Annotated in this window: 70 protein-coding genes, 1 pseudogene and 1 riboswitch (2 of these 72 running past the window's edge); of the genes and pseudogenes, 20 read left to right on the top strand and 51 right to left on the bottom strand. The window is 40.5% G+C overall.

The annotated features are described in order from the left end of the window. On the top strand, positions 1–951 hold the 3' portion of the coding sequence (locus tag PQ578_RS09765; RefSeq protein WP_273833962.1) for a GerAB/ArcD/ProY family transporter. 156 nt of this gene lie to the left of the window's left edge; only the last 951 of its 1,107 coding nucleotides appear in the window; the start codon falls outside the window, past its left edge; it ends in the stop codon at positions 949–951. Between the two features lie 15 nt (positions 952–966). On the opposite strand, the gene PQ578_RS22415 is transcribed toward PQ578_RS09765, so the two are convergent. Next, the gene (locus PQ578_RS22415; RefSeq protein ID WP_337958013.1) at positions 967–1,251 is read right to left on the bottom strand and encodes a M23 family metallopeptidase; all 285 of its coding nucleotides are present in this window, start codon (positions 1,249–1,251) and stop codon (positions 967–969) included. Positions 1,252–1,560: 309 nt separating this feature from the next. Continuing rightward, a riboswitch (cyclic di-GMP riboswitch) is annotated at positions 1,561–1,643 on the top strand. 11 nt (positions 1,644–1,654) lie between these two features. Here PQ578_RS22415 and PQ578_RS09755 point away from each other — a divergent pair. From PQ578_RS09755 to PQ578_RS09740, 4 genes are all read left to right on the top strand, one after another. Continuing rightward, positions 1,655–2,293, top strand: coding sequence for an HD-GYP domain-containing protein (locus tag PQ578_RS09755; protein ID WP_273833960.1), 639 nt, complete (start codon positions 1,655–1,657; stop codon positions 2,291–2,293). 57 nt (positions 2,294–2,350) lie between these two features. Next, positions 2,351–2,518 (top strand): sporulation histidine kinase inhibitor Sda, encoded by a 168-nt coding sequence (sda, locus tag PQ578_RS09750; protein WP_160920510.1) that lies wholly within the window; start codon positions 2,351–2,353, stop codon positions 2,516–2,518. A 171-nt stretch (positions 2,519–2,689) separates the two neighbouring features. Continuing rightward, positions 2,690–3,532 carry an aldo/keto reductase gene (locus PQ578_RS09745; RefSeq protein ID WP_273833955.1) on the top strand — a complete coding sequence of 281 codons (843 nt, stop codon included), beginning with the start codon at positions 2,690–2,692 and terminating at the stop codon, positions 3,530–3,532. A gap of 128 nt (positions 3,533–3,660) precedes the next feature. Beyond that, complete coding sequence (locus PQ578_RS09740; protein WP_273833953.1) at positions 3,661–4,191, top strand: GNAT family N-acetyltransferase; 531 nt, start codon at positions 3,661–3,663, stop codon at positions 4,189–4,191. A gap of 78 nt (positions 4,192–4,269) precedes the next feature. On the opposite strand, the gene PQ578_RS09735 is transcribed toward PQ578_RS09740, so the two are convergent. The 4 genes from PQ578_RS09735 to PQ578_RS09720 all read right to left on the bottom strand — a co-directional run bounded on the left by PQ578_RS09735 (position 4,270) and on the right by PQ578_RS09720 (position 6,182). After that, entirely contained in the window at positions 4,270–4,821 is a 552-nt protein-coding gene (locus PQ578_RS09735; protein ID WP_273833951.1) for a 2'-5' RNA ligase family protein, read from the bottom strand. Positions 4,822–4,890: 69 nt separating this feature from the next. Then, positions 4,891–5,373 carry a GNAT family N-acetyltransferase gene (locus PQ578_RS09730; RefSeq protein ID WP_273833949.1) on the bottom strand — a complete coding sequence of 161 codons (483 nt, stop codon included), beginning with the start codon at positions 5,371–5,373 and terminating at the stop codon, positions 4,891–4,893. 67 nt (positions 5,374–5,440) lie between these two features. Then, the gene (locus tag PQ578_RS09725; protein ID WP_273833946.1) at positions 5,441–5,728 is read right to left on the bottom strand and encodes a DUF3784 domain-containing protein; all 288 of its coding nucleotides are present in this window, start codon (positions 5,726–5,728) and stop codon (positions 5,441–5,443) included. Positions 5,729–5,765: 37 nt separating this feature from the next. Beyond that, positions 5,766–6,182: a DUF4181 domain-containing protein gene (locus PQ578_RS09720; protein ID WP_273833944.1), complete on the bottom strand. Its 417-nt coding sequence runs from the start codon at positions 6,180–6,182 to the stop codon at positions 5,766–5,768. Positions 6,183–6,428: 246 nt separating this feature from the next. On the opposite strand from PQ578_RS09720, the gene PQ578_RS09715 reads away from it, so the two are divergent. Further along, positions 6,429–7,127, top strand: coding sequence for a YetF domain-containing protein (locus PQ578_RS09715; protein ID WP_273833943.1), 699 nt, complete (start codon positions 6,429–6,431; stop codon positions 7,125–7,127). A gap of 157 nt (positions 7,128–7,284) precedes the next feature. On the opposite strand, the gene nadD is transcribed toward PQ578_RS09715, so the two are convergent. The 16 genes from nadD to PQ578_RS09635 form a co-directional block, all read right to left on the bottom strand. Further along, a complete protein-coding gene (nadD, locus tag PQ578_RS09710) occupies positions 7,285–7,908 on the bottom strand; it encodes a nicotinate (nicotinamide) nucleotide adenylyltransferase (RefSeq protein ID WP_273833941.1) in 624 nt (207 codons plus the stop codon). A 208-nt stretch (positions 7,909–8,116) separates the two neighbouring features. Next, complete coding sequence (locus PQ578_RS09705) at positions 8,117–9,571, bottom strand: nicotinate phosphoribosyltransferase (protein ID WP_273833939.1); 1,455 nt, start codon at positions 9,569–9,571, stop codon at positions 8,117–8,119. A gap of 117 nt (positions 9,572–9,688) precedes the next feature. Beyond that, positions 9,689–10,240 (bottom strand): cysteine hydrolase family protein, encoded by a 552-nt coding sequence (locus tag PQ578_RS09700; protein ID WP_273833937.1) that lies wholly within the window; start codon positions 10,238–10,240, stop codon positions 9,689–9,691. Positions 10,241–10,301: 61 nt separating this feature from the next. Next, positions 10,302–11,084 carry an NUDIX hydrolase gene (locus tag PQ578_RS09695; protein ID WP_273833934.1) on the bottom strand — a complete coding sequence of 261 codons (783 nt, stop codon included), beginning with the start codon at positions 11,082–11,084 and terminating at the stop codon, positions 10,302–10,304. A 146-nt stretch (positions 11,085–11,230) separates the two neighbouring features. Beyond that, positions 11,231–11,899 carry an HAD family hydrolase gene (locus PQ578_RS09690; RefSeq protein WP_337958023.1) on the bottom strand — a complete coding sequence of 223 codons (669 nt, stop codon included), beginning with the start codon at positions 11,897–11,899 and terminating at the stop codon, positions 11,231–11,233. A 24-nt stretch (positions 11,900–11,923) separates the two neighbouring features. Then, a complete protein-coding gene (locus PQ578_RS09685) occupies positions 11,924–12,271 on the bottom strand; it encodes a DUF4260 domain-containing protein (RefSeq protein WP_273833930.1) in 348 nt (115 codons plus the stop codon). 43 nt (positions 12,272–12,314) lie between these two features. Next, on the bottom strand, positions 12,315–12,911 hold the full coding sequence (locus tag PQ578_RS09680; RefSeq protein ID WP_273833928.1) for a hypothetical protein: 597 nt from the start codon (positions 12,909–12,911) through the stop codon (positions 12,315–12,317). 90 nt (positions 12,912–13,001) lie between these two features. Beyond that, positions 13,002–14,303, bottom strand: coding sequence for a S41 family peptidase (locus PQ578_RS09675; RefSeq protein ID WP_273833926.1), 1,302 nt, complete (start codon positions 14,301–14,303; stop codon positions 13,002–13,004). Between the two features lie 26 nt (positions 14,304–14,329). Then, the gene (locus tag PQ578_RS09670) at positions 14,330–14,641 is read right to left on the bottom strand and encodes a hypothetical protein (protein ID WP_273833925.1); all 312 of its coding nucleotides are present in this window, start codon (positions 14,639–14,641) and stop codon (positions 14,330–14,332) included. 582 nt (positions 14,642–15,223) lie between these two features. Beyond that, positions 15,224–15,856: a lysozyme inhibitor LprI family protein gene (locus PQ578_RS09665; protein ID WP_273833923.1), complete on the bottom strand. Its 633-nt coding sequence runs from the start codon at positions 15,854–15,856 to the stop codon at positions 15,224–15,226. 152 nt (positions 15,857–16,008) lie between these two features. After that, positions 16,009–16,584, bottom strand: coding sequence for a DUF2087 domain-containing protein (locus PQ578_RS09660; protein ID WP_166000581.1), 576 nt, complete (start codon positions 16,582–16,584; stop codon positions 16,009–16,011). Between the two features lie 100 nt (positions 16,585–16,684). Then, positions 16,685–17,272: a GNAT family N-acetyltransferase gene (locus PQ578_RS09655; protein ID WP_337958012.1), complete on the bottom strand. Its 588-nt coding sequence runs from the start codon at positions 17,270–17,272 to the stop codon at positions 16,685–16,687. A 45-nt stretch (positions 17,273–17,317) separates the two neighbouring features. Then, positions 17,318–17,485, bottom strand: coding sequence for a hypothetical protein (locus PQ578_RS09650; protein ID WP_273833918.1), 168 nt, complete (start codon positions 17,483–17,485; stop codon positions 17,318–17,320). 185 nt (positions 17,486–17,670) lie between these two features. Next, a complete protein-coding gene (locus PQ578_RS09645; protein ID WP_273833916.1) occupies positions 17,671–18,405 on the bottom strand; it encodes a YqcI/YcgG family protein in 735 nt (244 codons plus the stop codon). 57 nt (positions 18,406–18,462) lie between these two features. Further along, positions 18,463–19,314 carry a dimethylarginine dimethylaminohydrolase family protein gene (locus tag PQ578_RS09640; RefSeq protein WP_273833914.1) on the bottom strand — a complete coding sequence of 284 codons (852 nt, stop codon included), beginning with the start codon at positions 19,312–19,314 and terminating at the stop codon, positions 18,463–18,465. 156 nt (positions 19,315–19,470) lie between these two features. After that, positions 19,471–22,653 (bottom strand): DEAD/DEAH box helicase, encoded by a 3,183-nt coding sequence (locus tag PQ578_RS09635; protein WP_273833912.1) that lies wholly within the window; start codon positions 22,651–22,653, stop codon positions 19,471–19,473. 118 nt (positions 22,654–22,771) lie between these two features. Between PQ578_RS09635 and PQ578_RS09630 the strand changes: the two genes are divergently transcribed. Both PQ578_RS09630 and PQ578_RS09625 read left to right on the top strand, forming a co-directional pair. Then, complete coding sequence (locus tag PQ578_RS09630) at positions 22,772–22,981, top strand: hypothetical protein (RefSeq protein ID WP_273833910.1); 210 nt, start codon at positions 22,772–22,774, stop codon at positions 22,979–22,981. Between the two features lie 19 nt (positions 22,982–23,000). Continuing rightward, entirely contained in the window at positions 23,001–23,378 is a 378-nt protein-coding gene (locus PQ578_RS09625; protein ID WP_273833908.1) for a carbonic anhydrase, read from the top strand. A gap of 35 nt (positions 23,379–23,413) precedes the next feature. Here the strand turns inward: PQ578_RS09625 and PQ578_RS09620 are convergent, their stop codons facing one another. Further along, positions 23,414–24,712 (bottom strand): DUF5050 domain-containing protein, encoded by a 1,299-nt coding sequence (locus tag PQ578_RS09620; RefSeq protein WP_273833906.1) that lies wholly within the window; start codon positions 24,710–24,712, stop codon positions 23,414–23,416. A gap of 12 nt (positions 24,713–24,724) precedes the next feature. Continuing rightward, positions 24,725–25,075, bottom strand: coding sequence for a hypothetical protein (locus tag PQ578_RS09615; RefSeq protein ID WP_273833904.1), 351 nt, complete (start codon positions 25,073–25,075; stop codon positions 24,725–24,727). A gap of 158 nt (positions 25,076–25,233) precedes the next feature. Here PQ578_RS09615 and PQ578_RS09610 point away from each other — a divergent pair, with 158 nt between their 5' ends. Then, positions 25,234–26,472 (top strand): hypothetical protein, encoded by a 1,239-nt coding sequence (locus tag PQ578_RS09610; protein ID WP_273833902.1) that lies wholly within the window; start codon positions 25,234–25,236, stop codon positions 26,470–26,472. A 202-nt stretch (positions 26,473–26,674) separates the two neighbouring features. Here PQ578_RS09610 and PQ578_RS09605 read toward each other — a convergent pair whose 3' ends face one another. From PQ578_RS09605 to PQ578_RS09535, 15 genes are all read right to left on the bottom strand, one after another. Then, the gene (locus PQ578_RS09605; RefSeq protein ID WP_273833900.1) at positions 26,675–28,384 is read right to left on the bottom strand and encodes an ABC transporter ATP-binding protein; all 1,710 of its coding nucleotides are present in this window, start codon (positions 28,382–28,384) and stop codon (positions 26,675–26,677) included. Between the two features lie 227 nt (positions 28,385–28,611). Then, positions 28,612–29,823 (bottom strand): Bcr/CflA family efflux MFS transporter, encoded by a 1,212-nt coding sequence (locus PQ578_RS09600; protein WP_273834958.1) that lies wholly within the window; start codon positions 29,821–29,823, stop codon positions 28,612–28,614. A gap of 353 nt (positions 29,824–30,176) precedes the next feature. Further along, positions 30,177–31,031, bottom strand: coding sequence for an SDR family oxidoreductase (locus PQ578_RS09595; RefSeq protein WP_273833898.1), 855 nt, complete (start codon positions 31,029–31,031; stop codon positions 30,177–30,179). Positions 31,032–31,180: 149 nt separating this feature from the next. Then, on the bottom strand, positions 31,181–31,465 hold the full coding sequence (locus PQ578_RS09590; protein ID WP_273833895.1) for a hypothetical protein: 285 nt from the start codon (positions 31,463–31,465) through the stop codon (positions 31,181–31,183). A 27-nt stretch (positions 31,466–31,492) separates the two neighbouring features. Then, positions 31,493–31,666 (bottom strand): hypothetical protein, encoded by a 174-nt coding sequence (locus PQ578_RS09585; protein ID WP_273833893.1) that lies wholly within the window; start codon positions 31,664–31,666, stop codon positions 31,493–31,495. A 25-nt stretch (positions 31,667–31,691) separates the two neighbouring features. After that, a complete protein-coding gene (locus tag PQ578_RS09580) occupies positions 31,692–31,919 on the bottom strand; it encodes a hypothetical protein (RefSeq protein WP_273833892.1) in 228 nt (75 codons plus the stop codon). A gap of 140 nt (positions 31,920–32,059) precedes the next feature. Beyond that, a complete protein-coding gene (locus tag PQ578_RS09575) occupies positions 32,060–32,476 on the bottom strand; it encodes a hypothetical protein (RefSeq protein WP_273833890.1) in 417 nt (138 codons plus the stop codon). After that, entirely contained in the window at positions 32,445–32,612 is a 168-nt protein-coding gene (locus PQ578_RS09570; RefSeq protein ID WP_273833888.1) for a DUF4083 domain-containing protein, read from the bottom strand. The genes PQ578_RS09575 and PQ578_RS09570 overlap by 32 nt, the downstream gene beginning before the upstream one ends. Positions 32,613–32,816: 204 nt before the next feature. Further along, positions 32,817–33,332, bottom strand: coding sequence for a DinB family protein (locus PQ578_RS09565; RefSeq protein ID WP_273833886.1), 516 nt, complete (start codon positions 33,330–33,332; stop codon positions 32,817–32,819). Positions 33,333–33,492: 160 nt separating this feature from the next. Further along, entirely contained in the window at positions 33,493–33,909 is a 417-nt protein-coding gene (gene fosB, locus PQ578_RS09560) for a metallothiol transferase FosB (protein WP_273833884.1), read from the bottom strand. Positions 33,910–33,942: 33 nt separating this feature from the next. Next, complete coding sequence (locus PQ578_RS09555) at positions 33,943–34,512, bottom strand: cysteine hydrolase family protein (RefSeq protein WP_273833882.1); 570 nt, start codon at positions 34,510–34,512, stop codon at positions 33,943–33,945. Positions 34,513–34,609: 97 nt separating this feature from the next. Next, a complete protein-coding gene (locus PQ578_RS09550) occupies positions 34,610–34,813 on the bottom strand; it encodes a hypothetical protein (protein ID WP_273833881.1) in 204 nt (67 codons plus the stop codon). A gap of 31 nt (positions 34,814–34,844) precedes the next feature. Further along, complete coding sequence (locus PQ578_RS09545; protein ID WP_273833878.1) at positions 34,845–35,012, bottom strand: hypothetical protein; 168 nt, start codon at positions 35,010–35,012, stop codon at positions 34,845–34,847. A 121-nt stretch (positions 35,013–35,133) separates the two neighbouring features. Continuing rightward, complete coding sequence (locus PQ578_RS09540) at positions 35,134–36,480, bottom strand: sensor histidine kinase (RefSeq protein WP_273833876.1); 1,347 nt, start codon at positions 36,478–36,480, stop codon at positions 35,134–35,136. 24 nt (positions 36,481–36,504) lie between these two features. After that, complete coding sequence (locus tag PQ578_RS09535; protein ID WP_273833873.1) at positions 36,505–37,194, bottom strand: response regulator transcription factor; 690 nt, start codon at positions 37,192–37,194, stop codon at positions 36,505–36,507. A 169-nt stretch (positions 37,195–37,363) separates the two neighbouring features. Here PQ578_RS09535 and PQ578_RS09530 point away from each other — a divergent pair, with 169 nt between their 5' ends. Further along, positions 37,364–37,738 carry a PepSY domain-containing protein gene (locus PQ578_RS09530; RefSeq protein ID WP_273833871.1) on the top strand — a complete coding sequence of 125 codons (375 nt, stop codon included), beginning with the start codon at positions 37,364–37,366 and terminating at the stop codon, positions 37,736–37,738. Positions 37,739–37,781: 43 nt separating this feature from the next. On the opposite strand, the gene PQ578_RS09525 is transcribed toward PQ578_RS09530, so the two are convergent. Together PQ578_RS09525 and PQ578_RS09520 are read right to left on the bottom strand one after the other, a co-directional pair. Then, positions 37,782–37,985: a hypothetical protein gene (locus PQ578_RS09525; protein WP_273833869.1), complete on the bottom strand. Its 204-nt coding sequence runs from the start codon at positions 37,983–37,985 to the stop codon at positions 37,782–37,784. Positions 37,986–38,049: 64 nt separating this feature from the next. After that, positions 38,050–38,991, bottom strand: a complete 942-nt coding sequence (locus PQ578_RS09520; protein ID WP_420541556.1) for an alpha/beta hydrolase — start codon at positions 38,989–38,991, stop codon at positions 38,050–38,052. A gap of 163 nt (positions 38,992–39,154) precedes the next feature. Here PQ578_RS09520 and PQ578_RS09515 point away from each other — a divergent pair, with 163 nt between their 5' ends. Next, positions 39,155–40,051 carry an ArsR/SmtB family transcription factor gene (locus tag PQ578_RS09515; protein WP_273833865.1) on the top strand — a complete coding sequence of 299 codons (897 nt, stop codon included), beginning with the start codon at positions 39,155–39,157 and terminating at the stop codon, positions 40,049–40,051. A 413-nt stretch (positions 40,052–40,464) separates the two neighbouring features. Here PQ578_RS09515 and PQ578_RS09510 read toward each other — a convergent pair whose 3' ends face one another. The 7 genes from PQ578_RS09510 to PQ578_RS09480 all read right to left on the bottom strand — a co-directional run bounded on the left by PQ578_RS09510 (position 40,465) and on the right by PQ578_RS09480 (position 44,931). Continuing rightward, a complete protein-coding gene (locus PQ578_RS09510; protein WP_273833864.1) occupies positions 40,465–40,596 on the bottom strand; it encodes a hypothetical protein in 132 nt (43 codons plus the stop codon). A gap of 204 nt (positions 40,597–40,800) precedes the next feature. Continuing rightward, entirely contained in the window at positions 40,801–40,962 is a 162-nt protein-coding gene (locus PQ578_RS09505; protein WP_273833862.1) for a YvrJ family protein, read from the bottom strand. Positions 40,963–41,035: 73 nt separating this feature from the next. Further along, entirely contained in the window at positions 41,036–41,254 is a 219-nt protein-coding gene (locus PQ578_RS09500) for a DUF2922 domain-containing protein (protein ID WP_273833860.1), read from the bottom strand. Between the two features lie 37 nt (positions 41,255–41,291). Continuing rightward, positions 41,292–41,510 carry a DUF1659 domain-containing protein gene (locus PQ578_RS09495; RefSeq protein WP_273833857.1) on the bottom strand — a complete coding sequence of 73 codons (219 nt, stop codon included), beginning with the start codon at positions 41,508–41,510 and terminating at the stop codon, positions 41,292–41,294. 214 nt (positions 41,511–41,724) lie between these two features. After that, the gene (locus PQ578_RS09490; protein WP_273833855.1) at positions 41,725–42,564 is read right to left on the bottom strand and encodes an aldo/keto reductase; all 840 of its coding nucleotides are present in this window, start codon (positions 42,562–42,564) and stop codon (positions 41,725–41,727) included. Positions 42,565–42,644: 80 nt separating this feature from the next. Beyond that, positions 42,645–43,196, bottom strand: a complete 552-nt coding sequence (locus PQ578_RS09485) for an NAD(P)H-dependent oxidoreductase (RefSeq protein ID WP_273833853.1) — start codon at positions 43,194–43,196, stop codon at positions 42,645–42,647. A 367-nt stretch (positions 43,197–43,563) separates the two neighbouring features. Then, complete coding sequence (locus PQ578_RS09480) at positions 43,564–44,931, bottom strand: sulfatase-like hydrolase/transferase (RefSeq protein WP_273833849.1); 1,368 nt, start codon at positions 44,929–44,931, stop codon at positions 43,564–43,566. Positions 44,932–45,144: 213 nt separating this feature from the next. Between PQ578_RS09480 and PQ578_RS09475 the strand changes: the two genes are divergently transcribed. The 3 genes from PQ578_RS09475 (at position 45,145) to PQ578_RS09465 (ending at position 48,872) form a co-directional block, all read left to right on the top strand. Then, on the top strand, positions 45,145–46,623 hold the full coding sequence (locus tag PQ578_RS09475; protein ID WP_273833847.1) for a flavin monoamine oxidase family protein: 1,479 nt from the start codon (positions 45,145–45,147) through the stop codon (positions 46,621–46,623). 215 nt (positions 46,624–46,838) lie between these two features. Continuing rightward, positions 46,839–48,281 carry an alanine/glycine:cation symporter family protein gene (locus PQ578_RS09470; RefSeq protein WP_273833844.1) on the top strand — a complete coding sequence of 481 codons (1,443 nt, stop codon included), beginning with the start codon at positions 46,839–46,841 and terminating at the stop codon, positions 48,279–48,281. A 240-nt stretch (positions 48,282–48,521) separates the two neighbouring features. After that, complete coding sequence (locus PQ578_RS09465; RefSeq protein ID WP_273833843.1) at positions 48,522–48,872, top strand: glyoxalase superfamily protein; 351 nt, start codon at positions 48,522–48,524, stop codon at positions 48,870–48,872. Positions 48,873–48,916: 44 nt separating this feature from the next. Here the strand turns inward: PQ578_RS09465 and PQ578_RS09460 are convergent, their stop codons facing one another. Both PQ578_RS09460 and PQ578_RS09455 read right to left on the bottom strand, forming a co-directional pair. Beyond that, on the bottom strand, positions 48,917–49,396 hold the full coding sequence (locus tag PQ578_RS09460) for a site-2 protease family protein (protein ID WP_273833841.1): 480 nt from the start codon (positions 49,394–49,396) through the stop codon (positions 48,917–48,919). Positions 49,397–49,732: 336 nt separating this feature from the next. Next, entirely contained in the window at positions 49,733–50,470 is a 738-nt protein-coding gene (locus PQ578_RS09455) for an SDR family oxidoreductase (RefSeq protein ID WP_273833840.1), read from the bottom strand. Positions 50,471–50,580: 110 nt separating this feature from the next. Between PQ578_RS09455 and PQ578_RS09450 the strand changes: the two genes are divergently transcribed. After that, on the top strand, positions 50,581–50,973 hold the full coding sequence (locus tag PQ578_RS09450) for a MerR family transcriptional regulator (protein WP_273833838.1): 393 nt from the start codon (positions 50,581–50,583) through the stop codon (positions 50,971–50,973). Positions 50,974–51,008: 35 nt separating this feature from the next. Here the strand turns inward: PQ578_RS09450 and PQ578_RS09445 are convergent, their stop codons facing one another. Then, on the bottom strand, positions 51,009–51,746 hold the full coding sequence (locus PQ578_RS09445; RefSeq protein ID WP_273833836.1) for an SDR family NAD(P)-dependent oxidoreductase: 738 nt from the start codon (positions 51,744–51,746) through the stop codon (positions 51,009–51,011). Between the two features lie 150 nt (positions 51,747–51,896). On the opposite strand from PQ578_RS09445, the pseudogene PQ578_RS09440 reads away from it, so the two are divergent. From PQ578_RS09440 to PQ578_RS09420, 5 genes and pseudogenes are all read left to right on the top strand, one after another. Continuing rightward, a pseudogene (locus PQ578_RS09440) lies at positions 51,897–52,106 on the top strand (NIPSNAP family protein); the annotation flags it as partial. Positions 52,107–52,220: 114 nt separating this feature from the next. Further along, positions 52,221–52,616: an NUDIX hydrolase gene (locus PQ578_RS09435; protein WP_273834957.1), complete on the top strand. Its 396-nt coding sequence runs from the start codon at positions 52,221–52,223 to the stop codon at positions 52,614–52,616. A 366-nt stretch (positions 52,617–52,982) separates the two neighbouring features. Beyond that, the gene (locus PQ578_RS09430) at positions 52,983–53,504 is read left to right on the top strand and encodes a hypothetical protein (RefSeq protein WP_273833834.1); all 522 of its coding nucleotides are present in this window, start codon (positions 52,983–52,985) and stop codon (positions 53,502–53,504) included. A gap of 208 nt (positions 53,505–53,712) precedes the next feature. Next, entirely contained in the window at positions 53,713–55,242 is a 1,530-nt protein-coding gene (locus tag PQ578_RS09425; protein ID WP_098442639.1) for a BCCT family transporter, read from the top strand. Between the two features lie 145 nt (positions 55,243–55,387). Then, a complete protein-coding gene (locus PQ578_RS09420; RefSeq protein WP_098442638.1) occupies positions 55,388–56,164 on the top strand; it encodes a 3-hydroxybutyrate dehydrogenase in 777 nt (258 codons plus the stop codon). Positions 56,165–56,231: 67 nt separating this feature from the next. On the opposite strand, the gene PQ578_RS09415 is transcribed toward PQ578_RS09420, so the two are convergent. Beyond that, positions 56,232–56,776, bottom strand: the 3' end of a protein-coding gene (locus tag PQ578_RS09415; RefSeq protein ID WP_273833829.1) for a GntP family permease. Its footprint extends 745 nt past the window's final position; only the last 545 of its 1,290 coding nucleotides appear in the window; its start codon lies beyond the right edge, outside the window; it ends in the stop codon at positions 56,232–56,234.

Below are 56,776 nucleotides of genomic sequence, written 5' to 3'. Positions count from 1 at the left end.
ATAGGGTTTCAAGCCGTTATTTTCATTCTGTACTTTTTAAGTAAACGATTTCCTACCTTATCGCTCTATGAGTATGCACCAAAAATCATGGGACGATTGATCGGCACAATGATTTCGATCGGTTACATTTTATTTGCGGGATTAACGGCAATCCTCGTGCTCCAACTATTTCAAATAAGTATTAACACTTGGATTCTGCCTCGAACTCCTTCAATCGTAATCCTTTCTCTCCTATCAATCTCAGGTGCCTATCTTGTCCTAGGAAGAGTAAAAGTGCTCGGTCGATTCAATCAATTCGTTACGATCTTAGTTATCCCTCTCATTATTATGATTCTAGTCGCCTTAAGGCAATCCGATATACGATACATCCTACCCATTGGGGAGCACGGATTACGTCCGATTCTAAAAGCCACACCTGAAGGATTCTTTTCCATGATTGGTTTTGAGATGGCTTTATTTGTTTTTCCTTATTTACAAAACAAAGGAAAAGAAGCGCTCGTTAGTTTAACGCTCTCCAACGTAGCGGTGACGTGCTTTTACTGCCTAATTACGATTGCCACATACGTGTATTTTAGCCCAAGGCAGTTTGAAACGATTCAAGATCCAACCGTTTATATGTTAAAAGGAATCTCTTTTCTTATCATTGATCGGATTGATCTGCTATTTCTATCGATTTGGACCGTATCCGTCTTAACCTCGTTTGGATCGTATTTGTACATTTCTTCTGAGGGGATCAAGACGCTTACGAAACGTAAGAGAGCAACGTGGCCAATTATCATAACAACCTTTCTCATACTGACAATTTCACTTGTTCCTCATGACATGTTCACCATTGAAACCCTATCAAACTTTCATGCCACTGCAAGTTATTTTTTTGTATTTGGACTTCCACTACTTTTGTTAATCATTAGCACAATAAGAAAAACAGAGCTTAAGGATAAACCTCAGTAAGCTCTGTTTCACGATCTAATTACAGTTATAAGCTTTTAATCTTTGCCCAACGTAGATTTGATTCGGGTTTGAAATATTGTTCAGTGAAGCAAGGTAGTTCGTTGTTAAACCATATTTAGAGGCAATCTCTGATAGAGTGTCACCATACTTCACCGTATAATAAACCGGTCCAAAACATCCAGCTGGTGCATTGACTACAGGCCCTTTAGCTTCAACTGTAGGGGTACCTACCTGTGCTGCTCCAGCTAACAATCCAACTGAGACAAATGAAATGGTTGCGAATTTTGCAAGTTTCTTCATGTTACTCCTCCTCGATATGTATTTTTCTCATCTGATTTTCACCAAATGAGTGCACTAACATCATATCTTTAAAATGGATAATTTTGTATTGGGAAATAAAGTATATTTAATTAAAGAAATGCTTCTGTTTTATTTCTTTGTTGCCCAATAGGATTAAAGGTCGCTATAAAGAAGACCTGATTTTCTAGGTAACCAGCTGCTTTAACCTTTTGTATAAAATCGTGCATAAAACTATTAACAAACCCGCCTTTTTATGGTATTGATTAGATAAGAAATTAGAGTTCCGTAAATTTCAGAGGAACACAACACTAACAAAGAGAATGCGATGAACTATCATTTTAGCCTGGGCACTTGAATGATAGGGAGCAAGTAGTGCAACCGGCTCCTCAAAAGGAGAATGAACATGAAAAAGTGTACATTGCACGGGCACGCTCATTTATTTTCTTATCAATCACTGCAATTGATGGAACTTCTCCGTCGTCACGACCCTCCTTCCTTCCATCACTCCGTTCAATCCACAAGTTATTATATTGATTTTTGTTTGCACTACAATCTTCACTCCCTATTGAAACCGATCATCCTTCAGTCCGTTCTTTTACATGACATAGGAATGCTACTTGTTTCAAAAGAGATTCTTCAACAGAATGGACCACTCACTCTTTCTGAGAAAAGCGAGCTGGAACAACACCCAGAACTTGGCATAGAGATTTTAAGTGACTATCCAGAAATTGATTTCGAGCCTTCCTTGATCTTACATCATCACGAAAATAGTGACGGAACAGGATATCCTGATCATATGTTGAAGGAACAGCTGCCGTTTGCCGTAAATCTCCTTCGTGTGATTGATAGCTATTCCGCTATGACAATGGACCGACCTTATCGTCCAAAGCGATCAGATCAGGCCGCCATCTATGAACTTAAGAAAGATCGAAATCTGTATGATGCTCGATGCACTTTCTTGTTTGTTGCCTATATGGAAAAGCGATTAAAAGGGAAAAAGATTCTGCTTCATTATTTTGATTATGTACCCCATCAAAAATGAAAAGCAGCATATCCTTTATCGTTTCAGCTACAACAACAAATTAGGGAGGTCATCAGAATGATGTTTCTCACAAATCAGGAGTTGTTCATTGCCTATTGTGATGCGTATAAGCTTCAACTTGATCAAGCGTTTATCGAAATGTTAACTTCTGAAATTTATCGCAGGGGGCTAACTCCTCCTGATCCCCATATAGATTGTTATGAAAAAGCGAGAATGATTCGATAGGTCGCCGTAACTTAAAAGAGCTTACTCTCTTTTCGTAAGCTCTTTTATGGTGTGATAAAACCATTCCCAATTATTTTATTTGAAAATGAATTGATCACGCTTACATAAGTTTACATTTTCTAGAACGAGGTACTAGTTTAAAGAACGTACTCCAGAAAGGAATGAGTTTGGATGAAGAAATCAATTCCAGAAATCACGTTGAATGATGGCCTTACTTTACCTGCGATTGGATTTGGAACTTACAAATTAAACGGAAATCATGGTGCAACAGGCATCACAAGTGCGATTGATGTTGGCTACCGCCTCATTGATACCGCGTATAATTATGAGAATGAAGGAACGGTTGGCGAAGCCATTCGTCGCAGTACAGTTCCAAGAAACGAATTACGCATCACATCGAAACTACCAGGTCGATATCAGGAATATGAAAAAGCGGTAACGGCTATTCAAGAATCACTGTATCGTGCGAATTTAGATTACTACGATTTGTACCTCATCCACTGGCCAAATCCGAAACAAGGTCATTTTGTGGAAGCATGGCAAGCTTTAATAGATGCAAAAAAATGGGGCTTGATCCGCTCCATTGGCGTATGTAATTTCCTCCCTGAACACTTAGAACAATTGGAAAAGGAAACAGGCGTTAAGCCAAGCATCAATCAAATCGAATTGCATCCGTTCTTTAACCAAGAAGAACAAAGAAGATGGCACGAACAAAACAACATTAAAACGGAATCCTGGAGCCCACTTGCTCGGGTGAATGACATTTTAGAAAATGAAACGATCACAAAAATCGCAGAACAGCACCACAAGTCCGTGTCCCAAATCATTTTACGCTGGCACTACCAATTAGGTTCCATTCCAATCCCTAAATCTTCGTCTCCAGAACGCCAGCGTGAAAACCTCTCCATTTTCGATTTCGAATTAGATGAAACTGAAATGGCCATGATGGCTGAATTAACGCGTCCAAATGGTCGCATCAATGATCAAGATCCGGCTACTTACGAAGAATTTTAAAGAAATAGGAAGAGGATAGCCACTCGGCTATCCTCTTTGTTAGATAACAAACCTTGTTTCATCCTTCACAAAAAGACATGCGAATTCATTTCAATATGCTATATTTAGTGCAAAAGGAGTGAAGATTAATGGACACGATAAGGGTTTTACAATCGATTGATTTTGAAGATTCAATCCTTGATTCTTTTGAACGTAAACAAGAAACAACACAGGTACTAGTTGTTGAATCGAACAGGTTAAACGAAAAGGAGGATCGATTTGAGGACGATTGGACAATTGAGAGAAAACGAGAAATTGTGAATCACTTCAAGTCAACCATCACTTGTGGCGGGGCTGTCATTGTAGCTGAACAAGGGAACAAAGTCCTTGCCTTCGCTGTTATTGAAGCTGAGACATTTGGAGAGCGCTCAACTTATCGTGAACTTTCTTACGTCCATACTTCATTACCCTATAGAGGAATGGGAATCGGCCACAGACTATTTGTCAAAGCGAAAGACATTGCAAAGCAATTGGGCGTAGAAAAGTTGTATATTGGTGCTCACCCCTCTGTTGAAACGCAGCGCTTTTACAAAAGGATGGGATGCATTATTGCTAAAGAAATGAATCGTGAAATCTATGAACGAGAAATGCGTGATATTCAATTAGAAATCACTTTATAGCACGTTTGAACTACGGCCCTATTAGATCTTTTATTAAGCAAGTAACGCTTCTAATCTCTGAGTTATAAAGTTTATCTTCTACCTTAATCGCTTGGAGTAGATGATCGGAGCCTCCATTCCTTCTTCACTTTCATCGATTCGTTCAATCAACGCTACCTCTTCAATCCTGCCATAAATCGTATCACTATGATCAAAGCAATATTGATAAACTTTTGCTAGTTCTTCTGAAGATAAATCATTTGCTAATGTACAATGAGGAATCCATTTACCCGGTAAATATAACGGATTGGCACTCCCATTAAAGCGTTCGAAATGATGATGATGCGCGGAATGAAGGGAGAGTAAATTCTCCGTTACGGTAGGTGTTAGAAAGATCGTTCCATAGTTTAAGAACGAACTAATCGTATTAAACGTAAGCTCCACCTTCTCTACCTCTTCATAAAAGGCATCGATTTTTCTTATGTATTCTTCCTTATCTAACTCCTCATAACTTGCGAGCGTGATGTGTGGTCTACCGTCCTTCACTTCATCGATATAGTAGGAAAGAGATTGCTCCTTAAGCTCCTGCCATATTGCTTTCACCTGCGCCTCAGTCTGTTCATCAAAAAGGGCTATGAACCAATACATCATTAGCCGCCTTTCTCCTTCTTATTTTTTTCTTATTATCCTCTCTTCCCTTTAACATAATTATTGAACCTTTCATGGACGACAAAGTTGAAACACCGACTGCTCTTCCCCAAATCGTTCAAGCTGTCCTACACAAGTCATTCCTACTTTTTGTAACAGACGACAAGATGACGTATTCTGCGTTTGTGTCTCTGCCACGATTTCATCTAAATTTAATTCGTTAAATCCATACTCGATAACGTCTGTCACAACTTCCCCCGCATACCCATGGCCCCAAAACTCCGGAAGAAATTGATACCCTACTTCTGTTTTCACCCCATCACGATACGTATCAAGAAAAACGATACCGATAAATTCCTTTGAATTCCTTAGGAAAACAGTCCAATAGGAAGACGTTTTTTGCGAGTTAATCATGCTGTTAAACCCTTGTTCAAATGTTTCATCATCAACGGTTCCACCTAAATACTTTCGAACTTGTTCACTCTTATACAATCTTTTAACATGTTGCTTATCCGTTTCCAAAAATAACCGTAGCTCACATCTTACTGTGTTCATGCATTCTCCTCCTAATTTATTCCCCTAAATAAATACCCACTTAGTCATCAAGTGGGTATGCGACAACCTATGAATCAAGTAACCTTCGATTAATCAAAACCGCAACAACTCCAAACAAAATCACCATTGTTACGACGATGATCGTACCTTCATTAGCAAAATCGACTACGCTAAGGATGATCGTAAGTAAACCTAACGGAACAAAAAACAGCAAGCCGACAAGCGTGCCTAATAGGGATTTGTTTTTCACCATCTTTTCATTAAAACCTGCCAGTAACCACGTTTGTTTCTTCACCCCCACCAAATAAGAAACGATTAAGAGAGCGATCCCGATGATGAATAAACCGACATCCATATTGAATCCTCCTTTTTCCACATGTTTTTCGACTATTTCACAAGAGCCAAAAGAAGTTGGTTCGAAACAATGAAAGTAAAAAAGCAACGATTATTCCAAGTTGAAAAAGCGTAAAAAGATAATCATTTTTATTCTCTGCGTACAGTTTCTCCATAATCGCTCTTGCGGTTTCCAGTACAATGATAAACACAAACATGATGATGTGAGTCTGAAGATACCAGAGCGGTTCTAATGGAATACGCTCTATATTAATAAATAAACTACTAATCAATAGCAGCATGAAACTAATCCGAATCGCCCAGTCAATTTTTCGATGTGTGCCATTCACATGGTTATAAGAAAACATGCTTTTCTTTTCAACCTTAAGCCACTTCCGTAAAGCTTTGTTCAAATAGTAGAGGCCCAGACAGAAAGCAGACAGGACCAATATAACGGTGATCCAAAAAGTCTCCAATAGTGAGCTCCTTTCAAACAATGGTTCATCTGAAGCCTATTAGCCCAAATAATTTAAAGTACCGTACGGGATTTAGAACAGCATCCTAACACCGTTCCCTTCGCGATTTTACATAAAATGTTTTTTCTTGGTATTCTCTATACGAAAACGATTCGTAATAAGTTTCATTTGGAAAACCTGAATACAGTTTTGAAACTAACACACTCTAAAAGACAGCTACTAAATACTATTGAAAGGACCAAAATCATGGAACTGATTACATTACTCATCAGACTATCTCTTTCATTTATCACATTACTGTTATTAACAAGAATCATGGGAAGAAAAGAAATTTCGCAAATGACCTTTTTCAATTTCGTCTCTGCCATCGCACTCGGAACGTTAGGCGCTTCTCTTGCCATTGACTCTTCGATAAGTGTGAGAAATGGGATGATTGCTCTTGTGGCCTGGACCCTATTTACTATTCTGATGGGGTATGCGGATTTAAAATCAAAAACAATCAGGTTAGGGGTTGAAGGGAGTCCAAAAATCATTGTCCGTAACGGAAAAATAATGGAAAACGAGCTTCGTAAACTTCGACTCGACATTGATGCCCTTAACCTCTTGCTCCGAAAAAAGAACGTCTTTTCTTTAAAAGACGTCGACTATGCCATTTTTGAAACCGACGGAACGTTATCTGTCTTAAAGAAAGATAACAAGCAACCGGTAACGAAAGGAGATCAAGGTATTACTTCAAAAACGCAAAAGATCTATCCCTTCTCTGCCCCCTTAATTGAGGACGGCCAACTAAATCGGAATACCTTACACGAAATGAATGTGGATGAAGGATGGCTACTTCAACAAATTCAGGCAAAGGGGATTCAATCCCTCTCAGACGTGTTTTATGCAGAATTACAAAAGGATGGTTCATTGTTTATCGATAAACGGGAGGATCGCTTGCATTAAAGAAGGTAGGAAATATCCCTTTGAATAAAAGGATTTTTACGTAGTTATTGTTACTTACACATAACCCGCTTAGAGGAAGAATATCTGCTCTTCCATTCCCTAAAAAAACCTGTCTGTTTTTGTATGTAAGTCTTCATCGTTGGTTTTTGTATCGTCATCATTTTTCCTCCAAGATATACAATGAATTGGCAAGAATGTAATCATAACAATCATCTGGAAGTAAATACCTCGGTGCACCACCCATAGATAGTTCGTCACGGATATAGCTAGAACTAATCTCCATAGCAATTCCTTTGTCTAGTAAGTGAAACGTACCATCGTCATTATTGCGAAGAAGTGGAGAACTGCTAATTGCTTTTAACATATCTATACCATCACGAGCCATTACGATAAATTTATTCTCCTTAATCAACTTTTCTGATTTACCCCATCTGCCTTCTGCAATATCAACAAGTAAGTCGGCACCCATAATAAAGTAAATTTCATCATCTGGATAAACCTTTTTGAAGTGGCTTAATGTTTCATAAGTTGTTAGGTGCCAGCCTTCTTGATTTATTTCATAATCACTTAAAACAAATGTTTCGTTGTTTTTCGTCGCTAAAGATAAAAGGTTCCAACGGTCTTCATTGCTTGTTTTGATCATTTTATCTCGACGTTTATTTGAACAGGGCAAGAAAACAACCTTATCAAGTTTGCATCTATTTGCAATCGTGTTCGCAGTCCATAAATGGACATTTGTAATTGGATCGAAAGAAGATCCATAGATACCGATTTTCGCCATATAAAATACCCCTCCAAATTTTTTTCGCACCATTAATGCGTATCATCTTAACAGGACCCACCACGCCTCTTGTAAATGCGGACCAAGGTGGGTCGTTTTTTTATGCAAGAACATATAAAAAAGAAACTTCTGAAAGATACTAATACCCTTATAGAACAGGTTTTTCGCCAAAATATTTAGCGGCATAACATGTAGAGAGGCGCCACAGCTAGAGTGAAACCGTTTCTTTAATTTGTTGGATCTTGTTCATTTTGTTATCCCAACAAGATTGGCTTAAATCAACTGGGTACTCTTCGGGCATTTTCAACCGTTTGTATTCATCCCACAAGAGGTTTAAATTGTCCTTAACAAATGCTTGCACATCTTGAAGCGGAGGGCACTTATACACAAGTTCACCATCTTGAAAGATCGTATGGTGAAGATCTCTCGCTTCAAAGTTAGTGACAAATTTACTTATATACGTGTGGACGGGGTGGAACATTTTTAATCGTTCTTCTTCTTGAGGTTTTTCGTGTGCTAACGCAATGTAATCTCCTTCTGATTTTCCGTTGGATTTATTAATGATACGATAGACTTTTTTCAAGCCTGGAGTAGAAACTTTTTCTGGATTAGCACTAATTTTAATCGTATCTGCCATCTGGCCATTTTCATCTTCTATTGAAACGAGTTTGTATACTGCACCAAGAGCTGGTTGATCGAAACCTGTAATCACCTTCGTACCAACTCCCCAAATATCAATTTTAGCTCCTTGGGACTTCAAATCCGTAATCGTATATTCATCCAAATCATTTGAGGCTGCGATCTTCGTATTTTTGTATCCTGCTTGATCCAGTTTCTTTCTTGCCTCTTTTGATAGGAAGGAGAGGTCACCGCTATCAAGGCGAATGGCTTTGAAGTGAATGTTGTCCCCCTCTTCGTCCGCAACTCTAATCGCATTTGGAACACCTGACTTTAATGTGTCATACGTATCAACTAAGAAAGTGCACTCTCGATGAGTAGTTGCATACTTCTTAAATGCGGTGTATTCATCGCGATAGGCTTGAACAAGTGAGTGAGCGTGAGTTCCAGCGATCGGTATCCCGAATTTCTTACCTGCTCTTACGTTGGAAGTAGCGGAGAACCCTGCGATATAAGCGGCTCTTGTTCCATATATCCCAGCATCAAATTCCTGGCTTCTTCTAGATCCGAATTCCATTGCTGTACCATCACCAATCGCTTGAACGATTCGGGAAGCTTTCGTTGCAATCAATGTGTGATAATTTACGATTGAAAGTAGAGGTGTCTCAATTAGCTGCGCTTCCAATAATGGCGCTTCAATGCGAATGATAGGTTCGTTGCCAAAAACAACTTCACCTTCTTTCATTGATTGAATGGTTCCTGTAAAACGGACTGTACTCAAGTATTTAAGAAAGTCTTCTTTGTAGCCCTGATCCCGAAGATACGCCAAATCACTTTCGGAGAAACGAAACTCTTTTAAGTATTCAATAATTCGTTCAAGACCAGCGAAGAGGGCATAGCCACTTCCAAATGGGAGTTTCCTGAAAAACACTTCAAAAACAGCTTTTCTGTTATGAAAGTTATCTCTCCAGTAGGATTCTGCCATATTGATTTGATAAAGATCAGTGTGTAGAGCAAAGCTATCGTCAACATACGTATTCGTCATAGTGGATTCCTCCTAGAAATTTATAAGTGTAAAAAGAGTATGGAAAACAATTAGTTGATTCTCCTTTTATCCGTTTGATAGGAAGGCTATATTCAATAAGACGTACAGAGCGGGAACTTAAATAACATAAGCTCCTAAACAAGCTTTAAAGTGACCAAGAGCCCACTCGTGCCCAATTTGATTGAAGCTAGCCACTGCATCTTTGTGAACAACGATCTTAAACCCCTTGTTGTAAGCATCAACAGCAGTATGGAGAACACATATGTCTGTACATACCCCTACTAGGTGTAATTCTGATATTCCCCGTTCTCGTAACTTTAATTCAAGATCTGTGCCCCCAAAAGCAGAGTAGCGTGTTTTGTCCATCCAATAAACGTCCTGGAGAAAATAGTTATCTTCGTATAGTCGATTCAACTCGCCATATAAGTTTCTGCCATTGCTACCAGATAAGTTGTGAGCAGGGAAGAGATTGGTTTCTGGATGATAGCGATCATTTTTATGATGGATATCGACTGCAAAAACTACATAATCACCGTCATCAATGAACTGTTTGGTTACGGATAAAATGTTCTCTTCAATTTGTTGAGCGGGTTTACCACACGTCAAAGCACCCTTTTCAGAAACAAAATCATTCGTATAATCAATATTAATCAATGCTTTTTTACTCACAACAAAAACCTCCTAATTTAATTAACATTTAACATATTGTTTATTATTAAATCTAAAAAAATTAATATCTTGCTGTGTAGATCGGTTTGATGATATCAGCATCCGTATGAACAAATCGGTACAACTGAGTCGGAATTTTTGATGTTCTCTGTGTCTTTTTACCCTCAACAACCTCAATGAAGGGAAGGGACTTAATTTTTCTAGCAAAACCTGCATCGCTTGAAATAGCCGAATCGTCCGCAACAGTCAAAAGGACAGATTGTAATTCAGAATAAGTAAATTGTTCTGGCAAAAAGTTTTTAGCAACTGTCGTCAGAAGAAGATCCTGCTTAATGACTGCAAAAGCCTCTTTGATAATTTGCCTGTGATCAAAAGCAAGGTTAAGGTTGTAAACTTCATCCATCGAAAACAACGCTACTTCCGCTGCATCGTCATCAGCTCTTCTTTTAGCGAGTTGTTGAGAGGAGACAATGGCATAATGGGCATTTGAGATAATCCAACCGCGAGGATCTCTACCTGGCTTATCATAAATACCGAAATGTTTTAGATGTATTTTGGATACACCCGTTTCTTCAAATAGTTCTCGACCTGCAGCTTCAAATGCTGTTTCATCATCTTGAACGAAACCACCAGGTAGAGCCCACTTGTCAGCTTCGATATTGACCTGTTTTTCGTTATTCTGTTTCGCTCGTTTGATCAACATAAGTTTTAGCGTCATCTTGGATGGTTTATAATCGGCGTTCTTTTCTGAAACGATTGTGAAAACTGCGATATCAGAAGTATAACCATCTGGAGTGCGATACTTTTTAACATCGTATTGATCAAGCGCTTCTTGATTTGACATGGTTTTCCCCCTTTACATACATAATATGCTTTTATTTATTTTTTATTTAACAAAATGTTAATTATTATCTTTATTATATCTCAAGTTAAATAAAATACAATCGTTTACATTCTTTTTTAAAAAATACCGTTCATAAAATGATTCTTCTAAACCTCTGCTAAATTTAATTCGGTCAATACCATTGTTAGTTCGTTTAAATCATGAATCACTCGGTCTGCCTGAGCGAGTTCCTCTTCTTTTGCAAAATCAAAATGACAGCCGATGGAAACGAATCCATTTTCTTTGGCTGCGTTTATATCGGATAAGCGATCCCCTACAACGGCCGCTTCCGTTAGCTCATATTTCTCTGCAATCTTTTGAACTAAATCCGATTTATTCAAAGAGTTCACGTGTTGGATGCTAAACGTTTCCGTCACCCAACGATCTAACTCGTAGTGATGAACAATGGCATTTAAATAATCCGTTAGACCATTACTCGCTATGTATATGGAGCACTGACTTTCTTTAAGCGAAGTAAAAACTTCCTTCACATTCGGATACAGTTCGCCTTTCCCTTCCTTGATGTTCTCCATCAACCGTTTCAAAAAATACTCATCTGTTTGTTCTCTTACTTCTATCGAATGATCGGGCAACAAAGCTTCCCATACTTTTGGTAATGGGACGCCCATGATCTCACGGTATTGATCAATGGGGGTTTTCCCATCCCATTGGTTGATTGACCTTAAATATTGGAACGTATCCTCTAAAGATACGGCAAGAATTTTATTTGTTTGAAAAAGCGTTCCATCCATATCAAAAATGACGGCTTGCATGATGAGTCTCTCCTCCTTAGTTAATCATTAGACTTTTTGTAGATGCGTCTCTTTAAATTGAGATGGGTACTTTAAGCCATAGCCTACAGTTCGATCCATTCCGATATGCGCGATCCAGATGAGGCTGAGTGCGAGAGGTAAATCTAGCTTCAAACTCACACTTAGGATGAGAAGAAGAAGCGGAATGAGGTAGGTGTGGCCAATATTGTAAACGAGAGCACCAATACTATTGTTCACCAGGTATCCTAACATAAAGAGGTCAGGGAGGAATAAACAAAGAATGAACAACCACCAACTTGCATCGATTGACGCGTAGAAATATAAAGAGCCAATGAAAACAATTAACCCTTCCGAATGCAATAATCCTTTACTCATAAAGTGTCCTCATCTCCTATCTTTTTGCCGATTCGCGCAGTGACTATTGCTCGTTATCCTTCGTTACTTCCAACTTAAAAACAACGGCATATTCCGCCTCTTCCACTGATTTCGGTAAGGTTGATTTATTTTCATTGCTCTCGATCGATAGTTCATTTTGACTTGTTCCGATTAGGTAAGACAAGTAAACAGGTTCCCCTTTCTTCATAGTCACTTTGTCTTCTATATTCACAAAGCTGAAGCTGCCAAGATCATCTGGAAGAAATTCGGTTCCTCGGGCATATCCATTCGGTTCTCCAAGTGTAAGAAAGGCTTTCTCTTCTTCCATTAAGAGCTGAAACGAGTGAAGTGCCTCATTAAATTCTCCAGGTTTTGATACCGAGGAAAGAATGTTTCGTTTGTTTCCATTTTCATATACATCAATGGAAGCCTTCAACATCTCTCCTTTATTTACTTCACCTGTTATCGTATAAAACGTTTGATAATCAACACCTGTTTGATTCACAATCATTTGCTCTCGCTCGGATAACTCAGCAGGTTCAATCTCTAAAGAAGTTTCGCTTATCGCTCCACTGCTTTCTTGGTTCGAACAAGCCACCATAACCAACGCAACTCCCAATAGAACAATAAGGCGTTTCATTTTCCATCCTCCTTTATGCGCTGTATTTCTATAGAGGGCTGTTTATTGTATTCTCTTACATCGTAAACATTCGCCATCTGGTGAGCTTCATTACTTTTCCTTATATAGCTCCCGTACAGCCATGATCAAGTCAACATCTTCTTTTAAATGGGAAGGGGTCCACCTCACATATTTGTCGGGTTGTATTCCTTTTTCACTCATCCCTTTTCCTTGATCTACACGAGATGACTTTGACGTCGGATACATCAGTTGAAAACGATTATTCCACTCTTTGAAAGCGACATTTGCGTAGTCATTCATTCCTAACGTCGGTCTACCTAACACCGTTACCTTGGAAGAATGCTTACACGTTTCGACGAAAGAATCCCCAGAGCTTCCACAGAATACATCGGATAGAATAATAACCTTTTCAGGGCCTGCTTTGGTTTCAAAGACAAGATCCTCTTCTAATTCTGATAAGTTCAGTTCAACAAATCCTTCTCCTCGATGATGATCTAATTCTCTTATTATCATCTTAATTTGATGCCGGGTTTCTTCATCCTGGATTGAAGCCAATGCCTCTTCAAGCATTTGAATTCGTAACTTAACATTTCTTTCGGTACAATTAGTTAAAGCTGTTTCATTTAAAAAATCACGAAGATCTACTTTTCCTCCATTAAATAAATAAGGCAACAATTCAAAATAAGCAAGATCACTTCCCCCTCTATTTAATCGCACGTCAATAATTAAGAATGGATAGGTTGATAGTTTATCTTCGTTATGACGAATCAATTGCCCAATCGCATCATGATTCATAAAATCAGTTATTTTCATATAAAGAAGATCTTTCTGTAATTCTTGAATGCTATATTCCGCTTTATAAGGAATCGGCTCGTATGACCTTAATGCTAAAGAAGCCTGATCACCTTGTTTCGTTTCAATTTCTGCTTTTGCAAAGCGTAGTAATATTGGTTCCCATTTTTGTCTTTCTTGAATAGTTGTTCGAAGCTCCTTTGCATATTTCTTTGCTATTTGTGCAATGCCAATTCCATCTAATGCCACGATCTGATCACCAGTATTGATTCGCTTCTCGTTTGATGAGGATGTGACATAGAGCCTGTTTTCAAACCGTCTTACCGTAAACCCGATATCCTTTTTCGTATTAAGAAGATCCGTAAACCCTGTATGTAAATCGTTAAAATCCAACAAATAGCTTTGCACGAGGTCAACAAATTTTCGATCGTCCATCTCATGGATCTGATCTAAGTAAAATTCCGGTTGATCCCACTCAGCTTTATCCTCATAACCTGCATAATCATGATGCATGATCTCAATAATGTCACGAAACACATCCAGGTATATTTCATCGCTTTCCTGTCTGACCGGCATGCTACTATTTATCTGTTTACGCAACGATCTCTCACTCCTTAAATATCCGCTTAATAGAAAGCAACAATTGTCAAAATTAAACTTATCAGTGTATACAGTAAGGAACCATAAAACACAGCTCCAACATTCACTTTCATTTCGCTATCTCTTTGAATTTTCCACCCTGCTTGACTCGCTTCGAAATTTGTTGCATCTGATAGAATCCCTCCACTACTATTGAAAAAATAAAGGATCACTGATAAGCCAATTCCAATGAGAAAACTCCATTCAAAATACGAGAAAGAAAAGAATGCGCTTGCTGCCCATACGATTAGACCGATTATAAGAGATGCTACGATTGCCTTAGCGATTACCTTTTTCAAAAATATCCCGCCTTCACTAGTTCATTCTACGTCTTTCTATCGCTAAAGGTTTCGTTATTACGGAATATTCAAACGAAACAGACAACGGCATGCTCAATAATTAATTAGTGTTTATATATAGAAGCGTATGGATAGCTCTAATTCTATTTAGAGGATTTAGAGATTTTAATTTACTCCAAAAAAGCTGAATCCAAGCATTTCTCCTATTCTATGATTTCTCCATTTAAAAACCTTGTCTGACAATATGGGCAACGATAAATGTCATTTAGATCTTTATCGTTGTCAAATCGTAACGGCAATCTCTTTCTGCACACCGGACATCTCCAAAAAAGAAAAGTCGTGATAAAAAAGAGGCTTAAAAGCGAGAGACCAAACAAAGTCACCCACCATCCCCCGACAAAACTTCCAAGGATGTTTAAAGGCATGGAGATAAATAAAAAGACAAGTGAAATCCTTCTATAAATCATGATGTCTCTCACTTTTGGTGCCACAAAATCACTCACCTTTTCCTTCATTTGCGTCTTAGCAGATGCACTAGTGTATTTATGTAGCATCACACAGACAAAAACGATAACCTAACCATCAGTTCATATACTTAGCAACTAACGCATAGCATCTTTCTCGTGTAAGACTCGCTTGCGTTGCGACATATTCTAATGATTCGGTGGAACCCCCTTCGTATTTAAGTGAGGCTTTTTTGGCAGCTTCATCCCTATGGTCTACCCAGTTTCGTTGTTCTTCTCTTAATTGATCCATCTCATCCGAAGGAAGCTGTGCCTGAAGCACTCCATATATTTCGTTCAACATCTTATCCCAATTTTGATACCTTTCCGCCTCTTGTTCTTCCATTTCTACAATCGTTTCTTTCACTTCTACATTTCGATCCGATTCATACATGCTATTTAGTTTCTTGAAGTATTTTTCTTTTTGATTTTCCTGGTTTTCAACATTAAGTTGATCGGAATTTTCCTTCTCTCCATTCGTTGAATCTTCCGTTGTACGAGCTGATGCATCCTCTTGCTTATTTACGTCTAGATCGTCAGCACTCGTATCTTCTCCGACTTCTTCAGCTGAATCATCCTCTTCTGTCAGTTGAGGAGATGTGTTACTTGAGAGCTGGTTGTTCGATTGAGCACTAGACTCATTAGTTGAATTTCCACAAGCGGACAGAGCAAAGGTTAGCAAAATCATGGATAACTTCGTTTGCAATTTCATCTGATAAATCCTCCATTTTAATGAAAAAATCGTATGTATGAGCTACCACCTTAGGCATTACCAATTATTTCAAAACAAGAAGAATATTTCAATTATTTATTTCCTTTTTATTTCCTAACCCAAAGAAAAAAGCACAATCTGCGATTGCGCTTTTAGTCGATCGTTGCCCACATTTCTTCTGGATTTAGTTCGTAGATGTTATTCTCTCGGTACATAAAATGGTTGATAATAAACTCGCGACGAATTGTCGCAAAGTCAGGATGGAACCGTTTGATATACTCATTTATTTCTTTCTCCGGATACTTTTTCCCTCGTTCTAATCCATTTATCAAGTGCTTCAGAATGATGATCTTTTTCTTTCGTTGAGAAGGGAGGTGCTTTAACGTTCCATCTGCTTCGATAAAATTATTAACGACAGCTTGCGCTTTCAATGCATCGTCCTCCTTGTCTTGTTCAGGCTGGTAGAGCATCTTCGGTAATGCTTCAGAATAAGAGCGGAATTTTTTCTCGTCAATATAATAGTAGATTGTATTCTTATCTCTACGCTGATACACAATGCCAGTATCTCTTAATTTCGTCATGTGATGCGTGATCGTAGGTGCTTTTAATCCCAACTTGCCAGCGATGGCTTGTCCATGGAGAGGACCTGTCGCTAGTAAGGAAAGAATTCTTATACGAGTTGGATCACCTAGTGTTTTATGAAAATTGACTAATCTGTTTAACTGCACTCTGTTCCACCTCCCATCTAATTAGATAAATAACTAATTAGATAGTAATCTAATTTTAATGATTCGTCAACAAAATAAAACGACCTAGAAAAAGGTCGTTTCATTCCCAAATTTGGTTTTGGATAGGACAAGATTTCAAGTAATCTTCCGAAACAATCGCGAACATTTTTAAATCATGAAACTTCCCCTTGGCAAACATCGCGTTTCTCATGGTTCCTTCAAATGACATGCCGACCTTTTCCATCACTTGCGCAGAACCTTCGTTTTCATTGAAACACCTGGCTTGAATGCGTTCTAACTGAAGTTCTTCAAATCCATAGGTAATGATTCTCCTGGCCACTTCCGTCATATACCCTTTTCCCCAGCATTCCTCTGAAAGCACATAGCCGATTTCCGCGTTTCGATGACGTTCTTGAATCGCAACAAAATCAATTGTTCCAACAAGCTTTCCGGTTGATTTTAACTCCATTCCCCACAGCGCTTTCGTTCCTTGTTCATATCCTTCTACAATCATATCCACAAACACCCTTGTGTCCGCTACCGTCTGATGTGTTTCCCAGCTTACCTGTTTCGAAACGTTCGGATTCGAACCATAATCAAAAATAGCTGGGATATCATCCATATTTATTTTCCGTAGATGAAAATGTTCCGTTTCTAGATTTGGTAACCCTTTCATTATGCTGTTCAATAAAAACGCCTCCTCTGCGGCATTCTCCTTATCCATTTATGAAGATCAAATAAACATATACAACCACTTCATTAAGATCAAAGTGAAAAGGATCAGCACGATGCTTTTTAATTCAGAAGTTGGAGAAGGCTGTTCCCCTTTTTCTCGTACTTTTCGTCTATACTCATTCTGAATTTTAAAGAAACCCTTTTTCTCTTTCTTTTGACCCTTCATCTGAGTACCTCCCAGGAAAAACCCAAACTTGGTTCACCTTACAGGTAGGAGAATCTTTGCATTGATATTACGTTACATTTTAACATATTATTCCACAATCTGTTCACGCACCTTTACGCAAATAACCTGAGCAGGAACTCTCCCTACTCAGGCTGATCGGCGTTTACTGTATAATTGTTTATTCTTTAAGAACCTTTATGAAAGAAAGGACACTTCCCTTCAATTGGCGTCACGTCGTCACCGATAAACGACTGTTTCCATTCATTGTGATCGGGGTCGCCGAAATGACTAATATCCGGGTGCTTCGGAAGCTGGTCCCATGCCTCCACACGAGCGCGAACTTTTTCACGTGACATAATGCCGCCTTTTTCAGTACCTTCCAACCCCTGGAAAATGGCTCGAGGTTGAAATCCGAGAATCAAGCTATTGCCAAGGTTTCTTGTTTTACGCTGCTTGTAAGCTGGCGCATTGCCAAAGGTAAAGATCGGCTCTCCAGCAAAGTGAAAGTCCCATAAGTAGTGCTCTGGATCTTTCGGTGCATCGCTCGGCCAAGGAAATCGATCGTGATTATGTAAATATTGAAGGATATCCCAGAACTGCGATCGATACTCATCAATGGACTTTTCTTTGCTTTCGGGCTCTACGAAAATGAATAAGCCGTGTCTGATTTTTGTTGGCTTTTGGAATAAGCTTAGAAAGCTTTCAACGGCCTCCGGTAAATTCGACCAATCCTTATGTTCAATATAAGCATAGCGAAGTTCACCTTTAAGCTGAGCAGTTCGACCAAAAAAACATGGGAAGGTCGGGTCTGTTACTAATTGGCTGAAGGTCTCATACTCCGCCTTCAACCACTTTGGAAGATCTTCACGAGTTTCAATATCTTCTTTCGTTAACAAGTAGCGACTTTCTGTTTTTAACATTCTCACGTCTCCTTTTTTATGAGTTGGCTAGCGACAAAATCGACTCCCGCTAGAAGATTAGCTTCGTTCAAGCGGAAGAGTACAGCAGCGAAAGGACCCACCAGATTTAATAATCTCAGAGAAATCAATCGGGAGAACGTGGAACCCATGCGCCGTTAAGATGCGGTTCAAGCGTTTGTTTTGCGAAAGACTGACAATCTTCCCCTCTCCAATTGAAAGCACATTCGGTCCCATATAGAACTGTTCTTCCTCTGTAACGTGAATTAACTGAAATCGCGCTTCCAATTTTCTTAAATCATCTTTTGTAAAAGCAGGTGGATAAACAAGTGCGATCTCTTCACTAACAATGTTAAATACGCAATCCAGGTGAAGGATATCCTCTCTTAACGACAATGATTCAACGGTATAAGCTGGCAAACGCTTTTGTAGTTCTTGAATTGCGACTTGTGACGTTCGACCGCTATTCCCAACCCAAATCGTGGAACCGTCCACCACGACATCGCCACCTTCAATAGATTCTGGTAAACCTTCCTGGTAAGAGATTTCATTCTCGTCAAGGAACGCTTTTACCGTATTCACTTCCGGCTGGCGTACTTGTTCATTCATCGTCGCAACGAATAGTTCATCGTGAATCGTAAAGCCAATATCACGAGTAAAAACTTGCTCAGGAAGACTCGATGCAGCTTGCAGTTCACTTACGTTAGCACCATTTGCTTCTAACACTTTCACAAATGCCTCGTGTTGCTCGAGAGCTAGCGGAATGTTAATGTTGCTCTTTTCATAATGCTTTTGGGTTTCATTTATTATTTCTGTAATTCTCATAAATGATGGTTTTACAACCAACACGTTTTTGAGAGTTTCGTATTCGGACTTGCACTGAATTTTGTGACCAACGGCGACTCCGTTCATTTTTCTAACCTCCACCAAATCTCACATTTTAAAACCTCAATTCCCTCTCATTCAAAACGCAAAACCTTCTGGAAGAAATTGTTTTTTGTAAAGAAAGGGTGTTAGAAAAAGGAAAGCAAAAGAGCCTGAAGCGGCTTTGCTTCAGGCTCTTTTTATCTATGCATCCATTAGAATCTCACGAATATCTTCTTCGGTTAAGGAAGTCTTTGTTTTCTCTTCTGAATCAATTAATTCTGAAATGAGCTCACGCTTTTTCTCCTGAAGATCATTCATCTTTTCTTCAATCGTCCCCCTTGCGACAAGTTTAACGACGTTGACCACCTTATCTTGGCCAATCCGATGCGTTCGGTCTGCCGCTTGTTCTTCAACAGCGGGATTCCACCAGAGATCATAAAGAACGACCGTATCCGCTCCGGTTAAATTCAAACCTGTTCCCCCAGCTTTTAAAGAAATCAGAAATACATCGCGTTCGCCATCGTTAAATCGATCGCACGTCTCCACTCTTTCTTCAGCAGGCGTCTCGCCATCCAGGTAGAAAAAGCTTTGTCCTCTTGCTGCAAGCTCTCTTCCGATCAACTGAAGCATTTTTGTAAATTGAGAGAAAATCAGCATCCTTCTCCCGGATCGTCTCGAATCCTCGATAATCTGAAGTAGCTGCTCGAATTTAGCCGAACTCCCTTTGTAGCCATCCACAAATAGGGATGGATGACAGCAAATCTGGCGCAGACGCGTTAACCCAGCTAGAATTTTAATTCGATTTTTACGAATCGTGTCTCGATCGAGATGTTTCAACGTATCGGTTCTTAGCTTTGCAAGGTATGCTGCGTACAGCTTCTTCTGTTCAGGCAATAGCTCGGTTAATTCAAGTGATTCAAGCTTTTCTGGTAATTCTGCCAGGACATCTTCTTTCATTCTTCTTAATAAAAAGGGTTGTACTCTCCTTGCGATCGTTTTCTTTGTTAAATTGCTGTAGGCTTTGATCCCTTTAAAAAGCTCTGGAAAGACAACGTGATAAATCGACCAAAGCTCTTCAATCGCATTTTCTACCGGAGTGCCAGTTAAACCAAACCGGTGATCCGCTTTGATTTTCTTAACCGTTCTGGCCGTTTGCGTTGAAGGGTTTTTAAACGCCTGAGCTTCATCAAAAAAGACCGTATGGAAGGTTTGCTTTTCATACCAGTGGATGTCGCGACGAAGTAACGGATAAGACGTAATCACCACATCCACCTCCTTGCTCGTCTGCTGAAGCTTGTCTCGCGTTGATTGATTGCCATCAATAATCTGCGCTTGAAGCTCCGGAGCAAACTTCTTTATTTCATTGAACCAATTATACGTAAGCGAGGAAGGACACACGATCAGAACCGGTTTATGCTCTTCACGAATAGCGTTAAGCTCAGACACGATATACGTGATGCTTTGCAGCGTTTTTCCAAGTCCCATATCATCCGCTAACACTCCGCCAAACCCGTAGCTCGCTAAGGTTTTCATCCATTGATAGCCCTGTATTTGATAATCTCTCAAAATGTGATCCAACGATTCGGGCACTTTAAACTCATCTTGATTCGGAAGACGCATCGTGTCTAGAAAGTTACGAAACGATGTGTCTGCTAGAAAGATGCTATTCGTTTCAATTGTCCCCACTAAACTCGCGCTTTTTTTAACGGGAAGCGAAAAATATGGCTCAAACTTTTCCTGCGGGGGGACCGTAGTTAGAAACTCATGCATATCCTCCATTTCTTTCGTTTCAAGGGACAAAAGCGATCCATTTGGCAGGCGATAATACTTACGCTTTTCTTCTAATGCCGCTAATATTTCCCTAATTTGATTGTCAGATATGCCGTCCATTTCAAAGGTGAATTCTAACCAATTTGTCCGCTCTCGTTTCTTCAGCTTTACATTTATTTTGGGATAGTGCTTCTTTCGAACGAGTCGATTTCGAACAGCTGTTGTCGCGTAAAGCTTCAACATTGATTGTAGTTTTGGAACGGTATGATGAAGAAAATTATACTCAAGTTCTTCATTTTGCATCATATAGCCGCCATCTGTTTTTGAAAACCCGCTTTCTTCCATCATGTTCAGAATTTCTTCTTCACGCTCGATATCTCGAATGATCATGGAACCCGGGACATCCCGCCGTTCTAATGGCTGAATAACCACTTCTTCATACTGAAATTCAAGCCCTGCCAGTAGTCGGTTTTTCAATCGATCGAGATAGAGTCGTGCCTTTAACGGTGTCTTCATATACGTTTCACGAAAAGCTTTTGAAAGCTCCACATGCCCCATTCGCTTCAAATCAGGAACAACCTTTTCAAGAAATTGATCCATTTGTTCGTACGCAATTGGAATCTGATTGTTTTCTGACGGAAGCATCTTCTTTAACTCAGCCATGCGGGTAAAGTCTTGTCTATCTAATTGAAAGATGATTCCTTTATATAAAAGCGATTGATAGCTATGTAAAAGCGTCATCTGCTCAAAACCTTTAATCGTAATGCGACAGTGTTTTTCATCCCATACGTCAATCAAAAAACGAATCGGGGGCGAGCCTTTTTCTACTCTTACGTGTTCAAACAAAGATCCTCTATGTGCCATTTTGACCTTGTCAGCGCTGGTGATGAATGAGATCAAACTGCTCCATGAAGAAGGCGAAATCAGTAACGTATCGGACCGCTGATCGTCACGCCACAAAGGGAGCGATTGAAGCAACGTTTTTTCATCACGAGCCACGCGGATTAAATGATGGAGAATGGCATCTGCTTCATTTGAAAAGCAGTGACTTTCCGGATGATAGATTACGTCAGGAGAGACTTCATTGACGTTCCCCTCGTGTACATCGTGAAGAAAGTCGCGAATCGAAGAAACTTTCACGTGTTCGACAGCAACTTCAACTCCCAGTAAATCCTGATCGCGAAGTGAAACAGGCTTCAATGTAAACCCCACATCAAGCACCTTTCGCTTTTCAAAAAAGCGTTGGTGACCGCTTTCTGGAGTTAATTTATTGGTAAATAGCGTCATGAAATCTTCTGCCAAGCTGTCCTCATCCTGCACGGCCGTTTCTTTTTGTTGAGCGTGACGGATGCCGATTAACACGGCCGCAATGTGCTGACAATCTTTTTGAAAGGTTGCAAGCGATGGGCAGCTACATTCTGCCTTAATGTGTCCGTTTTCCTCTGTCGTTACCGTGACATAAAAGTCTTCCATTCCGTGAACTGTCGCTTCATATCTCATCGAGTGATCGTGATGAAGCGTCACTTTATTGGAATAAAAATAAGACTCCCCCTTTTTAAAAGAGCGTTCCCCACACATTTCTTTTATAAGCTTATTGCTGATTTTACGATCCATGTCATCCCGACCCTTTATCATATGGTTGTTTCATTTTATCATAGTAGCGAAATTCTATGCCTATACGCCACTCCATCTGTTTACATACACTAACGTACAACTGTTGAAGGGGGAACCGATGTTGCAAAGACCACTTTATTACGCTGCCTACGGAAGCGACTATCCCGGATTCGGTTACCATCATGGATATGGAAGCGATCATCCTGGATTCAAGTACCATCACGGACACGGAAGTTATTATCCTGGCTATGGTGTTCACCACGGGCCAGCCACTTATTATCCAGGTTCTCGATTACATCATAGCTATCGTACATGCCATGGACGTTAGCGGGAAATGAAGGTGTCAAATGAGAAAGCGATTCGGAACCGCGTTAAATTGTATTGATGGCCGAACACAAATTCCAGTAACAGAGTGGCTTAAAGCACATTACCAGCTTGATTACATTGACCTGATTACAGAGCCAGGCATGGACCGGGTGCTCTCTCATGGCCCGGCCTGCGAAGTTGCCGGATTAAGAGAAAACACCATCGTGTCCTTAACTGCACACGCTTCTCAAGTCATTGCGGTTGTGGGTCATTTTGACTGTGCCGCGAACCCAGTGAGTAAGTGCCAACATTTTAAAGACATTGCTACTTCCACTCAGGTTGTAAGGTCATGGGGGTTCGCTCACGTTATTGGGCTCTGGGTCGATGAATATGGACGCATCGAGGTTGTCTGCACCTAAGTAAAAGAGCCGCTCCATAATAGGAGACGGCTCTTTTACTTAGTTTTCTTCGCGAATTTATCTATCAAAAACCCTACAATCAATGCAATTAAACTACCTGGCACCATGCCAATCGCTACAATGCTAATGGCAATACCAACCCACGGATTGGTCATTATCCCAAGAATAAAGCTACTAATAAAAACAGCGACTGCTAATAGTAAGCTAATTAGACCCGTTCGGTATGGCTTCCCATACTTTTTATAGGAATAGAGTGTGACCAAACATAGCAAGACGGTATACAAAATCGCGATTGCCGTAGAGCTCGTGAAAATGTTCAGCGCTTCTCTAAGCCAATGGCTGTTTGTGGATTCCGGTAGATCCATCGTAATGTTGTCCATTTCATTCGTATTGAAATCCACCGTCTTCAATTGATACTTTTCTGGATGACCGGACCAATTCGTGTACTCGAGAAAAGCGATTTTGTCAGACTGGTGAAAGAAATCCGGTGACACAACAGAAGATTCTAATGTCGTGAGCTGTTTTGTCTTATCCCCATTTAAATCTCGATAGTAGAGTTCATATTTGAATAACGAGCTGTCCGATTCCTCTGACACATCTGTATACGTGAACGCTTGTTTCTCTTCATCATAATCCCAGTCGTATAAGGAACCCACTTCAGTCGGTACCCAGTCCGCCCTTCTTTCTCTCTTATCTTCTACATGATAAGCATAGATTTTATCACTATTCCCATTAAATAACGTGTAATAGAGCTCTGAACCATCAGTCGAGATGGCAAGATGGTTCATTGTAAAATGATCTTGATCAGTTAATTTCTGCTCATTCTTCCCTTCTCGATCGACCGAATGAAGATCAAACCCTTCTTTCGTTTCCCCTTCTGCTTTTCCCACGGCCTCTGCCGACATTCCGACAAAATAGATTTTGTTCTTAGAAAAGACCGCTTCTTCGACATGAATCGTATCATCCGTTAGTTTCTTAGGATTCTCGCCATTCAAATCGGCTATGTACAATGACTGGATGCGATCACGATTTTGAGATAAATAGAGCAACTTCTCTCCGTTTGGAGATAAGTCTGGCTTTCGGTGCCGTTCCTCATCCGGATGGATTATTTGTTCGACTGCACTGCCATCGATATTTGCGCGATAGATCGATTCCTTCCCATCTTGATAATAAGAAAAGTAGACTTTACGGTCATCCTCTGAAAGCTTAACCGAATCCCCTAATCCCGTATAACCAAGATATGGATCTTCCTCATTGAGGAAATTGTAGGCAATGGACGCAGCAAGCAAGACCAAACAAATCAGACTAGCATATAAAACTGTTTTTTGTTTCATTCATTTCCCCCCTTACACTGGCAGTCCCCAAAAATAAATAAACACACTTAAAAAAAGTACAGTCGTCATCCCTTTCACTTTGCTTCTTTTCCATACGATCACGCTCGTAAAAACCGTGCCAGGAATAAGAAAAAGAAGGCCAACCACTTTCAAGCTATTGATGGTGAGGGCATCTCCTATGGAGACAATAAATAAACCTAAGCCAATGAATCCTCCTGTAAAAAGAGATTTTAATGTAAGAAAGGTTTCTCTCACTTCCTTACGCTCTGTCTCAGACATCTTCGCGTAGCCGATGATGGAAGCAGCGAGTGGGAAACCGAACGCGATAATTGTCGGCACAAGTGCATCAATGATTTCAAACACGAAAATGCTCCTTTCCATATAACCGATACAATTATTTCAAATATTGGAAATAAACTCAAGATTGGATTCAATTCATTTTCTTACAAAAAATCCGTTTTACCCCAATAAAATAGGGAATCTATTTTTTATCATAAAAATTGGTGTGGGAGGAAAAGAACGTGAGTCAAGGAACATTATCGGTTGGTTTGGTCACACCACCCGGATACCCCAAAAAGCTTAGTGAACAATTAAGCGGCGAATTACCTGAGCTACTAAGCTATTACGTGAGAGATGAATGCGAATGGAACGTAGATTCAAGGGTGGATCCGCTCACTGGCGTTACGGAAAACCCTGAAGAAGTATTAGAAGCGGGTTGTAAAAGAAAAGAAAACGAAGATTGGGATTATATCGTTTGTTTGACGGACCTGCCCTTCTTTGATGGAAAGAAACCCATCTTAGCTGAAGCTTCTACTGATCGCAAAGTGGCTATCATCAGTCTTCCTGGCCTCGGCTCTACTCCGATGGTGAAACGCATTCGGCAATCGATCCTGCAGTTAGTGAATGAAATGTATTATGGAAGTCCTGACAGCGATCGTGAAAAGGCCCAACAGCGAATCCAGGCGAAAAGCGACCAGAAAAACGAGAAGTTAAAAAACAAAGGCTCCAAGCAACTTTTTAAAAGGGGAAGCGTTGAACGATTTTCTCCAATTAAACGCGTGACAAAAGGAGAAAATTCCCCCATTGATGTACAATATATTGTGAAATCCCGTATCAGTGGTGCATTACGCATATTAACCGGCATGGTTCGCGCCAACCGACCATGGGCCATCTTCCCGGCCTTTAAAAAAGTGATTATTTTTGCCTTTGCGACAGGCTCTTACGCACTTGTTTTCCCCACTCTCTGGCAATTAAGTAACAGCTACGGACTATGGAGAATGTTCATGCTAATGGTCGTGTCTTCCTTTTTAATGGTCGGGTGGATTGTCATGGCCCATAATTTATGGGAAAAACCAAGACAGGATCGCGCAAAATACCTTCGAAAGCTGTATAACACCGCCACTATTTTGACGCTACTCGTCACGATAGGGATTTATTACATTATTTTATTCTTTATGTTTGGCTTAGCCGTTCTAGCCTTCATTCCAATGGGGCTGTTAGAATCGCAATTATCCGGACCAGTTGGGTATGATAACTACTTCTACATCACGTGGACAGCTACGAGTATTTCAATCATTATTGGCGCGCTTGGGTCTGCACTTGAAAATGAGGAAGTCGTTCTTTCGTCAACGTATGGCTATCGACAGCAGCAGCGCTACAAAACGGCTAATGCTTCCAAGGATGAGGAGGATGATCCAAAACAAGAACAGACCCCTTTCCCGACCGAAATAAAAGCAAACAAGGCAAATGCAGAAAGGTGATGAGCCATCTGATTTGCCTTTTTTTTGCAAGATCTCATCGTTTATCGTTGATTTTGAAACAGTGAATAGGAGGCAAAAAAAGCCTGAGCCTACTAAAGCTCTGGGTACTTCATTCGATGCTATTTTAGAAGATCCATGCTACCGTCTGTGGTTATTAAAATAAAAAAACGATCCCTACGTATGATAGGGATCATTTCATCCATCACCCAAACTGGGCTTTATGCAGACGGCTGTAAATACCGCTTGATTCGATAAGCTCCGCATGGTTTCCTTGCTCGGCAATCCCGTCCTTCGTCACAACCATAATTCGATCAGCATTTTTAATCGTGGCAAGACGGTGGGCAATCACAAGCGTCGTTCGCCCTTCCGTAAGCTCTTCCAGTGACTTTTGAATTGCTACTTCCGTTTCAGTGTCGAGTGCGGAAGTTGCTTCATCTAAAATAAGAATTGGTGGATTTTTCAAGAACATGCGCGCGATTGCAAGCCTCTGTTTTTGTCCTCCAGAAAGCTTTACACCTCTTTCACCAATCACCGTATCCAATCCGTCTTGCTGACGATAAATAAACTCATCTAGCTTTGCTTTCCGTGCGGCCTCAAGTATTTCTTCATCTTCAGCTAAAAGGTTTCCATAAGCGATATTCTCGCGGAACGTTCCTGAGAAAAGAAAAACGTCCTGCTGCACGATCCCAATCTGACTTCTGAGAGAGGATAGCTTCAATTCTCTCACATCAATGCCGTTAATCGTTATCGCACCACCCTGTATTTCATAAAAGCGAGGCAATAAACTACATAATGTTGTTTTGCCCGCACCAGATGGCCCTACAAATGCCACCGTTTCACCAGGCTGTATGGATAAATTGATCTTATTTAATACTGGCGCGTAGCCCTCATAGCCAAACGAAACATCTTGATAGCGAATCTCTCCACCAAGCGCCATTTCAATCGCATCTTCTGAATCTTTAATGTCCGGATCGGTATCAATAATCTCCGTATACCGCTTAAATCCGGCAATGCCTTTCGGATAGCTTTCAATGACAGCATTAATCTTCTGGATCGGTCCGATGAGAATGTTTGATAATAAGATGAACGCAACGAACTCTCCGTACGTGAGCTCTCCTGAAATCACGAAGTAGGTACCGAACAGCAGCGTAAATAGCGTAACGACTCTCATTAATAGATAGTTCGACATCACGTTCTGTGCCATGATTTTATACGATTGAAGCTTTGTAGAGCGATAGCTCTCATTGTTAGTACGGAACTTTTCTTGTTCATGATGTTCGTTCGCAAACGCCTGAACGACGCGAATCCCCCCGATGCTATCTTCTACTCGTGAATTAATTTCAGCGACATCCTGAAACATCCGCCTAAACGTTTTTGTCATCTTTTTATTAAAGTAGATCGCAAGAATAATTAGCAGCGGGATGACAATGAAAGAAAGTACAGCAAGCTTCCAGTTAATCATTAGCATTAATCCAAATGAACCAAGAAGCGTCATCACTGCCACAAACACATCCTCTGGGCCGTGATGCGCTACCTCGCCAATTTCCTCCAGATCTTTTGTCAGCCTTGAGATACTGTGACCAGTTTTACTATTATCATAGTAACCAAATGATAGCTTTTGCATATGGGTAAACAGCTTCTGACGCATATCTGTTTCAATGTTAATTCCGAGCTTATGCCCCCAGTAAGTAACGATAAAATGCAGGCCGGTGTTGATTAAGTAAATAAGGAGCAATCCTGCACAAGCGAGAAGAATGATGCCCCAATTTCCTTCTGGTAGCAACCGATCGATGACCTGGTTCACCGCAAGTGGAAAAGCAAGCTCCAACACACCAACAATGATGGCGGATACGAAATCAAGGATGAATAGCCATTTGTATGGTTTGTAATAAGAAAAGAAGCGTTTAAGCAAATAAATACCCCCTCTAACAAGATCGATTCAATGATATCCCCACAATTGAGATCCATTATCAATTATAGAGTTTTAACTGACTGAATACAATCTTTCTTCTCCTTTGTTCTGCATCTCATGACCTCATTTACGTAAGTTGATTTTACCCTATCTCGTTCTCAGCGAGAAAAAGGAAATGGCAATTAAAAGCAAGGTCCGCTTAGATTGAAGTAAAAAAGCGACTCCCATTAGGAAGTCGCTTCACTACGATGTTTTTTCGTAAGTGTAAAGAAAGTAATCGCCCCAATCGAAGACGTTGTAAAGAGAATCGCTCCCATTGGAATGGCGGTTGATTCATCAATTCCAACAAGAGGTGAAACCATTGAACCGAATAGCAGCGGTAGCATACCAAGTACGGCACTCGCACTTCCTGCCCTGTGTCCCTGCTTATCCATCGCAAGCGTGAACGTACTTGTAAGCACCATCCCCATCGCTGTCATGTAAATGAAAATCGGGATCACAAGCGTCGCAAGCGGTCCTTCAATAATCGTCATAATTAAAAGGAAGGACGTAGCAGTTACCGCCGTAATCACTGCGGTTCGAAGCAAACTTCTTTCATGAAAGTAGGCACTTAACTTACCAATCATAAAGCTCCCTGAAATAATTGCGAGCCCGTTAATCCCAAATAATAGACTAAACAACTGCGGAGAAACGTTGTAAATCCCCTGGTAAACGAAAGGTGTTCCGGAAACGTAGGCAAAGCTACCACCGTGGACAAAGCCAATCGTTAATGCATAGCCAATAAAGGAACGATCTTTCAGCAAACTTCCCATCGTACGAACCGATTGCTTCACCGTGCTTGGCAGCCTTTTTTCAGGTGGTAGCGTCTCTGGTAGTCGTAGGCCAATGACCGTTACGATAATCAATCCAAGAAGACCTAGGAAATAAAAAATGGTATTCCACGTCGCAAATGGCAAAAGTAAAATCGCTCCACCTGCAATGGGCGCAATCATTGGGGCCGTTGCATTAATCACCATCAAAAGCGCGAAGAACTTCGTGAGCTCTCGTCCACTAAACACATCACGAACAACCGCACGTGAGAGCACAACACCAGCTGATGCTGTAAAGCCCTGAAGGAAACGGGCAATCACGAGTGTCAGAATGTTCGGTGCAACTGCACAAAGAATCGAGGCAACCGCAAATAAGAAAATAAAAATTAATAATGGCTTACGTCTTCCCTGTGCATCACTATAAGGACCTATTACGATTTGCCCAATCGCAAGTCCAATGAGACAGGTTGTTAAACTAAGTTGAACGAGCGAGGCGCTCGCATTTAAATCACTCGCAATCCCTGGAAAACTAGGGAGATACATATCAATATTTAATGGGCCCATAATTCCGAGCATCCCTAGTAGTAAAGCGAGTCCGATCCGTTCTTTTCCTGTTGGGTTATGAAGCATAAAAGTGACACCTTTCTCTTCTCTAGTTACACGTTCATCTGATTCTAGCAAACCATCATTTCCAATACAATCGATATGATTTCATTTAGAAAATTAAAAAACGATTCCCTTTCGAAAAAGGAACCGTTATATTCATCATCCAAACTGTGCTTTATGCGAACGATTGTAAATGCCGCTCACTCTTGAAAACTGATCCATGAGTGAGCGATTTTTTTGGTAAAGGCGCGGTTTGGCCAATAAATTGTGATTTTAGCCAATATATCTCGAATTTGGCCAATAAAATCTCAGTTTGGCCAATAAATTTCGTTTTTGGCCAATAAACGGCCATTCCGACGATCAACCCGACCACGTGATCAGGAAGACATAAAGTCTCCGCCATTCACATGAATGCACTGGCCAGTCATGTAAGAACCGTCATCAGACGCTAGCAAGACATATGGCCCAAACAGTTCAGACGGTTGACCCGGGCGTCCCATCGGATTGTCTGTACCAAATTCTGCAACGGAATCTTCATCAAACGTAGATGGAATGAGCGGTGTCCAGATTGGTCCTGGAGCCACCATGTTGACGCGAATGCCTTTATCAACAAGGTTCGCAGCCATACTGCGCGTAAATGCCACAATCGCACCTTTCGTTGACGTATAGTCAATTAACACTTTGTTTCCTGTGTATGGATTAATCGATGTTGTATTAATAATCGAGCTTCCTTTTTGTAGATGCGGCACCGCGTACTTCGTCATATTAAAGACGGAATACACATTTGTTTTAAACGTTTGATCCCACTGCTCGTAAGAAATGTCTTCAATGCTTTCTGTTGGAAATTGAATCGCTGCGTTATTCACGAGGATGTCGAGCTTTCCAAAGTGATCAAGCGTTTTGTCGATAAGATCCTTACATTCTTTCTCTTCCGATACATCTCCTGGAATCAAGAAACATTTGACGCCTTCTTCCTCAACAAATTTCTTTGTTTCGTCCGCGTCACTTTGTTCTTTTTCAAGATAGTTGATCGCGACGTGTGCGCCTTCTTTCGCATAGGCGATGGCCACCGCGCGACCAATGCCGCTGTCTCCACCAGTTATGAGCGCCACTTTGTTCTCAAGCTTGTGACTGCCTATGTATTCATGCGGTTGATCCGGTCTTGGCGTCATTTGCGATTCAATACCAGGTTGCTCTGCCTGCGTTTGTTTTGGTTGTCCGTTTTTGCTCACGATGTATCTCTCCTTTTTTCTTCCATAATGGTTAGTTTAATAATGCTGTTTTATTGAGATACCACGGAAGAAATAAGTGTAAACATTTGTAAGCGAATGCAAACTGAAAAGGGTAAGAATGGATTAGTCTCCATCTTCTGCACCAGGGCTTAGAGGCCGATGAAATAAGTTATCCATACTGCCGCAACAGCTAGACCAGACATAATCGCCATGCCGACATCTAACATCGCAAGATTTCTGTGACCATCGTTCAGGTTTCTAACCGCACTATGTACCATTCGAATCAACCAAAACATGAGTAAAAATCCCCAACCTATGTAATCATTAAAAGGATCCGGATCAAACAAAAATTGAACAGCTCCGATAAAGAGCGCGGCATAAATCAGCCCTCTTACAATCTTTCTACTCTTCTTTGACCAACTATTCTCCTTCATAATCATCTCTTTTCTATACGATTCAATCTATTTCATCCCTTTGATGATAAGCTTGCCAACCACTCTAGCGAGTAATCCCACAACCAAAGCAATCACAATGCTTATTACGATATTGTCAGTCACTGAGATTCCAACATTAAACCCAATCGCAAGCGCAATGCCTATTACGACACCAAGCAGTATTCCCTGCATTTGACTCATTTGAACACCTCCATCTTCTCTGAACCTATTCCTCCGAACCCCCACCGTCCAGCTCTTCTTCCACTTCCCCCTCATACCGACGACTTGGATGAGTAAGGATCGCACCATATTTCCATAGTCGAACTTGCCTCACCAAAAGAGTAATAAAAAGACCAGCCATCGCGATAAACTGCCCCGCTTTATAGCTGGTTAATAGTGAGTAAATTAGTAGAAAACCTGAAGGAATCGCAAGGATGATTTGTACTTTCTTCATGTACGCCCTCCTTTTCGCAACAAGCTTCTTAATCAAACTGCTGCTAGATAATATGAAAAGAAAGGAAAAATCCTTTACTCGATTCAGTGGATCTATCCTTTCTCTATGAAGTACACATCTCAGCCTAATTCGCTTCTTCCTTAACCTCTTTCCAGACCTTCTCGCTTCATCCGTTTCCATTGAACCACTAGTTGAACGAGCGCGATGGATACCACGATCCAGAAAATTCGATTTTCAAAAGATAATCCGACCGTCGATTCCCCACCAGCCAAGTTTAGGGCAAACATCAAAATAAAAACATAGAGGAGAAAAACAAGCTGTGACTTGAACATGTCTTTCTCGGGAGAGGTTTGCTTGTTTTTGTTGATAGCATTGATAAAAAGCATACCAAGCAACAACAAAAATATAACATTTTGGGGGATAACCTCTTTTAAAAAGAACGTTGGAAAGTAGTCATAGATTAATAGGAGCGTAATGAAAAGAAACAAAAAACCATCTAAAACCCTATATAAATAGCCATTCCCCTTATCGATCAGACTGCGATCTTTCTCTTTCAAGCAGCTGATCGACCTTTTCTTCGACACGATCAAGCTTCGAACTTCTCTTTTTCAAACTTACGATTAAAAAAACAATCCCCGCTACTACCCCAAACATTAAAGAAAACGAAATCAGTTGAAATACGATATCGCCCATATGTACACCTGTCCCTTACGCGTAATTTTTTAACGCATTGCTAGGCGGATACTTGCCTCTCCTAAACCTCACCTTGATTTTACCATTTATCCAAAAGTTTGTTTCCCTTATTTTCCATTAATAACAATGTCGTTTATCAGCCCGATAAAATCAAATGAAAAAACGACTTGTGCATGCACAAGTCGTCTTCCTTCTATAGCCAAATTAGCCTTGTTCAGGATAGTCTAAATATCGGTTAATATCAGATGGGGTTAATAGATCCGTGTCAACAGGCTCATAGCCAAGAGCACGAGCAAGTATTACAATCTGCCCCTTGTGATGAAATTCATGTGTAATCGTATGCGTGAGTAACCATAAGGGAGAAAGTTCTTCTTCCTCTTCTTTCCAGGAAACTTCCCGACTAATCTTTTCATCGAAGCGCTCATCATATTCCTCTAGAAAACGATAGACTAGCTCATCAACCTGTTCAAACACCTTCCTCATCTCATTAACACTTGTCACTTCTAACTCATTCACGACAGGTTCTGATGTTTCAAGAGCAAATCGACCGATCCAGCTCTGGTAGCATTCAGCGATATGTACATGAAGGTTTCTGATTGAGCCCCATCCATATCCATCGACTTCTTTTAGATAATCCTCTTGTTCGATTTTTTCACAAAAGTGAAAGAGAACTTTACGCGTATGCTTGATTAAATCATACTGCTCTTTTAATACGTTCATTGTATTGCCTCCTGTAGTCTAAAGTTCGCCCACTCTAACGTCCTATTCCATCTATTATGTATTCCTCTTCAAGGGTTTACTAAACCTATAAAACTCTTATTAGTTAATGGTCACATTCTCTATGTTGCAAAAGCATATATTACCCTACAATTAACTCAACTCACTCAAAAAAATCCATATATGCCTTGTCTTGTTTATAATAACGTATCCGATCTTCTAACGTTCCCGTATGAAATTCGAATTTGTGTCCATCCAGATCAGTGAAATAAATTGATTGCTTGTCTCGGTGATCTCTCTCCCGTCCTGATAGAATTTTCACGTTAAGGTCAACTAATTTCCGCGTTATTTTCTCTATGTCTTCTTCAATAGTAAAAGCAATATGCGTGTAAGACTGGGCAATCTCATTTCTCGAAATGTCAGTCTCTTCATTCAGCGCAAGCCACATTCCATTCAGATCAAAGTAAGCTGTTCGTTTTCCTTTCACAAGTAACTTAGCATCAAAAACATTTTGATAAAATGCAATCGATCGTTCCAGATTGCAAACTGAAAATAAGAAGTGATTAATGCCTTTTATCAATGAAACTACCTCCACGTTTAATTTGGTGATATTTTACCGCTCAGATACAAGATCAAAAGTTTGCAATAGTTCTTCCGTCTTTAAAATCGTCGCAAATTCTTCATGTAATGTCGCTAAGGTGAACATGTGAACCAATTCTGGATCATGGTAACGACCATCATGATCTTTGAGTCCATAAGCTGCTGTGGCGTCTGAAATCAAATAAGTATTAAATCCCAGATTCCCACTCATTCTTGTCGTCGTGGAAACGCAGTGTGGTGTCGTTAACCCTGTGATGACTACCTCCGATAAGTTATTTTCGTGGAGGTAGTTTTCTAGATTGGTACCGATAAAAGCACTATTCACCTTCTTTGTAAAAATCACGTCTTCGGCTTGAGGCTTAACGATGTTCTTTATCTCATACCCCTCTTGTCCGTGGTAGAATACAGATGCTGGATCATCAGATCGATGCTGAATGTAAATGACACAATCTCCATTCGCTCTCCAGGCGTCTAACAGCTTACGTATATTTGCTTCTGCTTGATGATTGTTTCGCTCTCCCCATTTCTCGTCCTCGAACGCTTTTTGAACATCAACGATTAAAAGTACGCGATTTGATTTCATACGTTGCCTCCTGTTCCTCTTTTTATCAGTCATTTTACTTTTTCGATAAATAAGAGAAGGCACCTTCTTTTTTCAACACATGTTAAAAAGCTTTCCCTCAAGAGAGAAAGCTTACAAGTGTGAACGCGCCGCTCATTAAAATGTACTTCCGTGGCCATTTTGCGTCTTTTTCTTTAAATGAAGAACGTCGTATATCAACAATCACCATCATGATGAAAACAAGAAGAAGAGAAAATAATACCATCTCAGAAACCGTAAAGATTTGATAGAAGCTCCCGATAAAAAGAATCGTGAAAGTCATCACCAGTAAACCCAGCGGAACATGAACGGCCTTAAAACTCACTCTTATCTTTTACAACCGCCTGATTTTGCTCCAGAACTTCAATACGTTCCTCAAGCGCTCTTCGTGACCGCTTTACTTTTCTAACGATGAAATAGATGATCGCTCCTACAATGCTTAACCAAAACAACAATGGAAATAAGGCAATAAGGATTGACACTTCTCCAACTCCTTTTGAATGATTTACTACAAAACATTTACCAAAACAACTTTAACATATTTATCCAATAATAGGTTGTTTTGTCACTCGCTTAAAAACCAACAACCCTTCTTAAGACTTTTTATCCTGAAATCACAGGTAGTAATACAGTAAATGTGCTACCAACCGCTTCTTCACTTTCCACTTCAATCTTACCTTGATGATTCTCGACGATTTCCTTCGCGATCGATAAACCAAGTCCCGTACCCCCTGTTTCTCGTGAACGGTTTTTATCAACGCGATAAAAGCGAGAAAAAATCTTCGGGATTTCTTCACGGCGAATACCGATTCCTGTATCCGAGATGCTTAGAATTACCTTGTTCTCTGCCTCTCTTAAACGGACGGTAATCTTGCCTTCCGTTGTATACCTCTCTGCATTTTCTACTATAATGACCGCCACTTGTCTGAGCTGTTCACGATCACCTGACACTAGGACATTTTGCTCAAAATTTGCAGATATCGGTACATGTGAACGTGCTTCGAATTGGGCAATCACCCCCTGAACAATTTCAGTCAGATCCACTTTTTCAAGAGTTGTTTCCATATGTTCATTTCGAGCGATGGTGAGCATTTGTTCTAAAATGTGCTTCATACGTTTACTTTCATCATCCAAGGCTTGTATGGATGTTTCCAGTACGTCGGGATCGTACTTCCCCCACCTTTTAATTAAATTTAAATGGCCACGAAAAGAGGTTAACGGCGTTCTTAATTCGTGAGAAGCATTCGAGACGAAGCTTTTCTCCCGCTCAAACTGCTCTTCCAACTGCTGAAGTAACTGATTAAACGTACTAGCAAGTTCTTTCAATTCTTTCGGGTTCGAAGGTTCAGAAATTCGTTTTTGCAAATCCGATGATCCTTCGATTCCATTCACTTCATCTGTTATATTCAGGAGCGGATGCAGTCTTTTTTTCGTAAATTGATAGATAAGAATAGATCCTAGAAGAATGCTTACTAGTCCGGTAACGAGAAGAATGGTGAAGATCAGCTGAAGGAATTCAAGCTCTTCCTCCAGTGGTACTTTTATATGTATCACACCATCGCCAAACGTTATATCACTCTTATAAAATAATCCTTCTTCTTTATTCCAAATGTAGTGATCCAACCAGGGCACATTCATTTCATCTTTCGGATCTAGTTCTTCCTCATCACCTACTTGTGCCAGAATTTCTCCATGTTGAAGAATTTCAACATAATAGTCCGTATTGTCAGGATAAAGAACTTCTTCTAGCGACTGCTGAACACCACTTTCCTCTGTAACTTTCAGTAGTTTTTCTTCCATCGCTTCGATCTCATCCTGGGTCGCTTCAAGCAAGAAAAATCCGATCGCACTAAGTACGACGATACCTATGATGATCAGGGAAATAATAAACTGCCATACATACCAGGAAGTGAATTGTTTTAGTAGCGATTGACTTCGGTGTTTACTCATATATTCCACCTCTAATTCCTGGCTTTATGAAGAACGAAGGATATAGCCAATTCCTCTTACCGTATGAATGAGCGTTGGCTCGTAGTCTCTATCCAATTTGTTGCGAAGGTAGCGAATGTAGACGTCAACGACATTCGTTTCGCCTGCAAAATCATAGCCCCATACAGCGGAAAGAAGCCATTCACGACCGAGGGCCTCCCCCTCATGCTTCATGAGAAAAACAAGCAAATCAAACTCACGCTGTGTGAGTTCAATCTCGTTACCTTCTCGAGTAACGCGACGACTTTTCAAATTCACTTCTAGGTTCTCAATCACTAACTTATCTTCTTTCGCTTTTTCCCCCTGAGCCTGAGCACGTCTTAATACTGCACGAATTCGTGCCAGCAACTCTTCAATTTCAAATGGTTTTGTAATGTAATCATCTGCGCCACGATCAAGGCCAAGAATTTTATCCCCGACATAATCCCTTGCGGTTAAGATAATAATCGGTACCTGACTCGTTTTTCGAATTCGCCTGCACACTTCAAGCCCATCAAGCTTCGGAAGCATCCAATCAAGGAGAATGACGCTCCATTCCCTTTCTTGAAATCGCGCCATTGCTTCCTCTCCATCTTTCGCTGTCGTCACCTCGTATCCTTCGTGCTTAAGTTCTAACTGCATAAATTGAATGACGTTCACTTCATCTTCTACAAGAAGAATAAATTCTTTCTCCATGTTTTTCACCTCTTCATTTCTTCTTTCTTTATTGTACCTACCCTAACAGCAATAGAAAAATGAGAATTTCATGAGAGAATGCTCATTTATTTCTCATGTAGCTGTCCTTTTTTTATTAGATTGTTTCCTTATCATAGAGGATGTCATACAAACCAAAGGAGGAAACATGATGAAATTCAAAAAAACATTGATTATAGGCGGTACTGTACTAGGACTTGCAGGTGGTGCTTTTCTCTATCAAGGAACAGATGGGATGGAGAATGTGCTTGCTTCAACCAACGTGAGTGAAAGCAAACTAATCGAGGAAGCGAAAATTTCTGAAGCTGAAGCCGAAAAGATAGCGAAGGAAGAAGTTTCTGGAGAAGTAACTGAGAAAGAGGTTGAGAAAGAAAACGGAACGATTGTTTATGAGTTCGACATCAAAACGGATGCTGGTGAAACGGAAGTGGAGATTGATGGAATGAGCGGTGAGGTTCTGCAGGTCGAAGTGGATGACGACGATGATGAGGATGACGATCAGCAAGACACAAAGTCTTCCCAGTAAAACTGGGAGACTTTTTTTATTATTGATTATAAAACGCAAATGGTCATGTTCTATTTTTTAACTTTTGATTTGAGCGATACAGCGAATTACCAATTAACATAAAAAATCCATAGCAAATCGCAACGATGGTGAACGCAGTTAGATGGTCGTTCACAACAAGGAACATTCCGATTAGGATAAAAAGTAAGAGGCCGAGCAAATTAATAATCCAGTAGGGTTTCAACAATAAATTTTTGTTTGACTCCATTTCCGATCTCCCCTTTTCGATTTTTCCCTCTCTCTTACTAGTACGATCCTCCAGATATTTGGTTTCATTTTCCAGTATGGTCATCCCTATTTGTATCCCATTCTGTTACATATTGAACGCCCTCTTCTAACACATCTGGGAAATCACTTGGAAATTCATGTCCCATTCCTTCTTTTACAATGAGTTTGCACGGAATCTGATACGTTTCAAAAAGTTGAACCGCTTCTAATACAGTTTCATAGAAAGGATCTTGATCTCCTGTAATAATGCAGCCTCTTGCATGAGGATTCAGCTGATTTTTTAGTATTTCTTGAAGTGCCTTAAGATCGAAAGCTGGAACAATCGCAATAAAATTGTGAAACTCTTCTACATCAGCTCGCAAACCCATTTGAGTGGCGATATTCCCGCCTTGAGATGCTCCTGCGATGATGTGAACTTTTTCAGCGAGATGATGCTGTTGAATGAACGATTGATAGGTACTTCTCACATCATTCATTGCCATTGTTGCATCATCCCATGAGTAGCATTGGTAGCTAAAAAGCTGAGTGGATTGAGGAAAACCCATAAAGTAATGGTTTGTAATTTCGGGATGAGACCACTGCTTGGAAAACTCTTTACTATTTGACCCTTTCCAGTGCAGTGGGAAGAGAACCGTCTCTGCCTCCTGGTTACCGCGTGTTGTGAAATGAGCATGAGCAGATTCTTTTTCAGTTTCATACATTCGCTGGCATTCTAGCAAAATCTTATTGAACTCAGCATACGGTTTTAGTGTGCTTAAATCTGGATCTGCTGATAATATTTCTGGATTCCACCATAAGCCATGCTCGATCACATCTTGCAGCTCAACTAGCGCTTCCTGATGCTTCCCTTCTAAAACGTACAAACTTGCGATCCAATGTCCCAAACGATCACGTTTCTGAGGGAACTTTTCTTTTGCTTCTTCCATTAACGTAAAAGCTTCCATATTGGCTTTCTTTTCAACAAGATCAATTACCTGTCTTTGCAGTTCAATGAATGTTATTGTAAAAACCTCCCACCTTTTTGATTAGTTCAATATTAATTGAACTAACATATTCAGTCAATGAGTTAATATAAATAATTTAGATTATTCTAATTTAGAACTCATTATGTTAAGCTAATAAAAAAGTTGAGTGATCGGAGGAATTTCTATGTCCTATAACGTTAGTGTGCTAGCTTCTACAGTTTATGAGCTCTTATTAAGCTTTTCTTTATATAAAAGACAAACCCTTATGAAATATTTAGATCTTGGTTCTAAGTGGCCAGGCGAAGTGGAAGAATCGCTTTCCCCTGAATTGAAACAGGCCATCGCATCAAAAGAGAATCTGTTCTTTGAAGATTTACTCGTGCTTTTCATTGAACAATCCCCTTATAAACATGACATCGATTCTTTTTTTGAATGGTTAGGGAATATGTCAGCTGGGGAATTGTTTGAGCGGATCGCTTCTTCGCTCGACGATCAAAGGGCGATACCTACAAATTTATTAGCGCAGCGAGATCAGTCGATTAAATTGTTAAAGGAATGGAATACGCAATATTTTCAGGATCATCGTGAGGGAGTTTTGGAGCGATTAACGGCTGATGCAGAGAGTAAACAAAAGATGTTGGAAGAAGATTCCGGAGAGGAAGTTATTTTGCAAGCTAGTCGTTTTGTGGTGGAGTCGAAAACGGTTCAGAACGTATGCTTAATCCCCTCTCTGCACATTCAACCTATGGCATTGATCGACCATTTGAAAGATACGCTTTATATTAGTTATTCTGTGAAGGATCCTAAAAAGGAACGAAATGAACTTCTCCGTTTTACAAAAGCACTTGGTGATGAAAAGCGATTAAAGATCCTCGAATTTCTGTCTCAAGAGTCCCATACTTTCACAGACATTGTTTCTGAAATCGGGATGGCGAAAGGAAATATCCACCACCACCTTTCGATTTTAAGAGGGGCTGGATTAGTGAATATTCATATTAAGGATGATCGGAATACGTTTTATTATAGTACGAATAAAGAGATTGCAGAGGAGTTTAGGATGTTGGTGGATCAGCTTCTTTAATAGTGCCTGTCACCACCCGAATATTGTTACTTGATGTCGAGAATCACGGCAGGCTTTATAAAGTAATTGATTGTACTTTTCGTATCAAACCCTAACGTCAAACTCTGACTCGCTCTCCCCAGCCCCCTATCACTTTCCTCATCCTTCTCTTTCTTTCTCTTTCTTTCTCTTTATCTTCTTGCTGTTTTGCTCTTGTGCTCTTGAACCACTGAAGGCACTAGATTAGATAGGAAACATTGGACAGAGAATGACTACCTTTACAGCGCTGAAAAAAACATCAGCGCTGTAAAAGTAGCCGTCCTTTCGACTGAAGTATACTGAGACCTTCTGAGGTTTCCACCGTATCACCCGATTTGAACGCTTGAATTTCTTCAACAGCACGCTTTCTACACATTAAACCAGTCCAATGTGCGTCATCTGCGCGCTGCTACCGTACCGTAGTACGCCTGGTTACCTACCCGAACCGTTAACGGCCGTTCACGCCATAGCTTCTCACCACAGAAACCGGGAACTGTGTATCGTTGAGAACGCTGAATTTTCTGCATCGGCTTCAGCTCACCTGGCAAGTTTAGTTTTCGAACGTGTGGTAGGCATTCCACGTTCTGATCAGCGGCACACTTGAAGAAACCTCACCATCTCTGAATTTAAAAAGAGAGTTAGGAAGCCGCTGGTCGATATGAAGTTAGATGAGGCTTATGTATGGTAGAAAGGGCTCACTTAGCGAACCCTCTCTTCTTTTTTTACAGAGATCACCCTGTTTTTTGATTCGAACTTCGAACGTTTAAATGATCTGGTAGCTGCAGTATGGTATCGTTCAGCGTATCGAGCTTTTGCTCAATGCGGTGCAGCAAGTAAAGCGTCACCACAACAGGAAAGCCAACATCGCTGATGAGAGACATCCAGGACTCCATTCGTTCTCCCTCCTTGTTCGCTTAGTTAACTTGCTAAAGAGGAAGGACAAATGCCCTTCCTCTTTCCTATCAATTAACCGATGATAATGTCGTTCTCATTGCGTTCAATGATACGAGCGCCTTTTTTGGAGACAAGATCGCCTCCGCTTGTTGTAAAACAGTTTTGCGCAAGCAGCGTATCCATCGCAGCTGCAATTGCAGCCGGATTTATGGGCTCGACTGGATCACTTAACGTGATCGAAAACGGTTTATTGTCACGGGTGTTAAACTGAAGTTCGAGTGTTTTTGCCATGTTTGATTTCCTCCTTTCTTAGAAAATTGTCCACTGATTACGCCTGAAGATCAGAAGAGTCATTGCGCTCAACTGCGAACAAATTGTGCTGCTGAAGCGGTGCTAGCGCTAGTGCGACTGCGAAAAGCGCATCAGGTGTTGCGGATGTTTTCACGTTGTTGAAGTTCTTGCTGCGGAAGATGGATTTGCCGTTTGCGTCCACGCCTACTTCAAGTACCATGCGAAGCTGCGTATCCATTAGAGATGAGGTTGCCATGCTGATCACCTCCTTTCACCTTATATATCGCTTGGAAAGTGGAAAAAGGGGCATTGCGGGGGAAATAAATTTTTTGAATGATAAAAAGCCAATCTCTATAATGAGATCGGCTTTACTAGTTATCACTTTTTGAAATTGTTTTCTAATAGACTTGCGTTTACCGTTACAAATCAAAAAGAAGGACCTTATCAACAGATAAGGTCCTTCGTTGGTCTTACATTTTAAAATCAAATTCATCAGGATGAGGACCACTACGAGCATTGTCGTTCAATGCATCAAGCTGCTTCATTTCTTCTGAAGTGAGTTCAAAATCGAAAAGATCAATATTCGCTTCAATACGCTTTTCATTCATTGATTTCGGAATGGTAATCACGTTATGTTGCAGATCCCAGCGAAGAATGACTTGTGCTACGGATTTGTTATATTTCTCTGCAATTCCTGCGATTGTTTCGTTATCTAACAGTTCACCTGCCATAAGTGGTGACCATGCTTCTACTTGTATGTTGTGTTCTTCGCAATACGTTCTTACTTCTTCCTGTGTTAAACGCGGGTGGAATTCGATTTGGTTAATCACAGGTGTAATCTCAAAGTTTTTGCGAAGATCTTCAAGGTGGTTAACCTGGAAGTTACTTACGCCAATCGCACGTACGCGTTTTTCTTTATAAAGTGTTTCTAGTGCTTTCCACGGCTCCTGGTATTTGTTATCACCAGGCCAATGAATCAAGTAAAGATCGAGGTATTCAAGACCTAGCTTTGATAGGCTAGTTTCATATGCTTCAATCGTTTCATCGTAAGTTAAGCCATCGTTCCATACTTTTGAAGTAATGAAAAGCTCTTCTCTTGTGACAAGACCTTCTTTAATCGCTTCATTGACACCCTGACCAACACTTTCCTCATTACCGTAGATTGCTGCTGTATCAATGCTGCGATAGCCTTTCTTAATGGCTGTTTTCACTGCTTCAACTAATTCCTGGCCTTGTTCAACGCGGAATACGCCGTAACCTAGTTCAGGCATTTCGATATTATTGTTTAATGTTTTTGTTTGTACAGTCATGTTTAATGCTCCTTTCAAATGTCCCTTTATGGTTTTCCCGAAAAATAAATTTTAAACCATCCCGATGTGGAAAGAGTGTTTTATTTACCAAACACTTCTCGATAATGATCGTGTAGTTTCGTTTTATAGTGCGCCATATTTGTTTCCTTCATCACATTGTGAATGGAGTAAGTTGGGAGCGGACGCATACCGATATATTGGTTCATCTTGTGAAGGTGATCGATCGCTTGATCAAGATCTCGTCCTTCAAAGAAGCTCTGTTCATTTCCAAACGCTGCCTCAGGTGCGTTCCATGTAAGAGAGAACATGTATTTCTTATCTGTAAACATTCCGCCCTGACCATAGCGATCTGAGCCGATGAAGAAGATCTTGTCCATATAGACGCGATCGATGTATTTCTTAAAGTTACCTGGGATACTGAACCAGTAAATCGGCGTTTGCATGATGATCACATCAGCCCACTGCCACTTCTCGATTTCTTGATCAACATTGTACTCTTCATCGACGATCGTTGTTTTCACATCGTAGTCTGAGGATAGCACCTCTTTCCATTCCTCAAAGATCGTTTTGTTCAACTCACCTTTCGACTTTGGAAAATACTCATGTCCATTGATAAGTAGAATGTTTTTCATGTATCTTCACACCTTTCTAGCTGCTTCAATTTCTTTCATAGTATAGAACTAATGAAATGAACTATTAAAGCGAGAAAATTATTACTTCCTGGTGCGTATGGAACTTTTCGGTGCGTGTCTATATTCACTTATAAATTCCATTTAATTACTTTTATATAGTTATTTAGATATATTTAATTAAGCTATACTAATCATAATAAGATTTTTACGCCCAAAAAAGATAAGTATAAAGACCTAGCTCGCGGAGGTGCCTGTCACCACCCGTTATTTGTCACAAAAAGTCGAAAGCGGAAGCGCGTGAGCGCTTCCGCTTTCGATGGTTACAGTCCTCAATTGTCTTCTCACTTTCTCCATACCTCTCAATACCTTAAATAGCGACGTCCCCCGAGTCGCTTCTCATGGGATGTAATCGTTTCTGACGGCGCTGTTCTTCTAAGATGAGCGATAAAACCTTTCGAACCTCTTTCATTTCAGGCATTTCAAAGTTCGGATCAGCAAGGTTCTTTTTTTCTAACGGATCGCGGGTTACATTGTATAGCTCGAATTCGTCTGGAGTCGGAGATGTCTTCGTTGTGGTCACCCATTTCGATAATGTTTCCTCCCCTGACGGATCAGGAATTGATAGCGTAACGACCACATCTGACACGCCTGGTATCCGCCAATATTTTGGATCATCATAGTATCGCGCGTATTTCCACACTTCCTGCTGCTCCTTTTCGCCAGTACGCAGCATCGTCACTACCGCTTCCATATGATTCGGCTGCACGACGGATTCAACTAATTCCTCGGGAGCATCATTAAGTTCTCGTCTTCCTTCATCATCTGTCATGAAATATATTGGCTCATTTGCCCGGTAAAACCGCTTCCTGCCAAACAGTAATGGCGTAAGGTCTTTTCCAACAAGCGGACGAACTTCCGAATAATCAACGCTCAGCAACGTCTGAATCTCTTCCTCATCAATTCCAGCTAGACCTAACATTGTTGGAAGAATGTCGACATGACTGGTTGGCATCGATGTGCTCTTTCTACCGTTAATGAGCGCGGGACTATGAATAATCAGTGGGACGTGAATCGATTTTTCAAACACGTTATTTCTTTTTTTATTATAATTTCCATCCGACCCGATCCCTTGCTGTCCCTCAACCGATAAATAAAGAACGATCGTATTCAAGTAAAACGCCGTCTTCTTCAATGTCTGAAATACTTTCATCATCTCACTGCAACTCTGCTCAGAACGAAACGAACTGAAAATGATCCATTGCTTTGATGCTTCCGTATCTTCTCGATCAAGCTTTTTAAGCAGTGTCACAACTTCATCTGCACGAACCTCATCGCGTTTCTCTTTAGGTGCTACAAGACTTTGATTGGAAGCGATTCCCTTCCAATAGGTCTCATAGCCCACCCGTCGCAAGTAATCGTCCATCAAAGGAACGGTTTTCGAATTGAAAGCAGAGTGTAACGGCGTCCGATCAAAGCCACTCGTCTGCGTTACCCCATGCAAGGAAGGATACTGCCCTGTATAAAGTGTCATTTCACTAGACGCAAAAGCGGAGCTACCCACATAGTGATTCTTAAATTCAAATCCGTTAAGCAAAAGTTCCTCCATAAAGAGGTTTCTCTTTTCGACCGCTTGATTTACAGATGGATCACACTGTTGATCCACCATAAAGATAAGAAAATTTGGCTTCTTACGCCGCATCGTAAACAGTGTAGGGAGAGGTTCCTGCCTGTTCATGTCCTTCCTCCTTCAACTACAAGTCCGTCCCGCATCTGTTTGTTTTTTGTAGTTTATGTTTGCGCCCAGGAAACGGTTCTTCTTTCTAATCATTCTCTCCGCTATAGAAAGAAAAATTTCACATTTCATATCCTTTTTTTGTTAGACATAGATTAATAAGGTGAATTCTTCTCCTAGTATTTAAGTGGTGTTTACTAGACAAGGAGGCTATCTATGGCCAAACCATTTTCTTCATTACATTATCCTGAAGATTTGCTTTCACTAATTCGAAATGGGTTACCAGGAAAAAGCCCTCCTAAACACGTCATTATTATTGGAGCTGGTCTGTCAGGACTGGTAGCGGGTTCATTGCTAAAACGAAATGGCCATCGCGTGACACTATTAGAAGGCAATGACCGCATTGGCGGGCGAGTGTATACACTACGTAAACCGTTTTCGTTACACCAGTACATGGACGCAGGTGCTATGAGAATACCTGATAATCATGCTCTTGTTCATGAATATATTCGTCATTTCAACCTGCCCCTCCACCCATTTTTAAACGCCTCACCACGAGACCTTCTATTTGTAAATAATGTGCTAACAACGAAAGAAGAATATGAAAAGAATCCAGACATTCTTGGCTTTCCAGTGAATGAAAGTGAAAAAGGAAAAACGGCGACAGAACTTTTTCTTGAAGCAACACAGCCATTTATCGATCTTTATAAAGCCAGTACGAAAGAAGAAAAAGAAGAACTCGTAGCCAAATACGGAGAATATTCAATGGGAGAATTTCTGCAATACAATCCGCTAGGGAGACCATTATCCCTTAATGCCATTCGCATGATTGGCGTTATGCTTGGCATTGAAGGGTTTCCAGAGTTCGCGTTTACAGACATTTTAACGGATATTATTTATCCGATTTTCAGCAAAAAAGTAGCGTTTCATCAAATTGATGGGGGTAACGATCGCCTGCCCCATTCATTCGTTGAAGAACTGAAGCATCACATTTTTCTAAATCAGAAAGTGATTAAAATAAAGCAGGCGAACCGCGGCGTTACTATAACAACGCTGAATCCTAAAACACAGGAAAGGTTCCGTCTGAAAGGAGACGTCGCAATTGTCGCCATTCCTTTCTCCGTTCTTCAATTTATCGACATTGCTCCATATCATTCGGTCTCATTTAAAAAATGGCAGGCGATTCGTGAACTGATCAATGTTCCAGCCGTAAAGATCGGAATTGAATTTAGCTATCGCTTTTGGGAAAAAAACAATGTGGGGAATGCGCTAACGGATTTACCGATTCGGTTTAGTTATGTTCCAGGAGAAGGAATCGGTTCAAACGGATCAGCCGCACTTTTAGCTAGCTATAGCTGGGGAGAAGACGCCGTGCTCTGGGGAAGTTTACCGAAAGATGAACTGACTCGTATCCTACTTAAAGATCTAGCCAAAATCTATGGAGACGAAGTGTATACGGCATTTATCAAAGCCGTTCCCTTTAATTGGAGTAATAACCCTTATTCTGCTGGGTGCTTCACTCTTTTCACTCCCGGTCAAGAAAACAACCTTGGGGAGGTCATCAAACAGCCGGAAGGGAAACTCCATTTTGCAGGAGAACATACCTCTTCCTTTCACGGGTGGATGGAAGGTGCGATTGAATCAGGTCTAAGGGCTGCTTATGAGGTGAACGAGCTAAAGAATCCGCTTAAATAGTCATGTGTATTCCAATAGGGACCGCTTCCTAAAATGGAAGCGGCTCTTTTTTCTTTACATAAATTAAAATCCACTGGTAAGGATTACTACAAATTGTATAAATGTTGTAATTTGTCGAAATAGATTGTTAATTTGTCGAATCTATGTATAATAATAACTAGTGGTAAATTTTCAGAAAAATAAATCAAATGACAACTAGAGGAGCGGTTCAGCCTATGGAAGGATTTCTAACAAGTATCATTGATAGTTCAAACAACATTCTTTGGAGTTACGTCCTTATTGCCGGGTTACTTGGACTTGGCATTTATTTCACGATTGCTTCGCGATTTGTTCAATTTCGATTTTTCGGTGAGATGTTTCGCGTATTAGGAGAAAAACCTGACTATAAGGATGGAGCGAAAAACATTTCCCCTTTTAAATCTTTCTGTGTCGGTGCCGCTACGCGGATTGGTACAGGGAACTTAGCAGGCGTTGCCGTGGCGATCACGCTAGGTGGTCCAGGAGCGGTTTTCTGGATGTGGATGGTTGCCTTGCTTGGTGGAGCGACAGCTTTCATTGAAAGTACACTTGCTCAGGTTTACAAGGTGAAAGGTAAAAACGCGTTTCGAGGCGGTCCCGCTTATTATATTGAAAAAGGGCTGAAAGCAAGATGGTTAGGAATTGTTTTTGCCGTTTTGATAGCCATTACGTTTGGTCTAATTTTCAATTCGGTGCAAAGTAATACCATTGCACTTGCCTTTGAGAATGCATTTGGGATCGAACCTTTAGTCATTGGCCTTATCATAACGGCTTTGACAGGAATTGTGATCTTTGGTGGCGTGCATCGCATTGCTAACTTATCCAGTATTATTGTACCTGTTATGGCAATTCTCTATATTGTCATTGCCTTGTTTGTTCTACTGATGAACCTGGCCGAGCTACCATCAATCGTAGCCCTTATTGTAGGAAGTGCTTTTGGATTTGAACAAGCAGTAGGAGGAGCGATTGGGGCAGCTATTATGAACGGAGTAAAACGAGGACTATTTTCGAATGAAGCCGGTATGGGGAGTGCGCCGAACGCAGCTGCAACTTCTACTACCTCACACCCAGCGAAACAAGGACTTATTCAATCTCTTGGGGTATTTGTCGATACCATTCTCGTTTGTTCATCCACCGCCTTCATTATTTTACTAGCTCCTGTGTTTCAAACAGGTGATGTGACAGGAATCGAACTACTTCAAAACTCACTAAACTCTCATATTGGTGGATGGTCAGGTATTTTTATTTCAGTAGCGATTTTCTTGTTCGCTTTTAGTTCAATTATTGGCTCTTATTACTACGGCGAAACAAATATTGAGTTTATTAAAGAAAGCAACGTCATGCTTTTTGTATTCCGTCTCGCTACAATGGCATTTGTTCTTATTGGCTCGATTTCAAGCTTAAGTCTCGTATGGAAAATGGCCGACCTCTTTATGGCACTGATGACGGTGATTAACTTGATTGCGATTGGTTTGTTAGGAAAAGTAGCCTTCAAGGTTTTAAAAGACTATGAAAATCAGCGGAAACAAGGAAAAAACCCTGTCTTTAACCCTACTAAGCTAGGAATTCAACATGCCGATGCCTGGGTAGAGGATGAACAGGTGAAAGAAGAGGAAGGAAAAGAGGAAGCGATCGGATAATACAGCAGTTTTAAGATTTAAGAGTCCGGGAAGGAACCGGACTCTTTCTTTCTGTTCAAAAGCTTTTTCGATCGTCGTGCACATTTCCAAACTTCTTTACCCTTTTTTTTACAGATACCCTTTTTATAGTGAAAGATTCGTTATATGATGAATGTACGCCAGTCGCCATTGTCTGATTGCTTCACATTGACAAATCAAATCGCTGAAAAACTATGAAGGAAAGGCAGGTTCTTTCTACTCATGATTACACCGATTTTTCGCATCTTTGACACGGAAAAAGCCACTGACTTTTATCGGGATTTCTTAGGATTTACGATTGATTGGCGACATCAGTATGAAGAAAATATGCCTGAATACATTCAAGTCTCTTTTCATAACGCCCTGATTCATTTAACGGAACACCATGGCGATGCCTCACCTGGAAGTTCTATACGGGTAAAGCTAGATAACGTTGAAGATTATCATCACACCCTTTCTCAAAAGGAGTACGCCTACGCCAATCCCGGCATGAGGCATACCTCCTGGAGAACCATCGAAATGACCGTCACCGACCCCTTTCTAAATCGGATAACGTTCTACGAAGAAAAGTAAGCACAAAGCGGGCGGTGCCAGGCACCGCCCGCTTTGTGTCGAACTTAGTCGATTGGGTCTTCTGCTTTCCCATAGCGAATGACATCATAGATGGCCATGCCGTCACTTGGCTTCCCGTCTTCGTTTTTATAAGGCATTAAAGAAAAGAAAATGAAGTAAAAAGAGAAATAAACAAATTGCCTAAATACTAGAGCTTCGGGCAGCACCTCTGTCAAAATCAGATAGTTAATGATCAGAATAAGCATTAAATTAAACATACTGCCCCCTAGATAAATCGACACATGCGCCCACGTTTTATCGTAAGTTAACTTATCGTACTGACACCATCCTTCCATGAAATATTTCTTTCGCACCTCCAATGGACCAATATCGATAATTTTCTTCCCAGTACCTATGCAGAATTTGATCCTTCCCCCAAATAATCTCGCTACGAGGACATGTCCAGCCTCATGCACCAATGTTACGATCGGAAGAATAATAAAGAAATTCACAAAAAACATAGGAATATCACTTAAAGTAAACACTGTAAGCCTCCAGCTCTTTTTTCTCGATGGATTCAACTCAGGTGTAAAGACACAAAAAAAGCCGAAAAGGAGTGCTTCTCCTTTTCGGCTTATGTCTGACGCTAATAGTTCAGATCATTGCTACCTTTTATATGGTTCTACAATTTTGTGTTGAACGAGATGAGCTCCTTGCCCGCTCGCATCTGTCTCGTTTTATACCTTCAAGATCATGAGATTATGATAGTCGTGCAGTAAAAGACCGAACATTCTATTTCAGGCTCAGTTTCTCATTGTACTCCTGAACACCTAAAAAAATCAAGAAGGAGAAGCCAATTGTTGGCTTCTCCTTGTTCTTTCTTACCACTCTTGATTTGTTGGACGTACTAGAATTTCATTAATGGCTACTTCAGCCGGTTCTTCAATCGCAAAAACAATTGTACGAGCAATGCTGTCCGCTTTAATTGCACCGCTATAAACCGCATCAATCGAAGATTTCACATCATCATCCGTAATCGTTTCAGTAAGTTCTGTACTAACGGCTCCAGGTGAAATAATCGTAGCACGGATATTATTACCAACGGACTCTTCCATTCTTAGTCCTTCAGTGATGGCTCTTACTGCAAACTTTGTAGCACTGTAGACTGAGCTTCCTGGTGAAATTTCATGACCAGCTACAGATGAAATGTTAATAACGTGACCTTCCTTTTTCTCTCTCATATAAGGAAGAACGGCCCCGATACCGTAAAGAACACCTTTAATATTAACATCAATCATTTTATCCCATTCATCATATTTCTTCTTGTGTAGAAGGGAAAGTGGCATTAAACCTGCGTTATTCACAATCACATCGATTTTTCCAAACGTATCATACGCATATTGAGCTAGCGACTCCATCTCTTCAGATGATGTTACGTCTGTTACCTGGTAAATCGCTTCTCCACCGTTGTCTTCTATTTTCTGCTTAAGCTCTTTTAAGCGATCTTCACGTCGAGCTGCCAAAACGAGCTTTGCTCCTTTGTCAGATAGTAACTTAGCTGTTTCTTCTCCAATACCGCTTGAAGCTCCAGTAATGATGACGACTTTTTCTTTTGTCATTTATAAAACCTCCAAAGTTGGATTATCAATCGTTTTAATTGATAATCCACACTCTATAGGTTAAAGTGCGGTTTAACACAATGAAAGCGACTTAAAGTGAGGGATCAAAGATGAAATACTATTCAATGAAGGAAATAACTGTGCTAACAAATCAATCTGCATCTGCCATTCGATACTATGAGAAGGAAGAAATCCTCCCCTCTATCGAACGCGATGCAAACGGCGTTCGAAGATATACCGAGAATAACTTAGAGTGGCTTCATTTCATTCTGGCTCTTCGTTCTACAAATATGCCGATTGCAGAAATAAAAAAATACGTTCATCTTTATAAACAAGGTGATTCGACTATCCGAGAAAGAAGAACGCTTCTTTCCCTTCATAAACAAAAAGTAGAACAGGAAGTAAAGCGGCAGCAGAACTATTTAGCACGGATTTCAAAAAAAATCACTCTCTATGATGATGTTTCAACAGATTTGCAAAAAGTCACGTGTTCAACATATTAATTCACCAGGCGCAGCAGGTACCATTTCACTCCACTTTATACATCAGCTGATCCGAGCGTCATACCTCCATCAATGACAATTTCTGTTCCCGTACAATAGGAGCTTTCATCAGAAACAAGAAAAGCCACGGCCCTGGCAATTTCAACAGGTTGTCCGATACGACCTAGCGGAATCGTCTCATAGAAATCTGGCACACCCTCTCCCTGTGTCGCCATCTCTGTCTCAACTCCTCCCGGATGAATCATGTTTACTCGAATCCCTTTCGGACCTAATTCGATTGCCGCTGCCTTAGACATCGCAACGACAGCTGCTTTTGTAGCCGCATAGGCAGCAGACTGACCGATCGGGGCAAACGCTGAGATCGATACATTATTCACGATCGCCCCTTTTTGCTGTTTCTCCATTACCGGAACAACCGCTTGCATACCCATAAAAACACCAAGCTGGTTTACGTTCATTAACTCTAGATATTCTTCTACCGACAAATCTGTAAATGGTTTTCTTTTTAGTATCCCTGCATTGTTTACAAGCGCATCCAACTGACCAAATTCAGACTGGATCTCTTCAAGCACTGATTTCCAATGCTCTTCTTTCGTTACATCCAACTGCACAGGATAAGCCCCAATCAAATTTGCAGCTGTCTCAGCATCTTGATAGCGGCGAGCTCCAATGATCACTTTTGCTCCTAATGAAGCAAGATGCTCACCGATTGCTTTTCCCTGACCTCGATTTCCTCCGGTGATTAATATCACTCGATCGTTTAAATCTGGCATGTTATTCTCTCCTTCATCTTTAGATATGTTCAGCTTACAGGAGCGTTTTAGAAATCACCAATGAAGAAGATTCAAACATTAATTGTCAAAATATTAATAATTTGACACAATAGCACTAGTAAATCTTTTTGAAATGGAGAGCGAGCGGAAATGATTTATCGAAGAAAAACCTATACCATCAAACCCGAAAAATTAGATGAATTTAACGAGTTTTTCCATACTTATCTTTATCCAAATCAACTAAAACATGGTGCCAAATTGATTGGGCGTTGGGTTAACGAAAGCCAGAATGAAATAACCGCGACCTGGCAATATGAAAGTATGAATCACTATGAAGAGATCGAAAAGCAAATTCGAAAAAGCGCGTTACATCAGAAAGCGAAACAGCGTGATCTAGGGAACCTTTATCTTGAAAGCAACCAGGACTTTCTCACGTCAACAGCAGAACCTTACACGTATCATCCTCCAAAACATATCGTTTCAGCAGCTACCATTATTTTAAATAAAGCAGATGAAGTACTTTTAATCAAAGGGCCGCGTAGAGGTTGGGAATTCCCTGGAGGTCAAGTGGAAGAAGGCGAATCATTACACGACGCCGCAATTCGAGAAGCGAAGGAAGAGTCTGGCGCTGATGTTGAAATCGTTAAATTCTGTGGCGTGTTTCAAAACGTGAAGTCTTCTATTTCGAATACCCTCTTTCTTGCTAACTATGTTGGGGGTGAACTCACAACCTCATCAGAGAGCCTTGAAGTTGGATTCTTTCCTATCGATCAAGCACTTGAAATGGTTACTTGGAAAAATTTCCGACAGCGCATGGAATACTGCTTAAACGAAGAACACCATCCTTTTTATGTGGCGTTTAATCAGTAAAATTGTATTGAATGCTGAAATTCAATCTTTACCTTTACACTGATCCGATAATGATTCTTTCCGAAAAAACGTCCATCGCGGACGTTTTTTTATGTAAAAATCTGGTTTGCGAGATGGCCTAAACAGGTATGAATGAACAAATAGGAAAAGGATGATTGTTATGTTACGCACTTGGAAAGAGCTTTTCATCGGGCTCCTAACTGGAATCGCCGTATTGTTTGGCTTATCCATTGTGAAAGATGAATCTTAGGTATCTTCTAAAAACCTTGCCATTATTATTGGATTCCTTACGTTCTATACCTCCTTATTTCTATTGAGATATTGGCGCAATGAAAAATAACCTTTTTATTATAGGAGGAATTGTTCATGTTAAAGAAAAAAGCACGCTCGCCCGGCAAGGAATTTCTTTTGTCATTTCTTTTCATGTTTATTTTTTTCGGCGGAGCCTTCCTATCCTTTTACTATTTAGGGTTTAACATCGGATTTCCGATTTCCTTAATTCTCCTCATTCTTCTAGCTTACATTTCAAGGCGCACCATCAAAAAGTCGGATGAAAACTTTCTTACACCTACCGATCGTAAATTTAATATGAAGAAACATCCCTGGTTTGTTGGCATTCCTGCATTTGTTATTTTCTTCATCACTCATTATGTTGGTAATGATTCAAGTTTACTATCCGCAATGATCCTCGCGATCATTAATTTTTTCTTTAGTTTTGTATTACTTCTCGTGGGTTATTATTTTAGAATGAAGCGCCTTGGTTATCATAGACGGTTACTGGTCGAAATAAAGATCCTTTATCAGATGTCGATGCCACTCGGTTTACAAGGATTAGAGTACGAATTCGAAACCGGAAAGAATCCCCCCTTCTTTCCGGTTTTATTTTAATTTCGTGGGGTATTTACAAATTGAAAACACAATTTCGACTAATTTCGATTTTATTTTACAAAAAAGGGGGTTAATGGAATCGATTACCTGGTAATTTCACCTAAAATTATTACGTAATGTAGCCGATTAAAACTTCTCTCTTTACACCATACTAACGGTAGTGGTAGAGTAAGTAATTGTGTTTAAAAAGCGATTAAAGGAGTCTTGTATGGACAATAAAGAAACTGGGCGTATTGATTGGCCCGTCTTTGGTATAAGCGGTGGGGTATTGATCCTCTTCGTGATTCTTGCACTTTTTGATATATCTTTGGTAGAAAACTTGGTTAGCTCAAGCTTTGCCTGGTCTGCGAGGTTTTTCGGTGGGTTCTGGCAAGTTTTAATGCTAGCAACATTTTTTGTTGGAATTGGATTGGCCTTTTCTAAATACGGAAAAATAAAATTAGGTGGTATGGATAAACCTGAGCTTAGCCTATATAAGTGGTTATCCATTATTATGGCGACACTACTTGCCGGTGGCGGTGTGTTTTGGGCAGCGGCAGAACCGATGTACCACTTCTTAACCGTTCCTCCTTCTCAAGATGGAAAAGGCATTGAAGCTGGAACTCAAGGTGCAATTGATACTGCACTTGCTCAAAGCTTCATGCATTGGGGTTTCCTTGCCTGGGCCATTCTAGGTACAATCAGTGCCGTTGTGATGATGTACGGACATTATCATAAAGGAATGCCAATGAAGCCGCGTACGCTTCTTTATCCGATTTTCGGTGAAAAGCTGCGTCACAGCTGGTTTGGTACTCTGATTGATGCGTTTTCCGTTATTGCGGTTGCCGCAGGTACAATTGGACCAATTGGTTTCTTAGGCTTACAAGCAAGTTACGGTTTGCAGGAAATTTTCGGCATTCCTAATCAGTTCAGCACACAGTTCTCGATTATTTTAGCTGTCGTGATTGTTTCTACGATTTCAGCAGTTACAGGACTTTACAAAGGAATTCAATATTTAAGTAGCTTTAACGTTCGACTCGCGATTGGATTAATGGCGTTTATTGTCATCTTTGGTCCTGGTGGCTTTATCTTCAACCACTTTATCTCTGGATTTGGTGTTTATGTGGATCAATTTGTTACGATGAGCACATTCCGTGGTGATACCGGTTGGCTTTCATTCTGGACAGTCTTCTTCTGGGGCTGGTTCATCGGATACGGTCCAATGATGGCGATTCTTGTTAGTCGTATTTCACGAGGACGTACGATTCGAGACATTATTATTGCAGTTTCGATTTTTGCACCGGTTATCTCAACATTCTGGTTTACCGTACTCGGAGGATCTGGAATTTTCTTTGAACTTTCAAATCCTGGTTCGATCTCAGAAGCATTGAATGCCGCTGGTAATCCAGCAGCCATGTTCGCCATTACTGAGCAATTCCCGCTTGCAAGCATTGTTTCACCACTGTTCTTAATTCTAACGATTCTTTTCGTTGTAACAACAAGTGACTCCATGTCTTATACAATTGCAATGGCGGTTACGGGTGAAGGCGATCCCCAAAGATGGCTTCGCGTATTCTGGGCAATTCTTATGGGAACTGTCGCAGTCATTCTACTTATTACAGGTGACAGCGGCATTACGCAGTTACAGAACTTCATTGTTGTAACAGCTGTTCCAGTCTCGCTTATCCTTCTGCCAATGGTTTGGCTCGCACCAAAAGTAGCGAGGGAAATGGCAAGAGATCAGAAAATTATTAAATAATGTGTTTGGCCCTCTCCCCTTTGGGGAGAGGGCCTTTCTAATGGTGCCTGTCACCACCCGTTATGCGTCGAACGAAGTCGAAATATCTTAAGCAGAATTGGGTATCCTAATAGCTGAGTTACTTATACTTAAGGAGGATACAACAATGCTTGAAGGTAAATGTGCATTAATTACTGGCTCTGGTCAGGGAATTGGGCTAGAGATCGCTACTGAGTTTGCGAAGGCTGGCGCGAAGGTGATGCTTAATGATATTAATGAAGACACCCTTAAGGAGTCGGTTGAAAGCCTAACTTCTCAAGGCTTTACGGTTGAAGGTGTGGTTGCAAACGTTGCGAAAGAAGAAGATGTGAAGAATGCTATTGAAGAAACCGTCAAGAAATTTGGACGTATTGATATTCTTGTTAACAATGCAGGGATTCAGCATGTGGCGCCAATCGAAGAATTCCCAAGTGAAAAGTACGGGTTAATTCTTGATATTATGCTAAAGGGTCCATTCTATGGCATCAAATATGCTTTTCCAATAATGAAAGAACAAGGATATGGTCGTATCCTAAACATGGCTTCCATCAATGGATTGATTGGGTTTGCTGGAAAAGCTGGTTACAACAGTGCAAAGCACGGCGTCATTGGCCTTACGAAAGTAGCAGCCCTTGAAGGCGCAGACTACGGCATTACCGTAAATGCGATATGTCCAGGATACGTTGATACACCGCTCGTACAAAATCAATTAGAAGACCTTGCAAAAACACGCAATATCGAAAAAGAGAAAGCGTTAGAACAAGTCATTTATCCACTCGTTCCTCAGAAGCGTTTAATCCAAGTACAAGAAGTCGCTGACTACTCCATTTTCTTAGTTAGTGAGAAAGCGAAAAGTATAACAGGTCAAGCTGCTGTGATTGACGGTGGTTATACCGCTCAATAAGCACAAAAAATCCCCCCCACACCTTTATGATAAAGATGTGAGGGGGATTTTCATATGATCGGATGAATTAGTTAATGCCCATCATTGCAAGGAAAATAATCGCGATCGTAGCGATCATTGGGATGATTAAACCAACCACAAACACATCTTTATAGGAGTCTTTGTGCGTTAGTCCGGTAACCGTAAATAGCGTTAAAAGAGCACCGTTATGAGGCAGGATTGATGCCCCAGAAGCAACGGCTGTAATACGGTGGAACGCTTCTAAACTAAGATTGTTACTAATGGCAATGTCATAGTATTCACTACCAAGCGCTTCAAGCGCAATTCCCATACCACCAGAAGCTGAGCCTGTAATCATCGCTAAAAGCTGAACAGCAAAGGCTTCTGAAAAGTACGGACTAAGTGGAATCGCGAAGATCAGATCTTTCACTGCTTCAAAACCAGGAGAAGCTGTGACGACTGAACCGAAACCAACGGCAGCACTTGTATTGATTGTTGCCATTACAGAGCCAGATGCCCCACCATTGATTGCTTTAATGAACTGCTTGTAATTTTTAATATTAAAGAGCATGATGAGAAGAATTCCGATGCCAAGTGCAATCAAAATGCTTA

It is taken from the genome of Guptibacillus sedimenti, assembly GCF_028610665.1.
GTDB lineage: Bacteria > Bacillota > Bacilli > Bacillales > Guptibacillaceae > Guptibacillus > Guptibacillus sedimenti.
Note: the sequence above shows the minus strand (reverse complement) of the source record. Positions and strands in the feature narration are given on the sequence as shown.

Coding starts and splice junctions, on each gene's coding strand:
- PQ578_RS22415 (WP_337958013.1), bottom strand. CDS start 1,251: ATGAAGAAACTTGCAAAATTCGCAACCATTTCATTTGTCTCAGTTGGA.
- PQ578_RS09755 (WP_273833960.1), top strand. CDS start 1,655: ATGAAAAAGTGTACATTGCACGGGCACGCTCATTTATTTTCTTATCAA.
- sda (WP_160920510.1), top strand. CDS start 2,351: ATGATGTTTCTCACAAATCAGGAGTTGTTCATTGCCTATTGTGATGCG.
- PQ578_RS09745 (WP_273833955.1), top strand. CDS start 2,690: ATGAAGAAATCAATTCCAGAAATCACGTTGAATGATGGCCTTACTTTA.
- PQ578_RS09740 (WP_273833953.1), top strand. CDS start 3,661: ATGGACACGATAAGGGTTTTACAATCGATTGATTTTGAAGATTCAATC.
- PQ578_RS09735 (WP_273833951.1), bottom strand. CDS start 4,821: ATGATGTATTGGTTCATAGCCCTTTTTGATGAACAGACTGAGGCGCAG.
- PQ578_RS09730 (WP_273833949.1), bottom strand. CDS start 5,373: ATGAACACAGTAAGATGTGAGCTACGGTTATTTTTGGAAACGGATAAG.
- PQ578_RS09725 (WP_273833946.1), bottom strand. CDS start 5,728: ATGGATGTCGGTTTATTCATCATCGGGATCGCTCTCTTAATCGTTTCT.
- PQ578_RS09715 (WP_273833943.1), top strand. CDS start 6,429: ATGGAACTGATTACATTACTCATCAGACTATCTCTTTCATTTATCACA.
- nadD (WP_273833941.1), bottom strand. CDS start 7,908: ATGGCGAAAATCGGTATCTATGGATCTTCTTTCGATCCAATTACAAAT.
- PQ578_RS09705 (WP_273833939.1), bottom strand. CDS start 9,571: ATGACGAATACGTATGTTGACGATAGCTTTGCTCTACACACTGATCTT.
- PQ578_RS09695 (WP_273833934.1), bottom strand. CDS start 11,084: ATGTCAAATCAAGAAGCGCTTGATCAATACGATGTTAAAAAGTATCGC.
- PQ578_RS09685 (WP_273833930.1), bottom strand. CDS start 12,271: ATGAGTAAAGGATTATTGCATTCGGAAGGGTTAATTGTTTTCATTGGC.
- PQ578_RS09680 (WP_273833928.1), bottom strand. CDS start 12,911: ATGAAACGCCTTATTGTTCTATTGGGAGTTGCGTTGGTTATGGTGGCT.
- PQ578_RS09665 (WP_273833923.1), bottom strand. CDS start 15,856: ATGAAATTGCAAACGAAGTTATCCATGATTTTGCTAACCTTTGCTCTG.
- PQ578_RS09650 (WP_273833918.1), bottom strand. CDS start 17,485: ATGAAGGGTCAAAAGAAAGAGAAAAAGGGTTTCTTTAAAATTCAGAAT.
- PQ578_RS09645 (WP_273833916.1), bottom strand. CDS start 18,405: ATGTTAAAAACAGAAAGTCGCTACTTGTTAACGAAAGAAGATATTGAA.
- PQ578_RS09640 (WP_273833914.1), bottom strand. CDS start 19,314: ATGAACGGAGTCGCCGTTGGTCACAAAATTCAGTGCAAGTCCGAATAC.
- PQ578_RS09635 (WP_273833912.1), bottom strand. CDS start 22,653: ATGGATCGTAAAATCAGCAATAAGCTTATAAAAGAAATGTGTGGGGAA.
- PQ578_RS09630 (WP_273833910.1), top strand. CDS start 22,772: ATGTTGCAAAGACCACTTTATTACGCTGCCTACGGAAGCGACTATCCC.
- PQ578_RS09625 (WP_273833908.1), top strand. CDS start 23,001: ATGAGAAAGCGATTCGGAACCGCGTTAAATTGTATTGATGGCCGAACA.
- PQ578_RS09620 (WP_273833906.1), bottom strand. CDS start 24,712: ATGAAACAAAAAACAGTTTTATATGCTAGTCTGATTTGTTTGGTCTTG.
- PQ578_RS09600 (WP_273834958.1), bottom strand. CDS start 29,823: ATGCTTCATAACCCAACAGGAAAAGAACGGATCGGACTCGCTTTACTA.
- PQ578_RS09590 (WP_273833895.1), bottom strand. CDS start 31,465: ATGAAGGAGAATAGTTGGTCAAAGAAGAGTAGAAAGATTGTAAGAGGG.
- PQ578_RS09585 (WP_273833893.1), bottom strand. CDS start 31,666: ATGAGTCAAATGCAGGGAATACTGCTTGGTGTCGTAATAGGCATTGCG.
- PQ578_RS09580 (WP_273833892.1), bottom strand. CDS start 31,919: ATGAAGAAAGTACAAATCATCCTTGCGATTCCTTCAGGTTTTCTACTA.
- PQ578_RS09570 (WP_273833888.1), bottom strand. CDS start 32,612: ATGGGCGATATCGTATTTCAACTGATTTCGTTTTCTTTAATGTTTGGG.
- PQ578_RS09565 (WP_273833886.1), bottom strand. CDS start 33,332: ATGAACGTATTAAAAGAGCAGTATGATTTAATCAAGCATACGCGTAAA.
- PQ578_RS09555 (WP_273833882.1), bottom strand. CDS start 34,512: ATGAAATCAAATCGCGTACTTTTAATCGTTGATGTTCAAAAAGCGTTC.
- PQ578_RS09550 (WP_273833881.1), bottom strand. CDS start 34,813: ATGACTTTCACGATTCTTTTTATCGGGAGCTTCTATCAAATCTTTACG.
- PQ578_RS09540 (WP_273833876.1), bottom strand. CDS start 36,480: ATGAGTAAACACCGAAGTCAATCGCTACTAAAACAATTCACTTCCTGG.
- PQ578_RS09535 (WP_273833873.1), bottom strand. CDS start 37,194: ATGGAGAAAGAATTTATTCTTCTTGTAGAAGATGAAGTGAACGTCATT.
- PQ578_RS09530 (WP_273833871.1), top strand. CDS start 37,364: ATGAAATTCAAAAAAACATTGATTATAGGCGGTACTGTACTAGGACTT.
- PQ578_RS09525 (WP_273833869.1), bottom strand. CDS start 37,985: ATGGAGTCAAACAAAAATTTATTGTTGAAACCCTACTGGATTATTAAT.
- PQ578_RS09515 (WP_273833865.1), top strand. CDS start 39,155: ATGTCCTATAACGTTAGTGTGCTAGCTTCTACAGTTTATGAGCTCTTA.
- PQ578_RS09510 (WP_273833864.1), bottom strand. CDS start 40,596: ATGCAGAAAATTCAGCGTTCTCAACGATACACAGTTCCCGGTTTCTGT.
- PQ578_RS09505 (WP_273833862.1), bottom strand. CDS start 40,962: ATGGAGTCCTGGATGTCTCTCATCAGCGATGTTGGCTTTCCTGTTGTG.
- PQ578_RS09500 (WP_273833860.1), bottom strand. CDS start 41,254: ATGGCAAAAACACTCGAACTTCAGTTTAACACCCGTGACAATAAACCG.
- PQ578_RS09495 (WP_273833857.1), bottom strand. CDS start 41,510: ATGGCAACCTCATCTCTAATGGATACGCAGCTTCGCATGGTACTTGAA.
- PQ578_RS09490 (WP_273833855.1), bottom strand. CDS start 42,564: ATGACTGTACAAACAAAAACATTAAACAATAATATCGAAATGCCTGAA.
- PQ578_RS09485 (WP_273833853.1), bottom strand. CDS start 43,196: ATGAAAAACATTCTACTTATCAATGGACATGAGTATTTTCCAAAGTCG.
- PQ578_RS09480 (WP_273833849.1), bottom strand. CDS start 44,931: ATGAACAGGCAGGAACCTCTCCCTACACTGTTTACGATGCGGCGTAAG.
- PQ578_RS09475 (WP_273833847.1), top strand. CDS start 45,145: ATGGCCAAACCATTTTCTTCATTACATTATCCTGAAGATTTGCTTTCA.
- PQ578_RS09470 (WP_273833844.1), top strand. CDS start 46,839: ATGGAAGGATTTCTAACAAGTATCATTGATAGTTCAAACAACATTCTT.
- PQ578_RS09465 (WP_273833843.1), top strand. CDS start 48,522: ATGATTACACCGATTTTTCGCATCTTTGACACGGAAAAAGCCACTGAC.
- PQ578_RS09455 (WP_273833840.1), bottom strand. CDS start 50,470: ATGACAAAAGAAAAAGTCGTCATCATTACTGGAGCTTCAAGCGGTATT.
- PQ578_RS09450 (WP_273833838.1), top strand. CDS start 50,581: ATGAAATACTATTCAATGAAGGAAATAACTGTGCTAACAAATCAATCT.
- PQ578_RS09445 (WP_273833836.1), bottom strand. CDS start 51,746: ATGCCAGATTTAAACGATCGAGTGATATTAATCACCGGAGGAAATCGA.
- PQ578_RS09430 (WP_273833834.1), top strand. CDS start 52,983: ATGTTAAAGAAAAAAGCACGCTCGCCCGGCAAGGAATTTCTTTTGTCA.
- PQ578_RS09425 (WP_098442639.1), top strand. CDS start 53,713: ATGGACAATAAAGAAACTGGGCGTATTGATTGGCCCGTCTTTGGTATA.
- PQ578_RS09420 (WP_098442638.1), top strand. CDS start 55,388: ATGCTTGAAGGTAAATGTGCATTAATTACTGGCTCTGGTCAGGGAATT.